Here is a 57,671-nt window from a genome sequence, read left to right as displayed (position 1 = left end):
CGCTCGAAATACATGGATTTCGCTTCGATCTGTTTGGTCTCGGGATTGACGAACTTGTAGTCCTGCCAGCCCTTGCCCTTGGTCTTGGCCAGTTCCATGCGTTCGCGCATGAAGAATTTTCCGTCGGCGTCCTTCAGGTCGATCAGGTTACGGCCTTGCATGCGCACGTTGGCGCCGTGCGCCAGCGTCTTCGCGTTCAGGTCATTGATGGTCACATACAGGTCGCGGTCGCGGAACTGGCCTTGCACGTTGTTGACTTCCGCAATCGCTTTCTCGGTGCCATTGGCCTTCATGTATTCAATCACCTTCTTGACCATCGCGACTGCTTCCTCGGGCGTGCCGCGGTCCGCAGCGGATGCGTTGATGCCGAACGTCGCGGCTGCGAATACAAACAGTAACTTGATCAATGCTTTCATGTTGTCTCCTTGGTTGTTCATTCGGGTGGTTGCACGCACGGTGTGATCGTTTGCGATCGCTTGCGTGCCAATCCCCTTTATCGGTTATCGGCAGGATTGCCGCCATACTTGAGCTTCAGTCTACCGCAGCCATGCGCAATTCGTCGTCGTGATGCCGTTGCTGCTCTTCCATCACCAATTGGCCGAGCAGGTATTTCAGCGCATTGAACTCCGGCGAGGCCGGATCGCGCAGGCGCGGCAGCTTCACCTGCATGTCGCGCTTGACCGTGCCGGGGCGATACGTCATCACGACGATGCGGTCGGCGAGGTAGATCGCTTCCTCGATGCTGTGCGTGACGAAGATGATGGTCTTCTTCAGTTCCGCCCAGATGCGCAGCAGTTCGTCCTGCAGGTTGCGGCGCGTCAGTGCGTCGAGCGCGCCGAAGGGCTCATCCATCAGCATGATGGGCGAGTCGAGCGCCAGCACGCGCGCAATCGCCACGCGCTGACGCATGCCGCCCGACAGGTCTTTCGGAAAACGGTTGCGGAAATCGCTCAGGCCCAGCTTCTCGAGCAGCTGCAGCACGCGCGCCCGGATCTCGCCCTGGCGCATGCCCTTGATCTCGAGACCGAAGCCGACGTTCTGCTCGACCGTCATCCACGGGAACAGCGCATATTCCTGGAACACCATGCCGCGCTCCGGCCCCGGTCCCGTGACCGGCTTGCCGTCGACGCTGATGAGGCCGGAGGAGGGCGGGGAAAAACCGGCGATGGCATTGAGCAGGGTCGACTTGCCGCAGCCGGAAGGTCCGAGCAGGCAGACGAACTCGCCGCTCGGAATCTCGAGCTGGATGTCCTTGAGCGCGACGACTTCGCGCTCGCCGGTCTTGAATACCTTGTTGACGCCTTCCACCTTGATCTGTGCTGCGCTCATGTCAGTTCTCCAGTCCGCGGTGCCACCGCAGCAAATGATTGTTCAGTTTGTTCATGCCGATGTCGATCGCCAGGCCGAGCAGGCCGATGCTGATCATGCCGGCGATGATCTTGTCCGACCAGAAGTATTCGCGCGCTTCGAGAATGCGGAATCCGAGGCCGTTGTTCACCGCGATCATCTCCGACACGATGACCACGATGAAGGCGGTGCCGATGCCGATGCGCACACCCGACAGGATGTAGGGCACCGCCGCCGGCAGCATCACGCGCACAAACATGGTGCGCTGATTGGCGCCGAGATTGCGCGCGGCGCGCAGGTAGATGCCGTCCACGTGGCGCACGCCGGCGATGGTGTTCATCAGTACCGGAAAGAAGGCGCCGAGCGCGATCAGGAACACCGCCGGCGGATCGCCCAGCCCGAACCACAGGATCGCCAGCGGAATGTAGGCGATCGGCGGAATCGGCCGGATCACCTGCACCAGCGGATTCAGCCATGCATAGACGCGCTTGCTGGCGCCCATCGCCAGCCCGAGCGGCAAGGCCAGCACCGCGCCGAGCAGAAATCCCGCGACCACGCGATACATGCTGCCGATGGTGTCGCGGATCAGTTCGCCCGAGACGGCCCACGCCAGCCAGGACTCGGTAGACGGCGCATACGGCTCCATCGGCAGCAGATACTGGATCCACTTGCTCACCACCGCCAGCGGCGAGGGCAGCACCTGCTCGTTGGCCAGGCCCGACACGGCGGCGGCCTGCCAGAGTGCGATCAGGGCGATCGGCACGATCAGTCCCGCGGCGATTTCTCGCCAGTCGATTTTTTTCATGATGGCCTCCTTACTGGATGTTCAGGCTTTTCTTGGCGCCGTCGAGCAGGTCGAGCTTGACCCATTCCTTCGCGACCGGCGGATTGCTCATCCTGCCGACCTTGTACTTGTTCATGACCTCGGTCGTGATCTGGATATGCTCGGGAGTGACGTCGTAGGAGTAGGGCGAATTGCCGATCGCGTTGTAGAAATCGTCCTTGCTGAGCTGGCCCTTGAAGATGGTCTCGCGCACATACTTCTCCGCGATATCCTTGTTGTCGATGAAGGTCTTGGTGGCCTGCACGAAGCAGCGCATGAAGCGTTCCGCCACCGCGCGACGCTCGCGGTAGAACTTCTCCGTCATCACCATGGTGCGCACCGGCTCGCCGACTGCGGTGTCGTAGGGCTTCAAAATTTCGACGCCGTAGCCCTTGCTGATGGCTTGCGAGCTTTGCGGCTCGCTTTGCATGATGGCGTCGACGTTCTTGCCGAGCAGCGCCTGGTTCAGGTCGGGAAAGGCGAGATAGATGACCTGCACATCCTTGCCCGGCTGGTCCGACATCGTGAGACCGGCTTGCGCGAGTTCCGCCGCCAGCAGCACTTCATGGATGCCGCCGCGCGTGACGCCGACCTTCTTGCCCTTCAGATCCTTGACCGATTTGATGCCGTTGTCGCTGCGTGCCAGCAAGCGCGCGCCGCCCTTGGCGAAGCCGGCGACGATGTAGATCGGCGCACCATTGGCACGGCCGGAAATCGCCGCTTCGGAAGCGGTCGCGCCGACATCGAGTTCACCGGCGAGGATCGCCTGCATCACGTCGGGACCTTTGGCGAAAACGCGTTCCTCGACCTTGATGCCGCACTTCGGTGCGATCTCCTTGATATAGGACACCGCGCCGTAATGCGCGAACTTGAGATTGCCGAGGCGGACCACGTCCTCGGCATGCGCGGACGTGGCACAGGCGGTGATCAGGGCGAGCAGGGTATGTTTCAGTGTTGGGGTCATGCGAGTCTCCTTGAATGATGACGATCTTGTTTGTTGCGTGGCAGTTATTGCAGCTTCCGTGCCACTCCTTGGGATTGGTCTCAAATACTTGATTTCATGCGGCTTTCCTGTTTTCTGCGATGCTGCGCGGTAGCGCAAACTGGCGGACTGCCGGAATGCCGCGCCGCGCGCTGGCGGAAGTCCGCCGCCGCAGAACATGTACTCAGCGAATGAAATGCCCGCCCTTGCCGATCATCGTCAGTTCGACGTATTCGCTGCCGGTATGATCATCCGGTGCGTAGCTCACCATCAGGCCGCCGAGGTCGGCATGGCGTATCGATTCCAGCGCGTGGATCAGCCGCTCGCGCGTCAAGTTGCGCCCGGCGCGCTGCAGACCCTCGACCAGCACCTTGGCCGCGACGAATCCTTCCATCGCCGCATACGACACCGTGGCGCCGGATGCCTTGGCCGCGATCTTGAATTCCTGGCCCAGCCCGCTCGACACCAGATGCGGCGCCGGCGTGACTTGCGACACGATGACGCCGATGCCGTCGGCACCGAGGCGGGAGACGAAGGATTGGGCGGAATTGTTCGATAGCGTGAGGAGCTGCGCCCGGCTGCCTTCCTTGCGCAGGCGTGCGATGAGCTCGGCGGTGGTGGCGGCGGAACCGACGATGATCAGCGCGCGCGGATCGGCCTTGAGCGCCGCGTGCACGGCGGCGTCGATGTCGGGATGGGCGCGGTCGAAAGCGGCGAGCAGCGCCGGTTTCAATTGATGCGCCTGCATCGCCTTCTCGAAGCCGGCCAGGGCGTCGCGTCCGAAGCCGTCGTCGACATGCAGGATGCCGATTTCCTTGAAGCCGACGGTGGTGAAATGCTCGACGGCCTTGATCACCTCGTCCTGGTATTTGGCGCGCACGTTGAAGATCAGACGGTTGACCGGCGCATGGAACAGCGCGGCCCCGGTGCTCGGCGCAATCAGCGGCACCTGCGCCGACATCAGCAGCGGCAGGATGGCTTCGGTATGCGGCGTGCCGCGATTGAGGAACAGCGCGAGCACATGGTCCTTGCCGATCAGGGTTTGCGCATTCTTCGCCGCCAGCGCCGGATCGAACTTGTCGTCGAGCGTGCGGATCTCGATGCGGCGACCATGCACGCCGCCCTGGCGATTGATCATCGCGATATAGGCGTTGGCGCCTTCGTTCATTTCCTTCACCGAGCCGGCGATCTGCCCGGTGAGTCCGACCGTCTGCCCGATCAGGATGCGGTCCTCGCTCACGCCGTCCTCGGCGCTGGCCGTGGTCGCGGCGGCCGATAACAACAAGGCGGCCATCCATTTCCTCTGCTGTGCATGCATGTTCTTTTCCTTTTGTTGATGAGTCAACAAGGCGAATGTCTCCCTTCGCCGGCTTGTGGTGTGTGCTGCGCGGCAGGTCTTGCAGGCTCCGTGCCATGCAGAGCAAAGAGTGCAAGCTGTTGATTTGAATGGATTAGTTGAATCGGGCCGGGAGTGCGGGGAGCGCGGGGCGGCGGAAAGCCGGAATTCCGGACCTCAGGATGGCGGCATTCCGTCCACCAGCGGGTCGTCGTGCGTGTCGGTCCGCACGCACGACGATGCTAGCGAAAGAAGAGAGAGGGCTGGCGGGCACCGGCGCCAGGGGGAAGATCTTGTGCGCCGGAGGAGCTGGCGCGCAAGGTGCCGGGTCGACTAGATGACGCCTTGGGCCAGCATGGCGTCGGCGACTTTCACAAAGCCGGCGATGTTGGCGCCGTCCACATAGCTCAGGGTGCCGTCGGGCCGCTGACCGTATTGCAGGCAAGCCGCATGGATGCCCTTCATGATCTGCAGCAGACGCGCGTCCACTTCTTCACGTGGCCAGGATATGCGTTCCGCGTTCTGGCTCATTTCCAGGCCCGAAGTGGCAACACCGCCGGCATTGCTGGCCTTGCCCGGTGCGTAGAGCACACCGGCGGCCTCGAATGCCTTCGCGGCGTCGATGGTCGAAGGCATGTTGGCGCCTTCCGCGACGCACAGCACGCCGTTCTTGATCAGTGTCGCCGCATCGTTCACATCCAGCTCGTTCTGCGTCGCGCACGGCAATGCGACATCGACCGGCACATGCCACGGCCGCACGCCGGCCTCGAAGCGCACGCCGGTGCGCTTGGCATAATCATTGACGCGGCCGTACAAATGATTCTTCACTTCCATCAGCACGGCGAGCTTTTCTGCGGTGAATCCATCTTCATCGATGATCGTGCCGCTCGAGTCCGATACGGTGACGACCTTGGCGCCCAGTTCCATGGCTTTTTCCACCGCGTACTGCGCGACGTTGCCGGAGCCGGAGACGCTGACCCGCAAACCGTCGAACGAGCGGCCGCGGGTCTTGAGCATTTCATCGGCAAAATAAACGGTGCCGTATCCGGTTGCTTCCGGGCGGATCAGCGAGCCGCCGAAGCTCAGGCCCTTGCCGGTGAAGACGCAGTCGGCGCGGTTGCTCAACTTTTTCATCATGCCGGCCATGAAGCCGACTTCGCGGCCGCCCACGCCAATGTCGCCGGCAGGAACGTCCGTGTCGGATCCGACATGGCGGAACAGTTCGCTGACGAAAGCCTGGCAGAATCGCATCACTTCCCCCGCACTCTTGCCCTTGGGGTCGAAATCCGAGCCGCCCTTGCCGCCGCCCATGGGCAGGGTGGTCAGGGCATTCTTGAAGGTTTGCTCGAAGGCCAGGAACTTCAGGACGGAAAGATTGACCGACGGATGGAAGCGGATGCCGCCCTTGTAGGGGCCGATCGCCATGCTGTGTTGAATGCGATAGCCACGGTTGACCTGCACCTGGCCATGATCGTCGACCCAGGAGACGCGGAACATGACGACGCGCTCCGGTTCCACCAAACGATCGAGCAAGCCCTGTTCCGCATATTTCGGATGCTTTTCAATGTACGGCCACAGGCTTTCCATCACTTCGGTAACAGCCTGCAGAAACTCGGGCTGATCCGGGTTGCGATTGGCGACGTGCTGCAGAAAATCGTGAACAGAAGCGTATTTCATGTGCCTTCCCTGAAAGTGGAGAATTCTCGGAAGAAAAGATTTTCGCACATCTGACGCACTAATTTAGTGCCTTTTTAAGCGATCGCCTCGGCGGCTAGACCAGCTCTTTCCGTGGGTGCTCAGCATATCGTGTAACATTCGATTCATTTGCGGACGGCGTGTTTCAGGAGCGTTTCATGGGAGTGATCAACCAGATTCTCGACAGCTTTTCCTCGTTCAGCCCGAAACTGCAGGCCGCGGCGCGCTTTGTTGTCGATCATCCAAGCGAAGTCGTCATCGCATCGATGCGCACCCTGGCCGAGCGCGCGGGCGAGCAGCCGGCAACGCTGGTGCGGCTGGCGCAGCATCTCGGCTACTCCGGCTGGCCCGAGCTGAAGTCCGCGCTGGCGCACGACCTCGGGCTGCATCAGGACGGCTACGGGCCGCGCGCCAGGAGCCTGGCCGAGCGCGGCCGCAGCGCGGACCTGCCGGGTGAATTGTTCGGGGCGCAGCACCAGAATCTGAAGACGACCGAACAGCAATGCACCGATTCGCTGCATCATGCCGCCAGCCTGCTGCGCAATGCCGACACCGTGCACATCGCCGGATTCCGCGCCAGCTATCCGATCGCCTATGCCTTGTTTTACGGCTATCGCCTGTTTCGCAATTCGGTCCAGCTGATCGACGGGCAGAGCGGCGGGCTGGAAATGCAAATGCGCCTGTTCGGCGCCAAGGACGTGCTGGTGGTCACCAGCTTCGCGCCGTATTCGCGCGAATCCCTGCTGGTGGCCGAGACCGCCAAGTCGGCCGGGCTGCGCATCGTCGCGCTGACCGACAGCCAGGCCTCGCCGCTCGCCTTCCATGCCGACACGACGGTGCTGTTCTCGGTCGCCAGCCCTTCCTTCTTCCCCTCGGTGGTGGCGGGCGTGGCCTTGACCGAAGCGATGCTTGAATTGCTGGTGGCGGACGCCGGCAAGGCAGTGGTTCAAAAGATCGAGCGCGCGGAACAGGACCTGTTTCACAGCGGCGCCTATCTCCAATCCCCGGGCAAGCGTGTCGGCGGCAAGCTGGCGTAGCGGATTCCTCTCGCGGCTGCATTGCGGATCGCATATTCCGTTTGGAACAACTGTTGCAATTCTCTTGACATGGGTTCGTTTGTTACTTAAAGTCTGGGCTCTGCAACAGTTGTTGCGGAAATAAATTTCCTGCAAAAAAGGGAAGGTTTCCATTCCGCTCACCTGCAACGGACATTCGGCACATCCATTATTCGATTGGAGACAAGCATGCGCATTGCAATCGTTCCCATCGCAGCAGCCCTCGCTGCCGCGATTCTCATTCCCGGCCCCGCCGCCCTGGCGCAACAGAAATTCATCACCATCGGCACCGGCGGCGTCACCGGCGTGTACTACGCGGCCGGCGGCGCGATCTGCCGCCTGGTGAACAAGGAACGTACCAAGACGGGCATGCGCTGCTCGGTGGAATCGACCGGCGGCTCGGCGTACAACGTCAATGCCGTCAAGGCGGGCGAACTCGACTTCGGCGTTTCCCAATCCGACGTGCAGTACAAGGGCTACAAGGGCGAGGCGCCGTTCAAGGAAGCCTTCCCCGAGATGCGCACGGTGTTCTCGCTGCACCCCGAGCCGTTCACCCTGGTGGCGCGTCCGGATGCCAACGTCAAGAACATCACCGACTTCAAGGGCAAGCGCCTGAACGTCGGCAATCCGGGCTCCGGCCAGCGCGCGGCCATCGAGGAATTGCTCACTGCCGTGGGCATGAAGCTGTCCGACCTGTCGCTCGCGTCCGAGCTGAAGGCTGACGAACACGGCGCGGCGCTGTGCGACAACAAGGTCGACGGCTTCTTCTACAGCGTCGGCCATCCGTCCGCCAACATCCAGGACCCGACCACGGCCTGCGGCGCGAAGCTGGTGTCGATCACCGGGGCGGGCGTGGATGCGCTGGTGAAGAAGCATCCGTACTATGCCTATGCCACCATCCCGGGCGGCATGTATGCGAACAATCCGCAGCCGACCAAGACCTACGGCGTGCTGGCCACCATGATCACCTCCAGCAAGGTGCCTGCCGACGTCGTCTATAACATCACCAAGGCGGTGTTCGAGAACTTCGACGAATTCAAGAAGCTGCATCCTGCATTTGCCAACCTTGACCCGAAGCACATGGTCACCGATGGTCTGAGCGCACCGCTGCATGAAGGCGCAGCCCGCTACTACCGCGAAAAGGGCTGGATCAAGTAAGACCCGCAAATACCGGGATTTCGTTTTTCGCTTCGCACGCCAGGGCATCCGTGACAACACGCGCCCTGGCAGGTCTTTCGGGACGCGTCACCCTGCGCGCCCCGACAGGCTTCGTGCACCCGATTTTCATGCCGCTTCATTGAGGTTCCGATGACCGTCCCTTCATCCTCCGCCAGCGTCGATCTCCAGCAGCTTGTCCAGGAAGCTGACATGGGAGGGCGAAAACCGACCGGTGCCGCCAAGACCGTCCTGTTTGTCGCCTGCATTGCCTGGTCGCTGCTGCAACTCTGGTATGCATCGCCCTTGCCGTTCACCTTCCGCATCCTGGTGTTGAACGATACCGAGATGCGCGCCCTGCACCTGGCTTTCGCGCTGTTTCTTGCCTATACGGCGTATCCGTTCCGCAGGTCGTCGCCGCGCAGCCGCATTCCCGCCATCGACTGGATACTGGCTGCCGCCGCGGCATTCTGCGCGGCCTATCTTTTCCTGTTCTACCGCCAGCTCGCCGACCGGCCCGGCCAGCCGATCATGCAGGACATGATCGTTGCCGTCCTCGGCATGCTGCTGCTGCTGGAAGCGACGCGGCGCGTGGTCGGCCCGCCCATGGCCATCATCGCGAGCATCATGCTGGCGTTTGCGTTCGCCGGTCCTTACATGCCGGACGTGCTCGCGCACAAGGGCGTGTCGCTGAGCAAAGCGGTATCGCATTACTGGCTGTCGAGCGAGGGCGTGTTCGGCGTCGCGCTCGGCGTGTCGTCCAGCTATATCTTCCTGTTCGTGCTGTTTGGCGGCCTGCTGGAAAAGGCCGGCGCGGGCAGCTACTTCATCAAGGTGGCCTTCTCGCTGCTCGGCCATCTGCGCGGCGGACCGGCCAAGGCGGCCGTGGTTTCCTCCGGCATGATGGGCATGATCTCCGGCTCTTCGGTCGCCAACGTGGTGACCTGCGGCACCTTCACCATTCCGCTGATGAAGCGCGTCGGTTATCCGGCGCACAAGGCCGGTGCGATCGAAACCGCCGCCGGCGTGGACGGGCAGATCATGCCGCCGGTGATGGGCGCGGCCGCCTTCCTGATGGCGGAATATGTCGGCGTGCCGTATGCCGAGATTTGTCGCAATGCGGCGCTACCGGCCGCGATTTCGTACATCGCCCTGTTCTACATCAGCCACCTCGAAGCGCTCAAGCTCGGCATCCAGGGATTGCCGCGCCCGGCGGGTGTGACCACGCTAGGCCGGCTCGCCGGTTTCGGCATGACCATCGCCGGCACCATCCTGCTCGCCAACGCCGTGTACTACGGCCTTGGCTGGATCAAGGGCTTGCTGGGCGCAGGCGCCATCTGGGTGATCGTTCCCGCCATCGTCCTTGCCTACCTCGGCATCCTGTGGGGCGTATCGAAGCAGCCGGACCTGGAGATCGACGACCCGGAGGCGCCCATCCTGACCCTGCCGCCGGTCAAGGAGACCGTCCTCGCCGGCCTGCATTACCTGCTGCCGGTGGTGCTGCTGATCTGGTCGCTGCTGGTGGAGGAGCTTTCTCCCGGACTGTCGGCCTTCTATGCCACGGTGTCGCTGATCGTGATCCTGCTGACGCAGAAGCCCTTGCTGGCGTTTTTCCGGCGCCAGGAAAATCCGCTCTCGCGCGTGCGGGAAGGCTGGCATGACCTGGTACATGGTCTCGAACTCGGCGCGCGCAACATGATCGCCATCGGCATCGCCACCGCGAGCGCCGGCATCATCGTCGGCACCGTCTCGGTCACCGGCCTGGGCCTGGTGATGTCGGAACTGGTCGAGCTGATCTCCGCCGGCAACCTGGTCGTGATGCTGCTGCTGGTGGCAACGGTGTGCCTGATCCTCGGCATGGGCATGCCGACCACCGCCAGCTACATCATCGTCTCGACGCTGATGGCGCCGGTGATCGTCGACCTCGGTTCGCAAACCGGCCTGGTCGTGCCGCTGGTTGCCGCGCACATGTTCGTCTTCTATTTCGGCCTGATGGCCGACGTGACGCCGCCGGTGGGGCTCGCCTCGTTCGCGGCGGCAGCGGTCGCGAAGGCCGACTTCCTCAAGACCGGCGCCACCGCATTCTTCTACAGCATCCGCACCGGCATCCTGCCCTTCATCTTCATCTTCAACACCGACCTGCTGCTGATCGATATCCACTCCTGGTGGCACCTGCTGCTCGTCGTGACGAGCGCCATCCTTGCCATGCTGGTCTTCGCCGCCGCGACGCAAGGCTGGTTCGTGCGCCGCAACCGCTGGCATGAATCCGCGCTGCTGCTGCTGGTGACCTTCACCCTGCTGCGGCCGGGCTTCTGGCTCGACCAGGTGTATGAACGGTATCAGGTCGAGCCGCCGGCACGCTTGTTCGAACTGGCGAAGAATGCGCCGTCGGACACGCGACTGCGCGTGCGCATCGAAGGCACCTCGCTCGAAGGCAAGGACGTGCGCAAGACCGTGCTGCTGCCTCTCGGCGACGAGGGCGACGCCCGCAAGCGCATCGCGGCAACGGGTCTGATGGTTTCCAATCTCGGAGGAGACGTCGAAGTCATGGCCGTCGGGCTGAAGAGCCGCGCGGAGAAGGCCGGCTTCGAACAGGGCTTCAAGATCACGGGCATCGAGACGGAAACGGACCGACCCGCCAAGGAGTGGCTGTACATCCCGGCACTGCTCCTGCTGCTCGGCGTCTATCTGCTGCAACGCGCTCGGCGCGATGACGCGGCGTCTGCTGCGCGCACTGCCTCGGCTTGAGGATCCTTCCATGAACAACTTTTTTCATTCATTGACATGAGCCATATCATTCACCGTTCACTGCGCGCCGTGCCTCCGGTTGCCGCCGGCGCCAGCGGCATTCACATCGTCGACCGGCAGGGCAAGCGCTACATCGACGCCTGCGGCGGCGCCGCCGTTTCCTGCCTCGGACATGCGCATCCGGACGTGCTGGCCGCGATCCATCGGCAGATCGACACGATCGCCTACGCGCATACCAGTTTTTTCACGACCGAAGTGTCCGAGGCGCTGGCCGACCACCTCGTGCAGCACGCGCCGGAAGGGCTCGACCAGGTGTATTTCGTTTCCGGCGGATCGGAAGCGATCGAAACCGCGCTCAAGCTCGCGCGCCAGTACTTCGTCGAAGCCGGCCAGCCGCAGCGCACCATGTTCGTCGCGCGTCGCCAGAGCTATCACGGCAACACGCTGGGCGCGCTCGCCGTCGGCGGCAACGAATGGCGCCGCAAGCAGTTCGCGCCGCTGCTGATGGAAGTGGGGCGCGTGTCGCCGTGCTATGAATACCGTGAGCGCGGCAGCGACGAGAGCCAGGATGCCTACACGCGTCGTCTTCTGGCGGAACTCGATGCGGAATTCCAGCGCATCGGGCCGGATCGCGTGATCGCCTTCGTCGCGGAAACCGTGGTCGGTGCCACTGCCGGCGCGGTGCCGCCGACACCGGGCTACATCAAGGGCGTGCGCGCATTGTGCGACCGCTACGACATCCTCTATATCGCCGACGAAGTGATGTGCGGCATGGGACGCACCGGCACGCTCTACGCGGTCGAGCAGGAAGGCGTGGTGCCCGACATCGTCACCATCGCCAAGGGGCTGGGCGGCGGCTATCAACCCATCGGCGCGGTGCTCGCGCGCGGCAGCCTGATCGAGAAGATGCGCAGCGGCAGCGGGCTGTTCCAGCACGGCCACACCTACATCGGCCATTCGACCGCGGCCGCCGCCGCGCTCGCGGCGCAGCAGGTGATCCAGCGCGACCAGTTGATGCCGCAGGTACGCCAGCGCGGCGATTACCTGCGCAAGGCGCTGCATGCGCGCTTCGACGCCCATCCGCATGTGGGCGACATCCGCGGCCGCGGGCTGTTCATGGGTGTCGAGCTGGTGCGCGATCGCGACACCAAGGCGGTCTTCGATCCGGACCTCAAGCTGCATGCGAAGATCAAGGCCAAGGCCATGCAGAACGGCCTGCTGGTGTATCCGATGGGAGGCACGATAGACGGTCGTCTCGGCGACCACGTCCTGCTCGCGCCGCCCTACATCATCAGCGAATCGGAGCTGGACCAGGTGGTGGAACGCCTCGGTCTTGCCATCGACGCCGCAATCTCGGAACTCGCATAGACAGCATCATGAACCAAGACCGTTTGCCACCCATCCCCGAAAGCGAATGGACCGACGCGCAGCGCGAGCACGCGCGCGAGATCATCGAAGGCCCGCGCGGCGGGTTGATCTCGCCTTTCGTGCCGCTCTTGCGCAGCCCCGAACTGATGACCCATGCCGGACGCATGGGCGAGTATCTGCGCTACCGCAGCGCGATCGGCCTGCGCCTGTCGGAACTGGCGATCCTGGTCACCGCGCGCCAATGGTCGCAGCAGGTCGAATGGGCGATCCATGCGCCGATTGCGGAACGCGAAGGCATCGCACCCGACACGATTCAGGCCATCGCCGAGGGACGCCGTCCCGCGTCGATGAATGCGGATGAAGCATTGGTGCATGATTTCTGCATCGAACTGCATCGCAATCGCGGCGTGTCGGATGCGACCTGGTCGCAAGCCGTCGCGCGCTTCGGCGAGCATGGCGTGGTCGACCTGCTAGGCATCAACGGTTATTACACGCTGCTGTCGATGGTCATGAATGCGGCGCGGACCGAAGTGCCGCCGTCGAAAGCGCCGCACCTTCCCGACCTGTCGCAATAGACGGCTAGGCCGCGCGCTTTCTTGCGCCCGCCTTCTCCTGCCTGCTGGTGTTGCGCACTTCCTCGAACAGCATGTCGACGAAGGCTTGCGAAGCCGGCGACAGGGTGCGATCGACGCGGGTAATGACGCCGATGATGCGCTCGGGCCGCGGGCTCTGCAGCGTCGCCGCATGCAGCTTGCTCATGTTCAGCTCGCGCAGCACCATGCGCGGCATGAAGGTGATGCCGAGTCCGGCGCGCACCATGCTCAGTGCCGTCACCATGTTCGCCACTTCATAGGTCGGCTCCACGGCAATCCCCGCCGCCGCAAAGCCGCGCTCCGCCAGATGGCGCGTGTTGGACTGGCGCGGCAGCAGCACCAGCGATTGTTTTGACAACTCTTTCCAGGTCACGGATTTCGCCTTGGCCAGCGGATGATGCATCGGCACCACCACCGTCAGGTCATCGCGGAACAGCTCGCGAAATGCCAGCTCGGGATGTTGCGTGGGCAGGATGCCGACGCCGAAATCGACTTCGCGCGACAACACCCGGTCCACCAGCGTCAGGTCGGGTTCCTCGATCAGGCGGGCGGTGATTTCGGGATGCTTGGCCTTGAACAGTGCGAGCGTGTTGGTGGCGATGCCGAAGGCGACCGACGGCAGTGTGGTAAAAACAATACGCCCGCGCTTGCCGCCCGCGATGTCGCGCACATAGCGCCATGCATCTTCCAGGTCATCGAGCGGCCGTTCCACCATCGACAGCAGTTCGCGCCCGGCTTCGCTCAGGTCGACGCGCCGCGTGGTGCGCTCGAACAACTGCACGCCCAGCACCGATTCGAGTTCGCGGATCATCTGTGAAAACGCCGGCTGGGTCATCGCCAGCTCACTCGCTGCCAGCGAGAAGGAGCCGTGATGCGCGGCAAGCACGAAGCCGACGAGGGGGCGCAATTTGAAATTCATGCAAGAACCTTTCCTGGGCGGATAGCAAACAAGGCCGATGCCGCCTTCGTTATTCATAAGAAGCACTTAATAATAAAACTAAAATATCGATTTGTCGAAAGAACGGCGCAATGATTTAATCCTTTCCATTATCTACTCAAGCATTGATGGGAAGGGACATGGGGAATATCTGGATCGGGATTGACACAGGCGGAACATTTACCGACCTGGTGCTGGTGGATCAGGAAACCGGCGAGTACTGTTACCACAAGCTGCCGACGACAACGTCCGATCCCTCCAAGGCGATTCTCGAGGGCGTCGATGAAATCATCCGGCTGGCCAGGCGCCGCCCGGAAGAAGTTGCCTTCCTCGTGCTCGGTACCACGCTCGCCACCAATGCCGTGCTGGAAGGGAAGACCGCGCCGACCGGCATGCTGACCACGCGCGGTTTCCGCGACGTGCTGGAGCTGGCGCGCCAGCGTCGGCCGCATTATTTCAATCTCGACATCCTGAAGCCGGAGCCGCCGGTCAAGCGCGATTGCCGCATCGAAGTCGGCGGCCGCATCGATCATGATGGCAGTGTGTCAACGCCGCTTTCCGAAGACGACGTGCGGGCCGCCGCGAATATCCTGCGCGACAAGGGCGTGCAGGCGGTGGCGATCTGCTTCATGCATTCCTACGCCAACCCGGAGCACGAGGAACAGGCCAAGGCCATGGTGCAGAAGATGCTGCCCGGCGTCTACCTGTGCACCTCCTCCGAAGTGCTGGCCGAATTCCGCGAGTACGAGCGTTTTGCCACCACCGCCGTGAATGCCAGCCTGATGCCGATCATGGACCGCTACCTTGAGCGCTTCGTGCAGGGCGTGAAGAATCTCGGCATCAATCGCATCCCGCGCGTCATGCAATCCAACGGCGGCGCGGTCAGTCCGGCCGCGGTGCGCCGCATGCCGGTCAACACCTTCTTCTCCGGGCCTGCGGGCGGCGTGATCGGCACCGTGGGCCTCGGCCGCCAGCTCGGCATCGACAACATGATCACGTTCGACATGGGCGGCACCAGCACCGATGTCTGCCTGATCAAGAAGGGCGAGCCGGCCAAGAAGAATGAACGCCAGATGGGCGGGTTCCCGGTGCGCACGCGCACGCTCGACATTCACACCATCGGCGCCGGCGGCGGCAGCCTCGCATGGATCGATGCCGGCGGCCTGCTGAAGGTCGGCCCGCAAAGCGCCGGCGCCTATCCCGGCCCGGCAGCCTACGGCCGCGGCGGCACGCGCCCGACGGTGACAGACGCGAACGTGGTGCTGGGACGTCTCAACCCGCGCCAGCTCCTGGGCGGACGCATGAAGATGTATCCCGAGAATGCGCAGAAGGCATTCGAAGACGAGCTGGGCGAACACCTGAGCGGCGATTCGGTGAAAGCAGCGGCGGGCATCCTGGAAATCGTGAACGTCAACATGATCGGCGCGCTGCGCGTGATCTCGGTCGAACAGGGCGAAGACCCGCGCGATTTCACCCTGGTGGCATTCGGCGGCGCCGGTCCGCTGCATGCGGCCGACGTGGCACGCACCATCGGCATGCGCCGCGTGCTGGTGCCGCCGCGTCCCGGCCTGCTGTGCGCGCTGGGGCAGTTGCATGCCGACGTGCGCGGCGACTTCAGCCTCACCCGCATGCTGCCCACCACGCCGGACAGCCTGCCTACGCTCAACACCTCGGTGAAGGAATTGCGTACGCAGGGTGAACGCTGGCTGAGCGGCGAAACCGAGCAGCGCGAAGACGCTCATTTCGAATGGCTGGTCGATCTGCGCTACGTCGGCCAGAACGGCGAACTGATTCTTCCGCTGCCGCAGGAAAGACTGACCACCGCCGACCTCGATCAACTGACCGCGGCCTTCCATCAGCGGCATGAACTGCTGTACGGCTACAAGATGGACGAGCATGCGGTCGAGATCGTCACGCTGCGTCTCGTGGTGCGTGCCAAGCGACCGACGCCGCCTGCCGAGCATGCGCAGCTGGAAGGCTCGGACATCGAGAAGGCCATCGTCGAACATCGCGATGTCTGGTTTCCCGAAACCGGCTTCGTCGGCACGCCGGTCTACGATCGCGAACGCTTGCCGATCGGCTGCACCTTCAGCGGTCCCGCCATCGTCGAACAGATGGACACCACGACCGTGGTGCCGCCGGGCGCGAAGGTGTCGCATGACAAGTACGGATATTTGATGATTGAAATGGAGCCGGCAGCGGCAGGGAAGGCGAAATAATCATGACGCACAATGTTGATCCGATCCGCGCGGAAGTGGTATCGCGCTTTCTGCTGGCGACCGCCGAGGAAATGGGCGCGACGCTGATTCGCACCGCGTTTTCGCCCAACATCAAGGAGCGCGCCGACTGCTCTTCGGCGATCTTCGACGCCAGCGGCCAGGTGATCGCCGTCGCGCAACGCGTGCCCATCCACCTTGGCTCCATGGTCGGTGCGGTCGACGAGATCCTGAAGCGCTTCGACATCAAGACGATCGATCCCGGCGACATGTTCATGGCCAACGATCCGTACAACGGCGGCGGCTCGCATCTGCCGGACATCAACATCGTCGCGCCGGTATTCATCGACGGCAAGATCGTCGCCTTCGTCGCCAACATCGCGCACCACGCCGACGTCGGCGGCATGGTGCCGGGCAGCGAGTCGGCCACCTGCCAGACCATCTTTCAGGAAGGCATACGCATTCCGCCGGTGCGCGTGATGCGCAAGGGCGAGATCAATCGCGATGTGGTCGACCTCGTGCTGCTCAATTCGCGCACGCCGGACGAGCGCATGGGCGACCTGCGCGCGCAATTCGCCGCCAATATCACCGGTACGCGCAGCGTCATGTCGCTGTTCGAGCGTTATGGCGTCGCCGAGACGCAGGATGCGATCGCGACCTTCCTCGATTTCACCGAACGTCGCTTCGCCGCTGCCATCAATCAGCTGCCGCCCGGCACCTATGTCGAAGAGGATTTCCTTAACGGGAACGAGGAAGGCACGACGGCCCGCATCCGCCTGGCACTGACGATCGCCGAAGGCCGCATCGAATTCGACTTCGCCGGCACCGATGCGCAGCTCAACAGCGCGCGCAACATTCCGCACCGCGCCTTGCTCGCCACCATCTACACGGTCGCCAAGAGTTTGCTCGACCCGGAACTGCCGGCAAACGCCGGTTACTACCGCACGCTGCATGTCAGCGCGCCGGCCGGTTCCATCGTCGGCCCGATTCCGCCGGCGGCAGTCGGCTGCCGTTCGATTTCCTGCGGCGTGCTGGGCGACGTGATCGCCGCCGCCCTGTCGCAGGCGATGCCGAAGAAGGCCCTGGCACGCAGCGGCCCGCATCAACTCATGGTGCTGGCCGGCACCGATCCGCGCAACGGCCGTTATTTCGTCAACTATGAAACGGTGGCCGGCGGCATGGGCGCGCGCGCCGTGCGCGACGGTACCGACGCGGTCCGCGTTCACGCGTCCGGCGCATCCAATCTGCCGGTCGAGGCGTTGGAACATGCCTACCCGGTGCGCATCGAACGCTATGCACTGTGGGAAGGTTCGGGCGGCAGCGGCCGTTATCGCGGCGGCATGGGCGTGGTGCGCGACTATCGCGTGCTGGCCGATGATGTCGTGGTCAGCCTGTCGTCGGAGCGCCAGCTCGTCGCCGCAGCAGGAACAGCCCATGGCGGTGCGGGTGCCGCAGGCCAGTTCATTCTCAATCCCGGCAGCGCCGATGTGTGCAAACTGCCTTCCGCCGCGGCCGAAGTGAAATTGCCGCGCAACAGCCTGTTGCGGGTCTGCACGCCAGGCGGCGGCGGTTACGGCAATGCCGCCGAACGCGACAAGGCGGCGATCGAGCGCGACAGGCTGGAAGAGCGCGTACTGGACTGATCGGGAAGACGCATGGACCGCAACACCAACGAAGCTGAACTGTTCGCCGCCGTACGGGCCGATTTTCCCGCCACCGAACGCTGGACCTACACCGACGTCTCGGGGCGCGACATCCTGTCCGGGCGCGTGCGCGCGGCCATCGACGCGCATCTCGACGAGCGCATGTACAACGGCGGCGACAAGGCGAAGATGTTCGCCTTGATCGAGAGGGTGCGCGACAAGTTCGCGTCCTTCATCAATGCCGATTCGGACGAGATCGCCTACACCAAGAACATCTCGGAAGGGCTCAACATCGTCGCCACGGCCTTGCCATGGCAAGCCGGCGACAACGTGATCCTCTGCCCCGAGCTGGAGCATCCGAACAATGTCTATCCCTGGTTGAATCTGGAACGCCACGGGCTGGAAACGCGCATGGTGGCGCCGCGCGACGGCCACATCCCGGTCGACCGGATCATCGAGCGGATCGATGCGCATACGCGCGTCGTCACGGTGTCCAGCGTCACCTTCGCACCGGGCTTCCGCACCGAGTTCGAGCGGCTCGGCCGCCTCTGCCGCGAGCGCGGCATTTTCTTTCTGGTCGACGGTGCGCAATCGATCGGCACGCTCAAGACCGATGTGCGCGCATCGTTCATCGACGGCTTGTCCGTCTCGACGCAGAAGGGCTTGCTGGGCCTGTACGGCATGGGCTTGCTGTATGTGCGCCGCGAGTGGGCGGAACGCATGCAGCCGACTTATCTGGCGCGCTTCGGCGTCGATCTGGGCGATGCGCATGAAGCGGCCATGGGCGGCTATGCCTACAAATTGATGCCGGGCGCGCGGCGCTTCGATCTCGGCAATTACAACTTCCTGGCGACGGCCGCGCTGGAGCCGTCGCTCGACCTGCTGCTGGAGATCGGCAGCGAGCGTATCGAACGCCGCCTCGCGCGGCTTGCCCATGCGCTGGCGCAGGGCTTCATCGACCTCGGCCTGCCGATATGCGGCGGCGCGCCGGGTGCGCACATGACAAACATCGTGACCGTCGGCACGCTCGGCAACGGCGGACACGACGGCGTCAACGACAGCCGGATGAACGATCTGGCTGCGCATCTTGTCGATAACAAGGTGAAGTTCTCGTTGCGGCGCGGCCTCCTGCGCTTTTCTTTCCACATCTACAACAACAGCGACGACGTCAAGCGTATTCTCGACCTGACGCGCGCCTTCTTGCGAAAATGAATTACATCGAACCCGGCACCGGACGCACCTATCCGCTCGACACACCGCGCTGGCGCGGCGACAGCGGCCATTACCTTGAACTGGAAGCATCGCCGGGATTGCGGCGATCCGACATCGATCAGCAATGCCGCTCGATCTGGCGCTACGCGAAAGCGCTGCCCGTGGCCGCGAGCACGGCGGTCAGCATGGGCGAGGGCTGGACTCCGCTGGTCGATGGCGACTGGGATGGCGCGCCGGTGCGCTTCAAGCTGGAATTCATGATGCCCACCGGTTCCTTCAAGGATCGCGGCACCAGCGTGATGGTCTCCTACCTGAAGAGCCATGGCGTCCGGCACGTGCTGGAAGACTCGTCCGGCAACGCCGGTGCCTCGCTGTCGGCCTACGCGGCACGCGCCGGGATCCACTGCCGCATCCTGGTACCCGAAACCGCTTCCTTCGGCAAGATCGCGCAGATCGCCGCCTGCGGCGCCGAGGTCGTGATGATCCCCGGCCCGCGCCAGGCGGTCGCCGATGAAGCCGTGCGCCAGGCCGACGAAATTTTCTACGCAAGCCACAACTGGCAGCCGACCTTTGTCGAAGGCATCAAGACCCTCGCCTACGAAATCTGGGAACAGTCCGGCTACACGGTGCCCGACAACATCGTGATGCCGCTCGGTTATGGCAGCAATGTGCTGGGTTGCCGGCGCGGCTTTGAAGAATTGATGCGCAACGGCGAGATCGATCGCATGCCGCGCCTGTTCGGCGTGCAGGCGGCCAATTGCGCGCCGCTGTACGCGGCCTTCGCCAGCGGCGCGGACACCACCGGCGACATCCAGGTCAAGCCGACGCTCGCGGAAGGCATCGCTTCCTCGAAGCCGACACGCGGCCGCGAAGTCCTCGCCAGCATCCGTGCGTCCGGCGGCGCGGTCGTGCAGGTGCAGGAAGACGAAATCGTTGCGGCACTGCGCGCGTATGCGCACAAAGGCTTGTTCATCGAGCCGACCAGCGCCGTCACCGGCGCAGCGCTGTCGCAATTGCTCAAGGGCGGAACGATCGATCGCAGCCAATCGACCGTCGTGGTGCTCACCGGCTCCGGCCTGAAAGCCTCCTCCACGATCGGGCAAGCGCTCGGGCTGGGCATCGGCACCGACAAGGCAGGCGGCTGAATCGTGCGCATCATCGAAACGCCAAAGGCGCCGCTGCCCGCCGGCCACTATTCGCAAGCCGTGGTGGCCAACGGCCTGGTCTTCGTGGCGGGCGTGCTGCCGATCGTACCTATCGCGCCGGACATGCCGGTCCAGGAGCGGCGCATGCCGGAAGGGCTGGAAGCGCAGGCGCGCCAGGTGTTCGACAATCTGCGCCATGTCCTCGAGGCGGCCGGCACCGGGCTGGACGGCCTGATCAATGTGCAGGTCTTCATTCCGGACGTCGCGCTCTGGCCGTCGCTGGATGCGGCCTACCGCGAGATCCTGGGCAGCCACAAGCCGGCGCGCACCGTGGTGCCCTGCGGCCCCTTGCATTACGGCGCGCTCATCGAAGTCAACGCGGTGGCTGTTGCCGGCCAGCCCGCGCAGCAGGAACCGAAGCAAGCCTGAGCGGTGTTCGCTTGCGGTGCGCGTGCCGCAACGATGCCTCTTGCCGCAACCACGAAGGAGCCGTGCATTGATCGTCGATCCGCTGTTTTACCTGGTAGCGATTCCGGCGGTACTGCTCAACAGCATATCGAAAGGCGGCTTCGGCGGCGCACTCGGCGGAACTGCGGTTCCCCTGATGGCGATCGCCATTTCGCCGCGCCAGGCCGCCGGCATCATGCTGCCGCTGCTGTGCCTGACCGACGTGGTCGGCGTGCGCTCCTATTTTGGCCAGTGGCACAAGCCGACGCTGAAAATCATCCTGCCCGGCGCGCTGGTCGGCGTCGCCATCGGCACGCTCTCCTTCGGCGTGTTGAGCGAGTCCGCCATCCGCCTGCTGATCGGATCCATTTCCGTGGCATTCGTGCTGATCAGCTGGCTCAGGCGGCCCGTCGCGCAGGCGGCGCGGCCGTCGCGGGTGAAAGGCGTCTTCTGGTCCAGCCTGTCGGGTTTCACCAGTTTTGTCGCGCACGCCGGCAGCCCTCCGCTCGTCATGTACCTGCTCCCGCAGCAGCTCGAAAAGACGGCATTCATCGCGACGGCCAGCCTGTTCTTCATGCTGACCAATGCCGTCAAGCTGATTCCCTATGCCTGGCTCGGGCAATTCTCCGTTCCCAATCTGCTCACCAGCCTGGCGCTGGCACCCCTCGTTCCTGTCGGCGTGTGGCTCGGGATGTGGCTGCAGAAGCGCATCAACCAGTTCTGGTTCTATCGCATCACGCAGGTGGGCTTGCTGCTGATCGGCGCGCAATTGATTTATCAAGGCATTTTCAATGCCCATTAAAAAAAGGAAGAGGAGACCGGCATGTCATTCGCAAACCTGAAAATCGGCGTTCGCCTTGGAATCGGATTCGCATCGCTACTCCTGGTATTGGTGGCCGTTCTGGGATTCGGCCTGAACTCCATGCAGCGCATCAACGCGCGGCTGGATGCCATCGTCAACGAAAATGGTATCAAGACCACCGCCGCGAACGATATGGCAAGTCACGTGCGGGATCTTTCCACGCACATCAGCAATGTTGTCCTCCTGACCAACGAGGAAGCGATGGAGGTCGAGGCAAAGAAGGTGGTCGAGTCGCGCGCCGGATACGGTGCGGCGCAGGCTGTGTTTGCAAAGCTGGCCGCTACCGAAAAGGAAAAGGCCCTGCTGGCGACACTCAACGGCCTGGTCGCCTCGGCCACGCCATTGCAGGACCAGGTGATCGATTTGCGACGGCATGACAAATACATGGAGGCCACCGATGCCTTGATGAAGGAAGCCGCGCCGATGTTGCAGAAGTCGGTCGCTGCGCTCGACGAGATGATCGCGCGCGAGAAGCAGCTGACCGCCGCCACGGTCGAGGAAGCGCGCGCCGAGTATGCCGGCATCCGCCAGCTGATGCTCATGCTCGGTGCCTTTGCCATCGTGCTCGTCATGTCGCTGGGATGGATCATCAATCGCTCGATTACACGCCCGATCCGCGAAGCCGTCACCGTCGCGGAAACCGTCGCAGCGGGCGACCTCAGTTCCACCATCGAAGTGAAATCGAGCGACGAAACCGGCCGCCTGCTTCAGGCGCTGAAAGACATGAATGACAACCTGGCGCAGATCGTCGCACATGTGCGTGTCGGCACCAACGCGATGGCCGACGCGTCCAGCCAGATCGCCGCCGGCAATATCGATCTCTCCAGCCGCACCGAGCAGCAGGCCGGCTCGCTGCAACAGACCGCTTCCTCCATGGAGCACTTGACCTCGATGGTGAAGCAGAATGCCGACAACGCGCGCCAGGCCAATCAGGTCGCCATCGCCGCCGCCGACATCGCCGCCAAGGGAGGCGAGGTGGTTGCGAAGGTGGTGGACATGATGGAGGCCATCAACGGTTCTGCGAAAAAGATTGCCGACATCATCGGCGTCATCGACGGCATTGCCTTCCAGACCAATATCCTCGCGCTCAACGCCGCCGTCGAGGCCGCGCGCGCCGGCGAGCAGGGACGCGGCTTCGCCGTGGTTGCCGGCGAAGTGCGCAATCTCGCGCAACGCTCCGCCTCGGCGGCCAGGGAGATCAAGACCCTGATCGTCGGCTCGGTCGGGCAGGTCGAGGCCGGCAACAAACTGGTCGCGGAAGCCGGCACGACCATGGGCGAGATCGTCAACAGCATCCGGCATGTGACCGACATCATGGGCGAAATCATGGCCGCCAGCCACGAGCAGAGCACGGGCATCGAGCAGGTGAGCGCAGCCATCGGCCAGATGGACGAGGTCACCCAGCAGAACGCCGCGCTGGTGGAGCAGGCAGCCGCAGCTTCGGAGGCGCTGAAGGATCAGGCGGATGGACTGGCGCAGGCAGTCAGCGTGTTCAAGATCGACGAAAGCCGGGCCAACATCGCCACCGTGATCCCGCTGCGCGCACCCGCACCGACAGGTATCGGCATCACGCGGGAACGCAGCGTGCGCGCGAGCAAGGCGATGCCGGCCGGAGAGCGGCCGGGCCGCCCTGTCGACGTGCACGCGATGGCCGCCGCCGGCGGCGGCGACTGGGAGGAGTTCTAGAGCGGCGTTCCTATTAGTGCAGGGGGCGCGCAGCCCCGGGAACCGGCCGAGTGCAAGGCGCGGCGACGCGACGTAGCAGTGCTACGACAAGGAGACGCAACACCGCAGGCGGCCGGTTCCCGGGGCTGCCCGAAGGGTTCGAGCCGGAAGGGCGCATCGCGGCGTTGCGTCGCTTGCTCAGGGGCTCACCCTGAGCGGCGCGCCGCGCCTTGCGCTGCCTCCCTTCTGGCTCGAACGCGCCCCCTGCACTAATAGGAAAGCCGCTCTAGTCTACTGACGCATGTGTCGCAAACGCAGCATGACCAGCTTCTGCCACTCCGGCCGGCCATAGCCCGCCACCAGATCGCGCTTCAATGCCAACAGGCCGGATGCGCCTTGCGCCAGGCCGATTGCCTCGATGAAGGGCGCATCCGCCACGACAAATTGCCGGCCATAGGGAAACAGGCAGAAGCTTTCGCGCGACTGCAAGGCGGTCAGCGCATCCGCGTACGCCGCGAACCAGTGGTTCATGAACACGGTGCACGTCTTGTCATACCAAAGCGTCCCCATGTCGTCGCCTGCACGGGCCGCGCCACCGAGAACACGGCGCGCATGTTCCCATTGATCGAAGCCCGCTTCGGCCGACACGATGTTCAGGCACAGCGACAGCGTCCAGTGCTCCGGTATCGCCCAGCGTCGTCTCTTCGAGACACTTTGCGCGCGACCGAGTGCGTCCGCATCGGCACGAGCGATCGCCTTGAGCAACAGACGCGCACGGATCTTGAGTTCCTCGATGGGCATGGTCATGGCATGTCCTCGAAGGTGACGGGCGGCCGGCCTTCATGGACGAGCGCGTGATGACGCTTCTCCATCGCGCCCACCGTCTTGTCATGCGTGAGCCAGTAGAAGGGCGCGGAGCCCAGTCCATCGAGCACGCGCCTGGCAAAGTCTTCCGCCGGTTCCGCTGCGCGCATGGCCTGCTCCAGCATGGCCGTGAGCCTGTCCGGCTGCATCGCAGCGCTTTCCTTTTTCGCATTGGCAATGATGTTGCTGCGGACCATGCCGGGGCACAGCACATGCAGGCTCACGCCGGAACCCTGCATCTCGTAATACAGGCTTTCCAGCATGCTCAGCAAGGCAGCCTTCGACGCGCGATACAGCGGTGCGCCGGGATAGGTCAGCAATGCGGCTGCCGATGCGGTCACCACGGCCGTGCCGCCGGCAGCTTTCAAGTGCGGCCACCAGCAGCGCAGCGTGTTGAGCGGACCCATGGTATTGACGTCCCACGCGCGTTGCCAGTCCTCATCGCTTGCGCCGAACACGGAACCCGGCGCAGCGATGCCGGCATTGGCAAACAGATAGTCGAGAGGGCGGCCGGCATAAGTCTCCGCCAGCGCCTGCATGGCGCTCGTGTCGCGGATATCGAATTGCGCGGCCGTGATGCAGGGCAACGACGCGAACGGGCAGGGGTCCTTGTCGATGGCGATCACATCGACATCGCGTTTTGAGAGTTCGGTGGAAAGTGCGAGCCCGATGCCTGAAGCGGCGCCGGTGACTACGGCAAGTGGTCTGGTCATGTCATCTTCCTATTCGCTGTGTGGCTTCCCGCTGAGCCGAACGAATGGGTCGATCACATCCAACATGGAGATGAGAAACGAAGGGTGAGAGCCTCTTTTGCGGGACGGCGTCCCTTAACGCCGCAAACGAGCTGTGATTGTGGCACAGGCTTTCGGGGGATGTAAAGGGTGGCGGCAGCGACGCCGATGGATGAACAACTCCGCCGCAGTCAAGTCCAACGAATATCCTGTCTCCATCAAGCGTTCCATGCCGAATTCGTTCCGCGCAAAACCCTACGTGGTCAAGGCGTCGCCCATCCACGGCAAAGGCGTCTTTGCCACCCGCATGATTCCCGCTGGCAGTCGTATCATCGAGTACCGCGGCGAGAGAATCGACTGGGCAGAAGCACAGCGCCGCGCCGAGCAAAAAGGCGGGCCGCTCAATCACACCTTCTTCTTTTCCCTGCATGATGGCCGGGTGATTGACGGCGGGCGTCGCGGCAACGCCGCACGCTTCATCAATCACGCCTGCGAGCCGAACTGCGAAGCGCTCGAACACGAGGATGGGCGGGTGTTTCTATATGCCTTGCGGCCGATCGCGCGCGGCGAGGAGCTGAGCTACAACTATGCGCTGATCTACGAGGGACGGCACACGCCTGCCGTCAAACGCGCCTTTGCCTGCCGCTGCGGCACGCCCGGCTGCACCGGCAGTTATCTGGCGCCGAACACGAGGCGCAAGGAGAGGAGCTAGCGGCGGGACTCATTCCGTCCTCCTCTTCAGGAACAAGCCTCCGTCCGCACGGCAGCGAGCGCGAGCCGTGTGCGTTTCGGCAAAATTCCCGACAACAAGGAGAATTCAATGATTGCCGGCCTTTGGAGGCGCACGCGTCACAACACCTGATCGAGAAACTGCCGCGTGCGCGGATCGCGCGGATTGGCGAAGAATTCCTCCGGCGTGCCGCTTTCGACGATCAGCCCCTTGTCGGTGAAATAGATGTTGTCCGCCACTTCCCGTGCGAAGCGCATCTCGTGCGTGACCATGATGCAGGTCATGCCCTCTTCGGACAACTCCTTGATGGTAACCAGCACTTCCTTGACGGTTTCGGGGTCGAGCGCCGAGGTGACCTCGTCGAACAGCATGATCATCGGGTTCATCGCCAGCGAGCGCGCGATCGCGACGCGCTGCTGCTGGCCGCCGGAGAGTTGACCGGGGTAATGCTCTTCCTTGCCCTCCAGTCTCACCTTCTTGAGCAAGGCGCGTGCGCGCGCCTCGACTTCCTTCCTGTCCTGCTTGAGCACCATGACCGGCGCCATCATCACGTTTTCCAGCACCGTCATGTGCGGGAACAGGTTGTACTGCTGGAAGATCATGCCGACCTTGTGACGCAATTCGAGCTTGTTCAACTGCGGATGGTTGACCTCGATGCCATCGACCAGAATGGAACCCTGGTCAAACGGAACAAGCGCATTGATGCAGCGCAGGATGGTCGATTTGCCCGAGCCGGATGGCCCGATGATGCAGATCACCTCGCCGCGACGGATGTCGATCGACACACCGTTGAGGACGCGATTGTCGCCAAAGGCCTTGTACACATCGCGGATCTGAACGATCGGCATGTTCGTGGATTCCCTATTCAAGACTTCACTCCTCATTGCTTTGTTCCATGGCCGGCGGCGCCGTTCAGCCCTTCAGCGCGAATCGCTTTTCGAGCAGCTTGGTCCAGTGGTGAATCGGATGCGCCAGCACGAAGAACCATGCCATCACGTAGAGATACAGCGGAATCACCAGGTCGTAACGCGTTTCCGAGCCGAGCGCCATGATGGTGTAGCCGAGCGCTTCATGCACGCCGAGGATTGCGGCCAGCGGCGTCGCGGTGAACGTGATCGAATACAGGTTCATCCACGGCGGCAGCATGCGCTTGATGCATTGCGGGAAGATCACGCGCCAGAAAGCCTGGTTGTGCGTCATTGCCAGCGATTCCGCCGCTTCCCATTGCGCCGCCGGTACCGAGCGGATTGCGCCGCGCACGATCTCGACCACGTTGCCCATGACCTTCAGCGAAAAGCCGAGCGTCGCCTTGACCCAGTCGGGAAACGGAATCTCGACGCCAAATATCGAAATACTGAAGGGCAGCATGAACGCGGCGAAGAACAGAATGACCAGGCTCGGCGTATTGCGGAAAAACTGCGTGAAGATCCACACGGCACGACGCAACGGCTTGTATTTCGACGATGCCAGCAGGCCGAAAAACAGGCCGGCCAGCGTGCCCAATGCCATCGCCGTGCTGACGATCACCAGGTTGAGCACCATGCCTTGCGCGAGCAGCGGCGTCCATTTCCCCAACGTTTCGGGAATCGACAGCGCACGCGTCTCGGATGCCTGAAGGTAAACAAGGTACAGCGCGAAGCAGACAGCGATGGCCAGCACCGCCGGCAGCAGCGGCATCAGCCAGGGCCGCGCCCGCCCGGCCACCGGGGTGCGGAGGGCTGCCCTGGCGGCGGTGCTTGCGCAGACTGGATCGACTGCGGCGGAATCGGGTATGAAACTCATGACTGATACCCCGGCATGCTCAGCTTGCGCTCGATGACGTGCATGATCGCCACGACAACCGCGACCAGCGCGGTGTACACCAGCAGCAAGGTAAACATCATTTCCTTCACATTGAATTCGTCGGCCCAGATCTGGCTGGACACATACAGCAGTTCGGGCACTGCGATGGCATAGGCGAGCGAGGTCTGCTTGACGAGATCGACCAGGTTGTTGGTGAGCGAGGGCAGCGAGAAGCGCATGCCGAGCGGCAGAAGAATCTTCAGGAAGATTTGCGACGGCCGGCAGCACAGGGCTTCCGCGGCCTCGATCATGGTACGCGGCACCGCTTCGATGCCGGCCCGAAAGGATTCGACATTGAAGGCGGCGGTGTACACCGACAGCGAAATGATGGTCCAGCCGAGCGCATCGATCAGCGGCTCCTGCTGGCCGGCCGCATTGGCCATTTTCGGCAGCAGGTTGCCGATCGCGAAATAGAAGAAGTAAAGCTGGATGATCGGCGGCGTATTCCGAAAGACCTTGATCAGCGGATCGACCGTGAATCTGCCGACGCGCGGCCACACGATCTGCACCAGCGCGCCGATGGCGCCGAGGACCACGCTGGCCGCCATGCAGGAGGCGACCAGCAGGATCGTGTGGCCGATGCCGGCAAAGAACCGCGACCGCTCGAACGCGTCATACAGATACGGGAGGTTGATGCCCGTACTCGCGTTCAGGGTGGCGAACAAGTTCCAGATGGCGTCCATGTGCGGCGCTCCTGAACGCGATTACTTGTGCTTGTCGTGCATCTGCATCAGGAACGTGGTGGGCTGCAGCCCCCACTTCTTGTTCACCTCCATCAGATATCCCGTCTTGTGCCAGTCCTTGACCGTGTCCGACAGGAACTTGTAGAGCGCGTCCGATTTGTCGCCCTTGCGCACGCCGATGGACCAGGGCAGTTCGTCGCGCGATTCCAGCGGCATGGTGTAGCCGGACCATGCGGGATCGCTCAACTGGATCGCCAGCTCGAGATCGCCGTAGATGACGGCGCTGCAGTTGCCGGCCTTGAGCGCGGCCAGGGTTTCGGACAGGCCGGAGAAGGCGATCACTTTCGCGCCTTCCTGCTGTGCCGGTTTGTTGTAGTTCGAGCCGTTCACGCCGCACAGGGTCTTGTCGCGAATGTCGGCCCAGCTCTTGAACGGATTCTGCTTCGGCGCCAGCAACGCGGTGCCGGCGCTGCCGTAATGCGGCTCCACCATGCGCACCACCTTGCGGCGCGCCTCGGTGTCGTACATGGTCGCGATGATCATGTCGATCTTGCCCTGCTCGAGGAAGGGAATGCGAGTGCTGCTCGTCACCGACACGAATTTCGCGGGTATACCGAGACGGCGCGCGATGTCATTGCCAAGGTCGATGTCCATGCCGATGTTCTTCCCGCTCGGATCGAGAAAGCCCCATGGCTTCGATTCCGCTTTCACGCCGATGGTGATGAAGCCTTGCGACTTGAATTCCTCGGGAGTGTCGGCTGCCCAGGTGAAGGAAGTGGCGAGCAGGCCTGCAACCGCCAGTGCGGCGGGGATAAATCGTTTCATGTCTTGTCTCCTTGTTTGACATGCGTTCGCCCGCGGAATGTGCACCGGATTCAGAACCAGGTTCGTGACAGCCGGACGCATCCGCAAAGCGCGCATGCATTTGCTTGTGGCCCCGGCGAGAAGCCGGAGGCGTCTCCTTTAGCAATCACCGTGCCACGCGGCGGCGAGGCGGCAATTGCGGGGGTGACACAAATTTAACCACCGGGGCATTCTTTTTTCTAATGGATGTTTCAGTTCGATTTATAAAAAACGTCTATAAATCGGCATTGCGGATCACGCCGCAACCGCAAGCGCTGTTCGTCGCACTGTCCGCGCAAAAGACAGCGGCCGTCACAAGTGTCATCCGGGAGAACACTTCACATTCGCTGACGACGCTGCATTGCCGGATATATACGAAATCTTTAACAATCAATTCGAAATATCCATTAGTAAAAAGAATTTGCAACTGCTTAAATGCGACGAACGCCAATCGCAACAAAGACTTCGGTGCGATCGCAATCAGGGCAATGCAGCACGTGCGTGGCGCAAGGGGGCAAGGGCATGAATGTGGCTGTGCTTCGGCATGGCACCGCCGGCCCTGCGGGGCGAGTCGTCGTTGCATGTCTCGTGCCGGACGGTGGTGCCATGTCTCTTTTGGCCGCGGCCATCAAGACGACGCTCCGCATGCCTTCCTCGTGCGAAGGACTGCGCGACGCGCAAAGAATTCACCTGGGACGCTTTCAGGAGCAAGAGAGCATCCGGTGTCTGACGGCAGTACTTACTTGATTTGATAATTTGGGAGACAGTTTGATGAAGAAAAGCTTCTTGGCGCTTGCGGTCCTGGGTGCGTTTGCGGGCGCCGCTTCTGCGCAGAGCTCGGTCAACATTTACGGGCTTATCGACACGGGCATCGTTGGCGAGAGCGGCGGTGCTGCCGGTTCCGTAACGAAGATGACGAGCGGCGTGACGGCCGGATCGCGCCTGGGTTTCCGCGGCAAGGAAGATCTCGGCGGCGGCCTGTCCGCACAGTTCGTGCTGGAAGCCGGACTGTTGACCGATACCGGCGCATCCGCACAAGGCGGCCTGCTGTTCGGTCGCCAGGCGTTCATGGGCTTGGGCGGCGGTTATGGCACCGTTCTCCTCGGTCGCCAGTACACGCCGATCCACCTGGTGCTGTCCGGAGTCGCCGACCCGTTCCAGGCAGGCTGGGCGGGCAATGCCGGCAACCTGATCCCGCGTCCGCAGGGGTCCCGCACCAACAACATGGTTCGCTATGCAACGCCCAATGTAAACGGCTTCTCGGCGGAAGTCGCCTATGGCCTAGGCGAGACCGCCGGCAACAATTCGGCCAATCGCGCACTCGGCGGCGCGGTCGGCTATGCGAGCGGCCCGCTCACGGTACGGCTCGGCTATCACAACGTGAACAACGCGGCCGCAACCGACAGTGCAAAGAACACTCTGCTTGCCGGCACCTATGACTTCAAGCCGGTCAAGATGCATCTCGCCTATGGCATCAACAAGGGCGCAGGCGTGGTCGATAACAGGGACATGCTGATCGGTGCCACCATCCCGTTCGGCGCGAGCAAGGTTCTCGCGTCCTACATCCGCAAGGACGACAAGTCCGGCGCCAATGCGGACGCGAACCAGTTTGCGCTCGGCTACATGTACAGCCTGTCCAAGCGTACCGACCTGTACCTCGCCTACGCGCGCATCAGCAACAAGAACGGCGCTGCCTACACAGTCGGCAACGCCACGGAGAGCGGCACCGGCAACAAGGCCTACAACGTCGGCGTTCGCCACAGCTTCTAGGCACCGCACTACCTGCGCTTCTCCGGCGCAGCGCTTCGCCTTCCACGCAAGCCTCGCCGCGTCGCTGATGACGCGGCGAGCGTCGTAACATGCATTTGGAATGCATAATATCCTGTCGCAATTCGCGCCGCCGCTTGCATTTTTTTTAAGCGATGACATATTGCAACTTGTCTGCTTCACATACAATGAAGCGGTGCGGATGGCTGCCGCGAAAACACGCGCCATTCCGTGGCGCAGCGCGTAGCCATGACCCGCGCCCAAATGTTGAACAAACGTCCACGGCATCACATCCCGATTCACACCACCAGCAGATCTCTCCCCTCCGTCCGGCAGCTTGATCCAGCCGAACCAGGCCGGTCCCCCGCCCCCGCTTCGGCCATCGACGCCGCAGCATGGAATTCCATGTGGCACGACCCATGCTTGCAATCCTTCTCGCTCCATTTATTTCATAGGAATTGCTTATAAATACATTTCAAATATCCATTAGTCAAAAGAATTTTCAGGTGGTTAAATCCACCACAGCTGGATGAAAAAAGACTTGATAGATGCGTCGCACGGGCTTCCGCCTGAACCGCACGACCGATTTCCATAACTACTACAACGCGAGACATGAATCTGAACATCACACCCCAGCCTCCGTCCGAGCCGCTGCTTCAGGTGCGCGGCGTGACCCTGCAATACAAGACGCGCGATCATCTGGTGACCGCAACCTACCGTGTCGACTTCGACGTTTTCAAATCCGATCGCTACGTGCTGCTCGGCCCTTCCGGTTGCGGCAAGTCGACGCTGCTGAAGGCAGTCGGCGGCTACATCAAGCCGGTGGAGGGAAAGATTTCCCTCAACGGCTCGGCCGTCACCAGGCCCGGCCCGGATCGCGTCTTCGTTTTCCAGGAATTCGATCAACTGCTGCCCTGGAAGACGGTCAAGGAAAACGTGATGTTTGCGCTGACCGCAAGCGGGCGATTCACCGGCAAGACCGCCGAAGACAAGGCGATGCAATACATCGAGAAGGTGAATCTCACCAAGTTCGCCAACAGCTATCCGCACACACTCTCCGGCGGCATGAAGCAGCGCGTCGCGATCGCGCGCGGCATGGCGATGGAACCGGACATCCTGCTGATGGACGAGCCCTATGCGGCGCTCGACGCGCTGACGCGCCAGAAGATGCAGGACGAGCTGCTGCAGCTGTGGGAAGACACGCGTTTCACCGTCATGTTCGTCACCCATTCGATCCCGGAAGCGGTCAAGGTCGGCAATCGCATCCTGCTGCTGTCTCCGCATCCGGGCCAGGTCAAGGCCGAACTCAACAGTACGGGGAAGGACGACGTGAATCCGGTGACCGGACAGCGGCTGTCCACCGAAATCCACGAGATGCTGTTCAGTGAAAACGTCGAGGAGGATCCGGTCCATGCGTAACGAAACCGTCGTCATCGCGCGTCCTGAGTTCCGGCGCGACACCAACGTCACCAAGGACATCACGGTTGTGGAGCAGCCGCGTCCCCTGTGGGAAAAGATCTGGGACCACGCGATGTTTCGCAAGGCGCTCGTTCTGCTGGTACTGGCCGCCGTCTGGGAGGTCTATGCCAGATCGATCAATCAGCCGCTGCTCTTCCCGACATGCGGCGACACCATGAGCGCCCTGTACAGCGGCGTTTTAAGCGGCGAGATCCCGGCCAGGGTCTGGTATTCGATCAAGTTGCTGTTGCAGGGGTATGCGATCGGCATGGTGCTGGCGGCGCTGATGACTGCCTTCGCCATCAGCACGCGTATCGGCACCGACCTGCTGGAAACGCTGACCTCCATGTTCAATCCGCTGCCCGCGATCGCCTTGCTGCCGCTGGCCCTGATCTGGTTCGGCCTGTCCAACGGCAGCGTGATCTTCGTGCTGGTGCACTCGGTGCTGTGGCCGGTCGCGCTCAACATGCATTCCGGCTTCATGTCGGTGTCGCCGACCTTGCGCATGGTGGGTCGCAACTACGGCCTAAACGGCCTTGGCCTGGTGACCAAGATCCTGATGCCGGCCGCCTTCGCCAGCATCCTGACCGGCCTGAAGATCGGCTGGGCCTTCGCATGGCGCACGCTGATCGCGGCCGAACTGGTGTTCGGCGCCAGCTCCGGCTCAGGCGGCCTCGGCTGGTTCATTTACGAAAACAAGAACCTGCTCGAAATCACCAACGTCTTCGCCGGCCTGTTCACGGTGATCCTGATCGGCTTGTTCATCGAAGGCGTGCTCTTCAAGGGGCTCGAGCGCAAGACGATCCGCAAGTGGGGCATGCAGTCGTAGGAAGCCGGCGGCCCGGCGGACCACACCGGGCCGTTTTGCCAATATCGAAAAATTCAAGAGGAGATGCAGATGTACGGATGGAGAGGAAGAATCGGCCTGTTGGTTCCGTCGATCAATACCACGATGGAAACCGAATTCTGGCGCATTGCGCCGCGGGGCGTATCGGTGCACAGCGCCCGCATCGCCGGCGGCCGCCACGGCACGCCGGAAGAATTGCGCAACATGGAGAACGCCAGCAAGCACGCGGCCTCCGAAGTCGCGATGATCGAGCCGGACGTCGTCGTCTACGGCTGCACCAGCGGCAGCTTCTTCGAGGGTCCGGAATGGAACGAGAAGATCTGCGCGCAGCTGACCGAGATCACCAAGGCGCCGACGGTCACCACCGCCGGTGCAATGGCGGCCTGCCTGCAGGCGGGCGGACACCGCAAGGTCGACGTGGTGACGCCGTATGTGGAACTCACCAACGATCGCCTGAAAGCCTTCCTCAAGCGGCATGACATCGAAGTCGGCAAGCTCGGCACCTTCGACATGCTCGACATGTTCGACCACGCCAAGATCCTGCCGGAGGAAATTTACAGCAAGGTCAAGGAAACCATCACGCCGGATTCCGAAGCGGTGTTCGTCGCCTGCACGCAATTGCGCGCGCTGGAAGTTCTCGACCTGCTCGAACGCGATCTCGGCAAGCCGGTCTACAGCGCGGTGCAGGCATCCGCATGGCAGGCCTACCAGGCAATGGGCATCGACCCCGGCATCGACGATTGCGGCAGCCTGTTGCGCAAGCTATCCGGCCGCAAATAGACATGCATCGCAGCCGCGCCGGCGACGATGATGTCGCGCCGCGCGGCCAACACCATCCCTGTGTTCGTGAATGAACGGAGAATAGCTATGAAATTCAAGCAATCCTTGCTCGCTTTGGCGGTGACCGGCGCCCTTCTGTCGACCCATGCCATGGCCGAAGTCAACCAGGTCCGCATCGTCAAGCAGTATGGACTCGGCTTCCTGCCTTTGATGGTGATGGAAGACCAGAAGCTGGTGGAAAAGCAAGCCAAGGCGGCCGGCCTGGGCGATGTGAAGGGGGTCTACCTGACCTTGAGCAATCCCTCCGCGATGAATGAAGGCCTGCTGTCGGGCAATCTCGACGTCGGCACCAACGGCCCGCCGTCCGTGCTCACCATCTGGTCGCGCACCAAGGGCACGGCCAACGAAATCAAGGGCATGGCCGGCATGATCACCACCCCGATGTGGCTGAACGTGAACAAGCCCGAGATCAAGAGCATCCGCGACTTCAAGCCGGAGGACAAGATCGCCGTGACCTCGATCAAGGTCTCGATCCCGGCGATCATCATGCAGATGGCGGCGGCCAAGGAATGGGGCAAGGAAAACTATGCCAAGCTCGACCCCTTGACCGTATCGATGTCGCACCCGGACGCGTACGCGGCCTTCCTGTCGAAGCGCGACATCACCGCGCACTTCACCTCGCCGCCGTACATGTACCGCGAGCTGGAGCAGCAGGGTATTCATCGCATCCTGAGTTCCGACGACGTCATGGGCGGCACCACCACCTTCTCCATGATCTACTCCAGCAGCAAGTTCCACGATGCCAACCCCAAGACCTACAAGGCGGTGCTGGCGGCATTCAGCGAGGCGGTCGATTTCATCGAGAAGAACCAGAAGGAAGCCGCACAGATCTACCTGCGCGTTTCCGGTGACAAGAAGAGCACGCAGGAGGATATCGAGAAGCAGATCGCCGACAAGAACCTCACCTTCACCACCACGCCGCTCAACATCAAGAAATACGCCGATTTCATGTACGACGTGGGCTCGATCAAGAACAAGCCGGACAGCTGGAAGGACGTGTTCTTCCCCGAAGTGCATGACCTGAAGGGAAGCTGATTTTGTGATTGCCGGGGGAAGCGGTGCTCACTGCTGTCGCCGCCCTCCGCGCATGTTTATCATGGAGAGATAATTGAAAAAGACGACAGAAGTCGATGTCGTGGTGATAGGCGGCGGCGGAGCCGGTCTGGCCGCCGCCTACGAGGCCGCGCAACTCGGGCGCCAGGTGATCCTGATCGAGAAGAACCCGCAAACGGGCGGCTCGACATCCTGGTCGGTAGGCTCGGTGACGGCGACCAATACACCGCACCAGCGCAAGGCCGGCATCAAGGATTCCGCCGACGCGCACTTCGAGGACCTGGCACTGCACGCCGGCCCGCTCGCGCCGCGCGACAACCTGGCGTTGCGCCGCATCCTGGTCGACAATACCAGTGAAATGCTGGATTGGCTGATGAGCCTCGGCGTGGTCTTCGTCGGCCCCGAGCCGGAGCCGCCGCATCGCGTGCCGCGCATGCACAACGTCGTACCGAATTCCAAATCCTTCGCCTATCACCTGACGCGGCATTGCCTGCGTCTCGGCGTCGATATCCGAACCAATACGCAAGCCGGGCGCTTCATTGTCGAAGGCGACACGGTGAAAGGCATCGAGGCCCGTCTGCCCGACGGCGAGATGCATCGCTTCATTGCGCGCAACGGCGTCGTGCTGGCCAGCGGCGACTACAGCGGCGCCCCTGACCTCAAGGCGGAGCTGGCGTCGCCCGAGGTGGTACCGGTCGATCCCGTCAATCCCACCGCAACCGGCGACGGCCACCGCATGGCGCTGCCGCTCGGCGCCACCGTGATCAACGGCGACATCGTGCGCGGACCGATCATGCGCTTCATTCCGCCCGCCGGCGGCAACCTGATCCAGAAGCTGCCGCCGATCAGGCCGATCGCGAAGCTAATCGCGTGGTCGATGGGGCATCTGCCGCAATTCATCCTGCGTCCCTTCCTGATGAGCTTCCTGACCACCGCGCTCGGTCCCTCGCCGGACATTTACAAGGGCGGCGGGGTGCTCATCAACAAGAACGGCAAGCGATTTACCGACGAACTCGACAAGCCCAATTTCGACGTCGCGAAGCAGCCGGATCGCCTCGCCTACATCTTCTTCGACAGCGAAGTCGCGAAGAAATTGTCGGCCTGGCCGTATTTCATCTCGACCGCGCCGGGCGTGGCCTATGCGTATCTCGACGACTATCGCCGCAATCGCGCGGACATCTTCCACCGGGCCGATTCGCTGGAAGGGCTCGCCGTCAGCATGGGCGTGCCCGCGGAAAACCTGAAGTCGAGCATTGCCGAATACAACCGCGGCGCGCGCGGATTGCGCCCCGCGCTGGAGCACGGTCCGTTCTACGCGCTCGGCCCGGTGAAAAGCTATGTCGTATTCACTGATGGCGGCCTCAAGGTCAATGAAAGCCTGCAAGTGCTGCGCAAGGACGGCAGCGTGATCGACGGACTGTATGCGGCCGGATCGGCCGGGCAGGGCGGCCTGCTGCTCGAAGGACACGGCCATCATCTCGGCTGGGCCTTCATCTCGGGGCGCATCGCCGGACGCAATGCCGCCGCCGTCGCGGCCAAACGGAAAACAGCGCAAAAAGTTGCGCACATCATGGAGAAACAAGCATGACAAGAATCGGACGAATCGGGCTGCTCGCACCGTCATCCAACACCACGATCGAGCCCGAGTTCTATCGGGCGCTGCCGCCGGACGTGACCTTGCACACGGCGCGGCTCTACCTCACGCAGATCGCGACCGACTCGATTGAAAACGTGGTGCGCGACCTTGAGACGCAGGCGTGCAATCTCGCATCCGCCGACGTCGACGTGATCGTGCTCGGCGCCACCGCGCCGAGCCTCATCAAGGGCGTCGGCTACGACCGCGAAGTGATTCAGCGCATAGAGAAGGCGACCGGCAAGCGCGCCACCACGGCTTCCACCGCGTTGCTGGAGGCGCTGCATCACGTCGACGCAAAAAAGATCGTGCTCGGCTCCGCCTTCGACGACAAGGTGAACGGCATTGCCAGGAACTTCCTGGAGGCGAACGGCTTCCAGGTGCTGGATGCGCAGGGCCTGGGACTGGTCGACAACCTCGTGGTCGGGCGCCTCGATGCCTCCACTGCGCGCGACCTGGCACGCAGGATCGACCGGCCCGACGCGCAGGCGATCGCGCTCGCCTGTACCAACTGGAAGTCGATGGAAGTGATCGACGCGCTGGAACAGGAGCTCGGCAAGCCGGTGATCTCGACCACCCAGGCATGCATCTGGGCCGCGCTGCGCATCATCGGCAGGACGGAAGGCATCCCCGGATACGGCCGCCTGCTGCGCGAACTGGCGCCTGCCTGAACGCGCCAATCCATTTCAATCTGATCAATTTCATTGATGGCGTCTCGACACGCCAGGGAAGGATGCAAGCATGAGTACTGCAAACGCCGCTGAAAACGGCTTGAACCTGCCGCCCGATTTCAGCCTGAAACTGTGCGAGAACATCGCCGCATGGCGCTACGAAGACCTGCCGGAATCGGTCGTGCGCATGCTCAAGTTCTTCCTGATCGACACGCTGGGCGTGATCGGCGGCGCGAGCAAGGCTCCCGGCATCGCGGAACTGAACCAGCGCCTGTCGCGCTGGGAAAGCTCCGGCTCCGCCACCGGACTGGTCGGCGGCCGGCGCTATTCGCCGCCCACGGCCGCGATGGCCAACGGTGCCGCGGCCCACGCGCTCGATTTCGACGACATGCATGACTTCGGCCGCGTGCACACCAACTGCGTGGTGCTGCCGACCTTGCTGGCGACAGCGCAGGACATCGGCGCGGTATCGGGCAAGGATTTCCTGCTCGCACTGGCGATCGGCACCGAGCTGCACGCACGCCTTGGTCTGGCCTGCTACGACAGTCTCGGCAAGGGCTGGCATCCGACCATGGTGCTGGGCACGCTGGCGGCCAGCCTCGCGGCCGGAAGACTGCTCAAGCTCGATGCGGAAGGATTGCGCAATGCGCTCGGCATGGCCTACCACCAGGCCAGCGGCTCGGCGCAAAGCATGCGCGACGGCGTGATCAGCAAGCGCCTCGGGCCCGGCTTCGCGGCACGCGCCGCGGTGGTCGGCGCGTTCCTCGCGGCCGACGGCCTGACCGGCACACGCGAGTCGCTGGAAGGCAGCGCCGGCCTGTTCGCGCTGTACGAACGCAATCAGGTCAAGCCAGAACTGCTGATGGACGGCCTCGGCAAGACCTGGCGCATCGATGAATACAGCTTCAAGCCCTACCCGGGATGCCGCTGCAACCACACTTCGATCGGCATCGCCATCGGCCTGCATAACGAAGGCATCGTCGCGGAGGACATCGAGGCCGTCGAGATTCGCATGGGCGAGGTGAACTGGCTGACCGTCGGCATTCCGTACGAAGTGAGCCGCGATTCCGTCGTGCACGCGCAGTTCAACGTCTCGTACAGTTTTGCGCGTGCGCTGATCGACGGCGAAGTCGGCCTGCACAGCTATCAGCGCCCTGCGATCAGCGACCCCCGCGTGGTGGCGTTGGCGGAGAAGGTTCGCGTGGTGGTCGACACGACGATCGGCAAGACGGAAATCGCACCGGCGACCATCAAGTTGACATTCAAGGATGGCCGCACGATGACAGTGCGGAAGAGCACCATCAAGGGCAGCCAGCAGGAGCCGATGACCGACCAGGAACTGTTGGCGAAATTCCGCAGCTGCCTCGCCTACGGCATGAACGCCGCGCCGGACGATGCCAGCCGGCTGGCGCAAACCATCCTCAACCTGGAAAACCAGGCCGATGCGGTAGGCGTGATGATGTGGGCCTTTCCCGAGGCGCCGGCCGGACGTTGAGGAAGCGGGCGACGCCAGGTCCATGATGTCGATCGACACCCACGCCCACGTCTTCGTGCGGGGCCTGCATCTCGCGGCAGTCCGGCGCTATGCACCGGACTACGATGCGCCGCTCGCCGCTTACCTGGCGCAGCTGGCACGTCATGGCATGACGCACGGCGTGCTGGTGCAGCCCAGCTTTCTCGGCACCGACAACCGCTTCATGCTGGACGCGATACGCAGCAGTCCGCTGCCGCTGCGCGGCATCGGCGTGGTCGATCCGGACATCCCGCGCGAAACGCTGGCAGCGATGGCGGGCGAAGGCATGGCCGGCATTCGCCTGAACCTGATCGGCAAGGACATCCCCGATTTTTACAGCGGCCCATGGCCGCGCTTCCTGCGCGATCTCGCGCAGCTCGGCATGCAGGTCGAAATCCATCGTGCGGCGGCCGACCTGCCGCACATCATCGCGCCTCTGGTCGCGGCAGGCGTAAACGTGGTGGTGGATCATTTCGGCCGTCCCGATCCTTCGCTCGGCGTGCGCGATCCGGGCTTTGCCTACCTGCTGTCCATCGCCGCCACGCGCAAGGTCTGGGTCAAGATTTCGGCCGCCTACCGCAACGGCGACGACGCCGTCGGGGAGCGCATTGCGCGCGACGCCATTCCGCTGCTGCTGGCGGCGTTCGGCGCCGAGCGCCTGTTGTGGGGGAGCGACTGGCCGCACACGCAATTCGAGACTACGGTCGACTATGGCACCGTGCGCGCCTTGCTCGATGACTGGATTCCTGACGTTTCGGTGCGGCGCACCATCCTGGCGACGACGCCGGCGGAATTGTTCCGCTTCTGATGCAGCGCACGATGGCCGTTATTCCTGCGCGTTGGAGGGGTTGTGGCCGGACATTGTTTCTTTGGCCATCTGTCGTCTTCCCGCATGGCGCGCCACACTTCTCCCCATAATTCCAGCCAGGAAGCGCCTTTCCCTCAAACTTATTGCATAATGGAAATCCGAATGTCATGCGGCATGAGCGCGCCGCAGCGACGCAGATTTTTCATGAAGCAAGCGCTTGAATCGAGAGGTTGTTCCTGACGGCGGAGGATAGTTCCGCCGAGCCCGGAAAACCGGCAGGCTTGGAAAGGGCTTGGAATCGCAATGATCGTCATCACTCCCGGTGCTCGCAGTGTGCAGGAGATCACGCGCCGCCTCGCCGATTGTGCGGCGATGATTGTATGGGAGACCGACCTCCAGGGCCGCTGCACCTATCTGAATCCGAGCGCGATGCAGGGCCTGGACGACCCGGGCCAGGTCAGTTTCGCCGACTGGCAGCGCTTCATGCATCCGGATGATTGTGCATCGGCCACGCGGGCGATTCTGGACGCCAGGCAGCATCAGCGCGAATACCAGGTCAACTACCGCCTGCTGTGCAGCGACGGCTCATCGCGCTGGATCATGGAAACCGCCGCGCCACGCTTCGCACCTGATGGCCGGCTGAGCGGCTACTTCGGAACCATCGTCGACGTGTCGGCCAGCCACGATGCGGTCGACCGCCTCGCACGCAGCGAGCTGGAGCATCGCCTGATGACCGAGTTTGCGGGCGACATGATTTCGCACAGCGATGCGGACAACGTTTATGTCTATGTCTCGCCGTCGCACAAGGACACGCTGGGTTACGAGGCGCACGAACTGATCGGCACCCATGTCTACGACTACATCCATCCGGACGACCTTAAGGAAGACGCGAAGCGCACGCCCGCGCAGCGGCGCGCGCTGGTCAACATTCGCTTCCGCCACAAGAACGGCCACTGGGTCTGGCTCGGCGCGACCACGCGCACCATCCGCGACCCGCACACCGGGCTCAAGCTCGGGATTGTTTCGGTCGCGCGCGACATCACCGCGCAAATCGAGGCAGAGCAGGAGCTGCGGCGCCGCGAGGAACGTTTTCGCAGTCTGACCACGCTCTCGTCCGACTGGTACTGGGAAACCGATACGGCACTGCGCTTCACGGTATTTTCCGAAGGCGTTCTCGACCGGCTTGGCATACATCCCGAGGAATTGCTCGGCACCAGCATCACCGCGCATGTGAAGGATCAGTCGGAGCCGGGCCTGCTTGCCGCGCTGGAGGCGATGGCGGAGCGCAAGCCTTTTCACGACCTGCTGTATCCGGCCGAACTGGCAGCCTATCCGGGCGTGGTCCGTTATCTGCGCATATCCGGCGAGCCGTACAGCGAGAACGGCGTGTTCCGCGGCTACCGCGGCGTCAGCCGTGATGTCACGCGCGAAGTGCGCACCGCGCGGGCGCTGGAGCGGCTGGCGACCTGCGACGTGCTGACCGAATTGCCCAACCGCGCCCGGCTGCAGGAGCGCCTCAAGCAGCGCCTGGATGCGGGTTGCGCGACGATGTGCCAGGCCGTCCTGTTCATCGACCTCGACGACTTCAAGGAAGTCAACGATTCGCTCGGCCATGCGGCCGGCGACATGCTGTTGAAGGAGGTCGCCGCACGCCTGCGGCAACTGGTGCGGGTGGACGACATGGTTGCCCGCCTCGGCGGCGACGAATTCGTGGTGCTGGCCGAGTGCAAGTACGGCGAACGATCGGCCGTTCGCCTGGCCGAGAAGCTTTGCGAGGCGGTCGACAAGCCGATCGAGATCGCCGGATATGAGGTCAAGGTTTCCGCATCGGTCGGCGTTGCCCTCTACCCGCGCGACGGCGCAAGCAGCGACATCCTGCTGCAGAATGCCGACACCGCGCTGTACCGCGCCAAGGGATCGGGCGGCAACTGCTATTGTCTTTTCACTCCGGAAATGGGTGCCGCCTCGCGCTCGCGCATGCTCTTGCAGGGCGCATTGCGTCACGCCTTGGAGCGCAAGGAATTCGATGTCCACTATCAACCGCGCGTCGAGCTGGCGACGGGGGAAATCACCGGCATGGAAGCGCTGCTGCGCTGGAATCATCCGGAGCTCGGCCCGATCTCGCCGAACGAATTCATTCCGCTGGCCGAAGAGAGCGGCCTGATCGACGAGATCGGCGCCTGGGTGCTGCACCATGCGACACGGCAGGCGCAGCAATGGAGCGCGCGTTTCCGACGGCCTTTGCGCATTTCCGTCAACCTGTCCGCGCGCCAGTTGCGCAGCCAGAAGCTGCTGACGACGGTGATCGACGCCTTGCGCGACAGCGGATTGCCGGCAAGCCGGCTTGAACTGGAATTGACCGAGACCGCACTGATGGAAGACGCTGAGCAGGCGGCCGGATTGCTGAAGGAATTGAAGGGGCTGGGCCTGCGGCTGGCAGTCGATGATTTCGGCACCGGCTATTCGTCGCTATCCTACCTGTGCCGCTTCCCGCTCGACAGCCTGAAACTCGACCGTTCATTCCTGCTGCAGGCGCGCCCCGAAGACGCCGGGACATGGAAGCTGGCCGAAGCCATCATCACGCTGGCGCACGCCTTGCAGTTGTCGGTGGTCGCCGAAGGCGTCGAGACGCAACAGCATCTCGACTTTCTGCGCACCACCTCCTGCGACGAGATCCAGGGCGCCTGCATCAGCCACCCGCTGCCGGTCAAGGCGATCGAGCAGCTGCTGCAGGCAGGCACGCGATGCGTGCAGGTGGTGGCGTAGTGCTTACGCCGCCGTCAATTGAGGCGCGGCAGCCGGCTTTTGCTTGGAACGCGAATGCGAAGGCGGCAGGCGGCGCAGCGTCCGCAATGCCTGCACATCGTGCAATACGATCGCACGCTGATCGACCGAGATCAGGCCGATGGAATTGAAGGCCGAAAACGTGCGGCTGACGGTCTCCAGCGTCAGGCCGAGGTAGTTTCCGATTTCCTGACGCGTCATGCGCAGGTTGAACTGCTTGCCCGAGTAGCCCATGTCGGTAAAGCGTTCCGACAGGAACACCAGGAAGCGGGCCACGCGCGCCTCCGCGCTCAGGGAGCCGAGCGTGCCGACCATCGACTGCTCGCGCACCAGTTCGCGGCTCATCACGCCGTAGATCGCGGCTTCCAGCTCGGAATGGGTGCGGCCCAGCGAGGAAAAGATCTTGAACGGCACCAGGATCACTTCGCAGTTGGACAGGGCCACCGTCTCGGTCGAATACACCCTGGAATGAATGCCGTCGATGCCGAACATGTCGCCCTTCATCGGGAAGCCGAGCACCTGCTCGTTGCCGGCCTCATCGATCATGACCGACTTCAGAAAGCCGGAATAGACGATGTACAGCATGTCGAAGGGTTGGCCGATGGTATGAATGCGCTGTCCCGCCTTGAATTGCATGTGCTGGAACTGCAGTTCGTCGCCGGCAACACGCGCGGACGCCGGAATGCGCAGCAGATCGCAGACTTCTTTCAGATTGGACCATAGCTTGCCCTGACGCTGCCAGCCGGGAACGGTCGCCGTCGCGCTTGCGGAATGCAGTGCGGCGGACCGGGTATCGGAGAGTTGTATCGTTGACATTGTTGTTCCTGTTATCGAATAAGTTATGAACAAGTACGAAACTTCTTTCAGTGCATGCGATTTGCGTATGGGCAATCGGTGAATGGATTATGTCGATTGTCGGATGTAAAGAACATCGGCCAGCGGATGAAAAAAAAGGTCGGAAGTCGGGAAGCGCGGGGTAAGACTTTTCCTACGCACGAGGCGATGAATTGCCTTCAGGAGCCAATTTAAAAAAATGGAATGTCGAGGCAAAAATGTGCTGTAATGAAGTCGATGTGTTCCCTGAACCCGTGCAAAGGAGGCAATAATGAAAAAACTGATCGGCGCGGCATTGCTCGCCCTGCCATTTCTGCTGAACTCCGCCTTCGCGGCAACCGAGCAGCAAAACAAGATGGCTTCATGCAACAAGGAGGCTGGCGCGAAGAAAGGCGATGAGCGCAAGGCCTTCATGAAGGAATGCCTGAGCAGCAAGCCGAAGGTAAGCGAAGCGCAAAAGGCGCAGCAGGAAAAGATGAAGACCTGCAATGCGCAGGCCAAGGGCATGAAAGGCGACGAGCGCAAGAAATTCATGAGCGACTGCCTGAAGAAAGGCTGATGCCGCACAGACGTACCAGGCCCGCTTCGGCGGGCTTTTTTCATGCAGCCGCGCATGGCTGCATGCCGTCGGCTTTGCCCGATTTTCTATAATGGGCCATGGGCATATTCGATGTTTCTCTTCCCCCGGCGCTCGCCTACCTGACGGTAGCGGCCGCTGCGGTCGCGCTGGTGCGCGACGCCAGAAGCACGCAATGGCAGCGCGCTGACCGGATCGGCGCTTTTTCTGCCTGGTGCTTTTTCGTCATTGTCCTGCCTCTGCTGTGGCGCATGGATGTACGCATCGGCAATGGCATCGCCCTGCAGTTGCTGGGCGTGCCGCTGTTCGTCCTGATGTTCGGGCGGCCCTTGGCGACGGTCGGCCTCAGCCTGGCGGTGATCGCCTCCACGGCGCTGCAGGACGGGCTGTGGGGCAATATCGGACTGAATATCCTGATGCTGGCGGTCTTTCCCGCCTGGTGCGGCGAAGCGGTGATGCGTGCGACGCGGCGCTATCTGCCGCATCACATCTTCATCTATTTGCTGGGCAACGGCTTCTTTGGCGCGATGGCGATGCTGGTGGCCACCGATCTGGCTTCGCTCGTCGTCTACCGGCTCTGGGCAGGGCCGGTCGGAGGAGATGCCGTCGCCTACATGCTGCTGCTGGCCTGGGGCGAATCCTTCCTGACCGGGTTTCTGCTGACGATCTTCACCGTGTACCGTCCGGAGTGGGTGCTGACCTTCGACGACAACGTCTACCTGCGCGGCAAGTAACCAGTGATGAAGCTGCCCGCCTGCGCGCTCAATAGCGCAGGCTGATCGCGGTGCGGGACATGGCCGCACTGCGCCAGCGGCACGGCCCTGGCGTTGGGCACCAGCCGTTCTATCCCGTAGATTTGTTCCAGCGTGCCGTACTCGTCGTCTTCGCCTTGCAGCGCGAGCACCGGGCAGCGAATCTTGCCGAGCTGGTCTTCGATATTCCAGCCGCGGAATGCCGGATCGAGCCATGCGTCGTTCCAGCCCCAGAACACCGAGTCGCCGTCGGTGTGATAACGCGCCAGCCTGCGTGGAAAGTCGCTGTTCAGGTATGTTTCGCGCACCTTGCGAATGCCGTCGACCGTCAGTTCTTCAACAAAGATGTGCGGTGCGACCACCACAAGCCCGCTGACCGCGTCGGGGAAATTCGCCGCATACAGCAGCGCGATCGAACCGCCGTCGCTGTGGCCAAACAGCCAGGGCCGCTGCACCCCAAGTTGCGACAGCAGGGCGGGCAGCACTTCCAGCGCCTGCTCGTGCAGGTAAGCCGGCGAGAGTGTCTCGTCGGCCGGACGCGGCGTCGAGCGGCCATAGCCGTAGCGCGAGTACATCAGGCCGCGCAAGCCGTGTTCATTGCAGAAGTGTTCCGGAAAGTCGCGCCACATTGCAATCGATCCCAGTCCTTCATGCAGGAACACCACGACCGGATACGGGGAATCGGCTGCGCCTATGTACTGGTACTCGAGCTGGATCGTCCTGCCTTTCCAGGGTATGCCGGCGAACTGCACGCCGGACTTCTCGCTGAATGTCATTCCTGTGCTTTCCTGCAGGTGTTCGGATCGTCGGAATTATGCCATTCCCGCGCAAGACGCATTGTTTGCGCCCGCGCGACAGAAAGCCGTGCTTGCCAGAGAAAGTTGACTGAAGTCAATGAGTTGAATTACTTTGAGGAAATAACATTCCGAAGGCCTGAACGGCCGAAAGCCGCACGGCCGGCAACAGGCATATCGCAGTCGAATACCGGAGGAAGGGAAAACCAAATGGCGAGGATCGCCTGGGCCATATCGTTGGCCTGCATCGTGGCGGGTACGGCGGGCACAGCATGCGCGCAAGCGCTCACGCGCAGGGTCGACACGGTCGGCCAGGTGGTCGCCAGCAAGGGCGACGAGCAGCTCAATCCGGTCGAGATGCCCGGCTGGCGCCGCCTCGACGTGCAGCAGTCGCTGGCCGAGGGCGACAACCTGCGCACAGGCGCGTACGGTGGCCTGAGCGTGCTGTTTCGCGATGAAACCCAGATCCGCATCCATGCCAATACCACCCTGCAGATCAAGAACATCGGACGCCGCACGCAAGGCAATACTCGCCTGCATCTCGAGCGTGGCGGCGTCTGGATGCGCGCCAAGACCGTGCCTTCCGGCCTCAGCATCGACACGCCGTCGGCCACAGTATCGGTGCGCGGTACCGACTGGTCGCTGACGAGTGACGACAAGGGAGCGTCAGCCCTCACGGTGCTGTCGGGCCAGGTAAGGTTCTTCAATGAGTTCGGCGAAGTCTTGGTCGAGCGCGGCGAGGCCGCGTTTGCCGAAAAGGGAAAGGCACCGGTCAAGCGCTACATTGTGCAGCCGAAAGACCAGGCGCAATGGCAATTGTCGACCGGCTGGATCGACCTCATCTCTCTCACCGGCGACACCGCCACGGCCTTGCGCGAAAAACTGTCGCGCACGCCATCAGTCGGCGCATCCTCGCTGCTGCGCGCGCAGCAGGCCTTCGACATGATGGAATACGAGCAGGCGCAAAGGCTGCTGGCGCAGGCGCGTACCAATGGCGAGCCGGCCGGGCGCATCGCGCTGGTCGATGGCCTGATCGCCTTGCAGCAGGAGCGCATCGACGACGCCGAACAACTGCTGGACAAGGCTATGCCCGAAGGCAGGCGCGAGCGAATGGCGCTGCGCCTAGGGCATTATGGCGTGCTAATCCGCAAGCGGGAGTTCGTGCGTGCCGGCGAGGAGTTGGACAGCATCGGCCAAGAGTTCGGCGATTTCGCCGAGGTCGCGCTGGCGCACACGTGGCGGCTGGCCTTCCGGGGTGAGCTCGAGCAGGCGCTGGCCGTCGCCGCCGACGCGATGCAGCGCTTTCCGCACGAAGTGCGCTTCCCGATCATCCTGGCGCATCTTCACATGCTGCTCGGCGATGCACCGCAGATGCGCAAGCAGCTCGATGCCGGCCAGGCGCTCGACCCGGTCAATCCCTACCTGCAGCATCTCGACGCCCTGTATCACGTCAAGATGCTGCCTGACCCGCAGCGCGCGAAGCAGCGGGCATTGCGCGCGATCGAGCTGGCGCCTGGCTATGCGCAGCTCTGGAACGATCTCGGGCTGGCCTGCCAGGACCTGGGCGACAACAGGGGCGCCGAGGCGGCGCTCCGGCGCGCCATCGAACTCATGCCGTCCGCGCCGGAATTCCATGCGAACTTGGCCACCCTGCTGATCACGCAGGACCGGCTGGAGGAAGCCGAAGCGCTGCTGCGGCATGTGGTCGACACGCATCCCGCGCTTGCCACCGGGCCGGAAGGGCTGGGCCTTGTTGCGCTGGCGCGGGGAAAGAACGAGGAAGCACTCGACTGGCTGCTGAAGGCGGTGTTGCTGAATCCCGGCCTGTCCGAAGCGCAGACCCTGCTGGCGGTCGCGTACTACCGCGACGAGCGTTTCAAGGCGACCGACAGCGCACTCGACAGCGCCATCCGCTACGATGTCAACACGCCCTTGCCGCACTTGCTCAAGAGCCTGATCGCGCAGGACCAGGCGGAGGCGGGCAAGGCCATCCGCTACGCGCGCAGCGCCTTCGACATCTACATGAAAAGCGGCGAAGCATCGATCGACGGTGTGCAGAACAGCCAGTCCGGCAATTCCGGCCTGGCGTCGGCCTACGGCAATCTGGGACTGGCGAATTGGGGCGACTTCCTCTCGCAACGCGCCTACAACCCCTACTGGGCGAACAGCCATTTCAGCGCGGGCACGCTCTATGAATCGAGCAACGCCCGCCTGGGCAGCCTGATGCAGGGCCTGCTGCTTGATCCGTCCGCCGTCAGCAGCACACCGCGCTACAGCGAATTCGGTCCGCGCCGCCCGCACCACGACCTGATGGCCGGCGCGAGCTTTGCCAGCGAAGCCGGGCATATCGCAAACAGCCAGTCGGTCACCGCGCTGGGATTCGTACGCGATGGCATGTCGCCATCCTCGCTTTCCTATTTCGTCAGCGCGTCGCGCAACTTTGAGCCGGGCACGCGCACCAATGCCGATGCCAGGAATGAAAGCGTCACCGCTGCGCTCGGCGCGACGCCGAATGCGGATACCGGCGTGCTGCTGCGCCTCAGCGCATCGCGCACGAAGAACGGCTTGCCAGGATCGCTCTCGGCGCCGGATTTCGACGACCGCGCCGACGCCACGTCGATCAACGGCAATATCGGCCTGCATCGCCGGCTCGGCTACCATGACGAACTGCTGTTGTCCGCATTCGCGGCGCGCGACCGCAACCGGCTTCGCAATGCCGACCCTTACGGCAACACGCTGTCGCCACTGGATTACTCGCTGGTCACGCAATTCGGATTGGAGCAGACGCGCGACCTGTATCGCCAGGGGATCGTCGACGCCACCTTCGATCCGGCTTTCCCGACCTATGTCGTCGGCGCGACCATGCCAGGATGGACCGGCCTCGCGACCACGCTGCCGGCCGGCCTCGACCTGGACACGCGGCAAAGCCAGAAAGCCTTGGCGCGGTTCACGCAACTGCAGGCCAAGCGCCTGCTCGACATCGGCCCGCTGCAGGCGAGCTACGGCGCGGAATGGGCATGGAGCGGGAGCCGCATCGACACCATGCGCACCACCGGGCGTGTCGATGCCAACGGCATCCTGGTCTTCTCCGATATTGGCGCCGTGCCGCCTGCGATGACGGGCGGCATGCCGGACCCGACCTTCCCGGCCGTGTTCTTCCCCTATGCGACGCCGCTGCTGCAGGCGCAGACAAACAGCATCGCCAACAATTTCGGACAAGTCTATGCCAGCGCACGCTGGCCGATTTCAAGCCGCCTGCTGCTCGATGCCGGCCTGAAGCTGCAGCACACCGACGACGGCACACGCAACGGCAACCGCACGCATCCGCATGTCGGCATCGCCTGGACCGTGGCCGAGAATCACTGGTTGCGCGCCGCCTACCAGCGCCAGTCCGGCCTACCCATGGTCGGATCGCTGGGGCCGATGACAACCGTCGGGCTCGGCGTGGCGGATGCCTATGTGGCCAACGGCGGCGTCAGCACTTCGCGTCAGCTGCAGTGGGACAGCGAGTGGAACGAGCGGCTGATGAGCTTCGTGCGCGTCGGAGAGCAGGACGTCGACGGCTTTGCCATGCCATCGGCCAATCCCTGGGATGTGCTGCTTGCGCGCGGCGCGACTGTCCGCAGCGTCGCAGCCGGTGCCAATCTCTGGCTCGGAGAACGCTGGGGGCTGGCCGCGACCTGGCGCCAGGTGCATTCGGTCAATCATGATGCCGCCAACGCCGGTAAATCGCTGCCGCTGATGCCGGAACGCACGTTCAACTTCGGCGCCACCTGGGTGCATCCGGCGCAGATCCGCTTCAGTCTCGCGCAGTCGTACACAGGCCCGACGCAAGCCGACCTCGCCAACACGACGAAGCTCGCCGGCTACTGGATCACCAACGCCAGCATCAACTGGCAGCCCGCGCCGAAGCATTGGTCCTGGACGCTGTCGGTCAGCAATCTCTTCGATCGCCGCTACCGGGTGGCGCGCGATTATCCGGGCATCCGCAGGACCTTGCTGCTCGGCCTCGAATACCGGAGCTAGCATGCCGCGCATATCCCTTCGCTCCATCGGCCTGTACGGCGGCGTGATCCTCGTATGGGCCGCGCTGTTCGTGCTCGGCCTCAGCGCATGGTGGGAGCGGCTGGAGGAAAACAATTTCGACTGGCTGACCATCGCGGCGTCGCCCGCTGCGGCTGACAGCCCGATCACCATCGTCGGGATCGACGAGCCCAGCATGGCGGAATTCCAGCAGCAATGGCCGTGGCCGCGTGGCACGCATGCGGAACTGATCGACCGCCTCAAGGAAGAGGGGGCGAGCGTGATTGCCTTCGACGTCGTGTTCGCCGAGCCGTCCACGCCGGAACACGACCGCCGTCTTGCCGACGCAATCCGCCGTGCAGGCAACGTGGTGCTGGCCGCCGATTGGGAACAGCGCGAAGATGCCTATATCGCGCAGGAGAGGGAAATCCTGCCCTTGCAATCCTTGCTGCAGGCGGGTGCCAGAACCGGCATTGCGCGAATGCCCTTGTCCGGATCGTGCATCCGCCGCTTCCCGGCGTTCGACAACTCCTTCGGCCAGGCGATTCTCGAAGCAGCCGGCAAGCCCGTCGATCCAGGTCGGTTTCCGCCGCGTGGAATGCTGCGCTACGCCGCTCCGCCGCAAGGCTTTTCCTACGTGTCCTACTACCAGGCGCTGCATCCGAAACAGTTTCTGCCGCGCGGCTTTTTCAAGGGGCGCATCCTGCTGATCGGCATGGTGCTGGACGACAGCCCGCAGCTCAAGGCGGACATGTATTGCACACCTTACTCCTGGCGCAACCTGCGTCGCATGTCCGGCGTGGAAATCAATGCCAACATGATCGACGCCGCCATGCGCGGGCGCGTGGCGGGAGAGGCTGGGCAGGGTACGAGAGCCGCTCTGCTCGCGGGCCTGATGCTGCTGTCCCTGCTGGCATTCCGGCAGTGGGCGCCGTGGCAGGGAAGCCTGCGTCTGCTGCTGCTCGCCGGCGGGTGCGTTGCCGTGGCGGCGGGCCTGTTCGTTTACGCGGATATCTGGTGGCCGGTCTTTGCGCCCTTGCTCGGCTTGTTCCTGAGTTACCTGCTGTTCGGCGCGGCAGCCTTCATCGACGAACGACGCAAGCGTGCCGAGATCCGGCGCGCCTTCGGCCACTATGTGTCTTCCGCCGTGATCGAACAGATGCTCGCCCATCCTGAGCGCCTGCGGCTCGGCGGCGAGCGGCGTGAAATCACCCTGCTGTTCTCCGACCTGGCCGGCTTTACCTCGATCTCGGAAAAAATGCAGCCGGAAGAAGTCGCCGAAATGATGAACCTCTATCTGACGGAGATGGGTCGAATCATCCTTGATCATGGCGGTACGCTCGACAAGTTCATCGGCGACGCCGTGATGGCATTCTGGGGCGCGCCCCTGTCCGATGCCGACCACGCCTTGCATGCATGCGAGGCAGCGCTGAACATGCAACAGGCAATGGCGTCGATCAACGCCGCCTTGCAGCAGAAAGGGGCAGGGGCGTTGTCGATGCGCATCGGCATCCATACAGGCATGGCGGTGATCGGCAATATGGGTTCGACCGAGCGCTTCGACTACACCGCGATCGGCGACAGCGTCAATCTCGCATCACGCCTGGAAGGCGCGAACAAACTGTACGGCGCCGGCATCCTGCTCAGCCAGGCGACAGTCGATGCGCTGCACGGACGGCTGAATTGCCGGTTGGTGGACAAGCTGTGCGTCAAGGGCAAGAGCGAGCCGATCCAGGTCTACACCTTGGGCGCGATGACGGAAGAAAACGATGCGGCAATACAGGCGTTTCGCCGACAGGACTGGGATGAGGCGCAGCGATTGTGGCAGATCGTGCTGCGCGATTGTCCGTCCGATCCGGTCGCGCAGTTCTACATCGACCGCATCGCGCATCTGCGTTCCCATCCACCCGCCATGGACTGGGACGGCACGACGGTGCTGGACAGCAAGTGAGCTTTGCCTCGCTGACATCACGTCGGCGTGCGCAACGCGTCATTGCAAATCCGGATACACTCGTCCCACTGTTTGCACCACTTCCACCGCGATTGCCGATGACTTCACCCGCCGCCTCGTCAATACAGGCTGATGCTCGTTTCGATACGATGCTCGCCTGGTTCTTCGTGCTGGTCTGGGGCTCCGGTTATCTCGCCAGCAAGACCGGGATGCATTACGCGGCACCGTTCACCTTTCTGTCGCTGCGCTACGCCTTCGGAGTGTTGTGCCTGATTCCCCTGCTGATCATCACGCGGCCCGCGTGGCCGGCCGATCGGCGCGAACTGTTCCATGTCTGCGTGGCGGGATTGCTGATGCATGCGATCTACCTGAGCGGCAGCCACTACGCGCAGTACCTCGGCATGTCGGCAGGCGTGACGGCCCTGATACTGGCGACGCAACCCTTGTTCACCGCCGCGTTTGCCCATCGCGTCATGCGCGAACACCTCGGCTGGCGGCAGTGGCTGGGCGTCGCGCTTGGCCTGGCGGGGGTGATGCTGGTGGTGTGGCACAAGTTCAATCTGCGCGCAGTGACGGTGTCCAGCCTGTTTGCGGTCATCCTGTCGCTGGGCTCGATCACGGTCGGCACCTTGTATCAGCGCAGTTTCTGCAAGACGGCTGACTTGCGCAGTTCTTCCTTCATCCAGTTCGTGGTGTCGCTGCTGGTGCTGGCGCCGCTGGCCTGGCGCGTTGAGGGCTTCGTGGTGCATTGGAGCTGGCAGCTGGTGGTGTCGATCGTGTTCCTCGTGATCTTCGCCTCGATTCTCGGGGTGAACGCCTTGCATACATTGATGCGGCGCGGTCATGCGGCCAAGGTGACCAGCCTGCTGTTCCTCACGCCCATCATCGCGGTATTTCTGGAATGGATCATGTTCGACGTGGTGCCGGGCTGGTTGAGCGTCATCGGCATTGCGGTCACCTGCGCCGGCGTGGCGCTGGTGTCGGCGCAACGCCGCAAGTGAGACCGTTCAGCTGCTTGCGCCGGGCTTGGAGGGAATCGTGTCGCAGGGCTCGACCTTGCGGCGGGTGCGCGGCGTGAACCATAAATAATCATATTGCGCGCCGAGCGGGCCGTAGGCATATACCTCCGGGTCGGTCGGTGTATCAGTTTCCACCAGACCAAGCGACAGTACCGACGTGTCCGGCGCGCGCGCCGCGAGATACAGCGGCACGCCCATGTCCTTGCGCGCGTGGCCGCGGCCGACGATGGCGACCGCGCCGTTTTCCCTGAACCCGAGCAGCGTATCGGCCATCACCGCGTCGCGCGCACGCTGCGCCTTCGCAATCGCGCCGATCACGTGTTCCGGAATCTTGCCGCAATGTCCCGCATAGACTTCATGGATCAGATGCTTCTGGCGTTCCGGCGTCCACACGCTTTCCAGCGCAAGCCGGTTCTCCGCGTCGGCGCCCAGCGCGGAAAAGCCGTTGCGCGAAACCTGGCGCGTCATGTCGCGCGACAGGTTGGCGGCGGCCAGCGGCAGTCCCTGCTGCACGGCCTGCCTTGCAATCGGCTCATACATCGGCCAGTCCCAGCTCGTGCGCATCAGCTGCGACAGCTCCCGCATCTTCCCTTCGGGTTCGCTTTGGCGCAGCACGGTGGTGATCTTGTCCTGCTGGTCGGTGTCGTATTGTTCCATCACCAGCGCCGGGCGGCGTCCATGCCTGAGTATGTCGTCGAGGATGCGCGCCTGGATGCGATGGTGTTCGCGGTTGTCGTGGATTTCGCCCAGCAGGACCAGCCGGGTCGATGCGGCCTGCTCCAGCACCACGGCGGGATCCACGTAGCGGCGTCCGGCAACGTCCCATACCTTGCCGTTCAAGGGATTGTGTTGCGAAGCCCAGTCGCCGGTATGCGCGCAGGCCGCCAGCAGCAGGGCGAGGGCGCATGCAGCCAGTCGTTTTCCAAAAGTGGTTGTTCGTTTCATTCAGTATGGTTTCGATCGGCGGCGCTGACCGTCACGGCAAGCGTCCGGCGCAAGTTCGCAGGAAAATGGGAAATTATCGTCGAGGGCGCGGCGCTGTCGCGGGCCGCCGCAGATTATTGTTGATTCTGCTGTTTCACATCAATTCCGAGATGCTGTCGCGCTGCCTCATTCGGCGGCAAACTCTGCGGCGGCTTTCGCCGTCCAGAGTGCCTTGTTGTAGGACTCGAAGGGCTCATCGTAGCCAGAAACCTCGCCGTTGTCGCCGACAAAGTGCGCCCACCAGCCCTGTTCGTCCTGCACGATGGCGATATCGCCGCTGCGGCAATGTTCGGTGATGCTTTCGCCGGGAGCGAGGGTAACGATGTTGATCCGGCGGTGCTTGATGACGGTAGGCATGGACAGTCCGATCAGAAGGAAAGGCAGTCCGTTCGACCGCCGCGCGCCTGAATTATCGTCACAGGCTTGTCATGTTTTTCAGTGTAGCCGCATCCGGCGACCTGCGTTTCTTGTCACAACATTCATGCGGAGTGTATTTTGAACGCCGCGCTACACTCTTGAAAACAAGGCGGTTCTTGCGCAAAAAAATCTTGCGGCAGCGTTTCCCGCAAGCTATATTTACTCCAAGCATTCGACCAATCGAGTGCGGATACACGAGCAGATTCATTCAACTGGGGCCACTCTCCAGATAGGACTGGGCGTCAGGAATCTACTCCTGTATTCAATGGCAAGCTCGCTACGGCGGGCTTTTTTGTTGTGGCGCATTGATGCGGCGCAGCAAAACCACCTTTGTCCGGGCTATATCCAAATGTGTAACTTCGGTGTAATATTTCCCGCACAAAAAATCCACTTAAGGATGGAGAATGGAGACAGGGACCCGCGAGGTGAAAGCCTTGCGGGTTTTTCTTTTCCGGCGAGATATACAAGAATCGTATAACCGATATCACCACAATAAAGCAGACATCGCATGGGGCGGGCAGTATAGTGAACCTGTCTCCTCCAACTCTCCTAGAATTGGATTTGCCCGCTACCGCAAGGTCAGCGGGCTTTTTTTTTGCCTGCAGCCTGGGGAGAATTGGCGCGGCCTTGCCAGAAATCGTTGGTCCTGCCTGCGTCGGGAGTTACCATATGGAACTATTTTCCCGCTCCGGAGCGTTTCATGAAAACTTCCTTGCTGCTTGCTCTTTTGGCTATTGCCGGCTTGGCGAGCGCGCAGTCCATCGTCCCCGATCTTGACCAGAGCGGCCGCAAGGGCGATATGGCCCGGCTCGCCTACAAGCAGGCGGTCGGCGAATTCGACGCCGCCGATGTCGACAAGGATGGCAAGCTGACCAGGGACGAAGTCGCCAAGGTCGCGCCCTTCAAGGCGGACAATTTCGACCGCTACGACAAGAACAAGGACGGCTTCCTGAGCTGGGAAGAATTCGTCGGCCACAACAAGTGGAAAAAGGAGTGACGCGGCGACCGTTTTGCATGCCACAATGCCGGAGGATTTTTCAGGGGAAACTCTTTCGCAATGCAGCATTTTCGCCTGCCGGAACAAGCGGCCTTCACACCGGAAATACTTGATCTGGATCAAGGTGACTTCGTTTACGGCCTCGCTAGAATGACTTCCGGCCAGCCGGACCGAGAGCCGCCGCAAAATCGATTTTTTCGGTCATTCGACCGGCCCGAATCAACGCTACCAGGACCAACGAGTGATTTCATGATCGCGACCCGGTTTTCAATCAGCACGACCGTCCTGGCAAGCGCCGCAACCATCCGACACAACGCACCTTGATATGGCCATCCGTCACATCGCAGGTGCATCGACACCAGAACCCGCAACACGTTTTCATTCGATCGCCCGACGCTCCGACGTCGGCTCCAAGGAGTCATACATGCATAAACTAGAAAGCGCGGTCATCGCGCTCGCCGAGCCACAAGACATCTCCACCGAGGTCCTGATCGAAAAATACGCCAAAGGCGACGAAACCACGATCGAACAGGTCATCACCCGTGTCTCCAAAGCCCTGGCCGAGGTTGAACCGCAGAAGACGCGCAAAAAGCATGCAGACGACTTCCTGTGGGCGATGCGGCAAGGCTTCATTCCGGCCGGCCGCGTCAGCAGCGCCGCCGGCACCGGCCTGCAGACCACGCTCATCAACTGCTTCGTGCAGCCGGTCGGCGATTCCATCACCGAGGACGACCACGGCAAGCCCGGCATCTATACCGCTCTCGCACAGGCCGCCGAAACCATGCGCCGCGGCGGCGGCGTCGGCTACAACTTCTCCGCCATCCGCCCCAAGGGCGCACGGGTGAAGGGCACCGGCAGCAGCGCCTCCGGCCCGATCTCCTACATGAAGGTATTCGACCGTTCCTGCGAAACCGTGGAATCGGCCGGCGCACGACGCGGCGCGCAGATGGCCGTGCTCAATGTCGACCATCCGGACATTCTTGACTTCATCACGGTCAAGCAGGAAAAGGGGCAGCTCAACAACTTCAACGTCTCGGTCGGCGTCACCGACGAATTCATGCGCGCGGTCGACGCGGACGGTGACTTCGAACTGGCGCACAGCGTTGAACCCAACACCGACTTCAAGGAGAAGGGCGCCTACCAGCGCGAGGACGACAAGTGGGTCTACAAGAAGGTCAAGGCACGCGAGATCTGGGACCTGATCATGAAGAGCACCTACAACGCCGCGGAACCGGGCGTGCTCTACCTCGATCGCATCAACCAGGAAAACAATCTCGCCTATTGCGAACGCATCGAAGCCACCAATCCCTGCGGCGAACAACCGCTGCCGGATTACGGCTGCTGCTGCCTCGGCAGCCTCAATCTCACCGCCTACGTCGAGGAACCCTTCAGCGAAGACGCGAAGTTCAATTTCGAGACGCTGGCGAAAGTCACGAAGATCGCCGTGCGCATGCTCGACAACGTGCTGATCGCGACCAAGTGGCCGCTGCAGGAACAGGCCCGCGAAGCGGATGCCAAGCGCCGTCTCGGCCTCGGCTTCACCGGCCTGGGCGATGCGCTGATCATGCTCGGCGTGTGCTACGACACTGAAGAGGGCCGCAAGCTGGCCGGCGAGATCTCGCGCGTGATGCGCGATGCCGCCTATGAAGGTTCGATCGACCTCGCGAAAGAGCGCGGCGCATTCCCGCTGTTCGACGCCGACAAATACCTGACCGGCGGTTTTGCCTCGCGCCTGCCGGAGTCGCTCAAGGATGCGATCCGCAAGCACGGCATCCGCAATTCGCACCTGACCTCGATCGCGCCGACCGGCACCATCTCGCTGGCCTTCGCCGACAACGCGTCGAACGGCATCGAGCCCGCCTTCTCCTGGTTCTACAACCGCACCAAGCGCATGCCCGACGGCACCAAGAAGGACTACACCGTCGAGGACCACGCCTACCGCGTCTATCGCGCGCTCGGCCACGACACCGCCAGCCTGCCGGAAGCCTTTGTCTCCGCGCTGGAAATCTCCGCCATCAATCACATGCTGATGGTCGCCAGCGTCGCGCCCTACATCGATGCCGCGATTTCCAAGACGGTCAACGTGCCGGAAGACTATCCGTACGAGGACTTCAAGGGCCTCTACATGGAAGCCTGGCGCCAGGGCCTGAAAGGCATCACCACCTATCGTCCCAACGGTGTGCTCGGCGCGGTGCTGTCGGTGCCTGCCGCCAATCCCAATCCGCAGCCGGTCACGCTGTCCGAGCAGGACAAGCGTCTGGTGCTGACGGAAATGGCGATGACGCCACCGCTGGCATCGCTGCGCTGGCCCTCGCGTCCGCGCCTGCCGGCCGGCGCCTCCGCCTGGATCAGCGAAATCATCGACACGCCGCAGGGCGAATTCGCGGTCGCCGTATCCGACAAGGGCGGCGTGCCGTTCGAAGTCTGGGTGCTCGGCGGCCAGCCGCCGCGCGGCCTGGATGCGATCGCCAAGACCCTGTCGACCGATATGCGCGCCAACGACCGCGCCTGGCTGCGCAAGCGCCTGTCACTGCTCGGCAGCGCCTACGGCGATCCGTTCGAAATGCCGATGCCGCCCAACGGCCAGTCGATTCAGGTGCCGAGCGCGACGGCCGCCTTCGCCAAGCTGGTCGAATGGCGTTACAACCAGCTCGGCGCACTCGACAAGCAGGACAACGAAACGTCGCCGGTGCTCAACGCGCTGTTCGCGCCGCATGAGCCCAAGACCGGCACCGACGGCACGCTGGCCTGGGTGGCGGATGTGCGCAACCCGGCCACCGAAGACGATTTCGTGCTGATGCTCAAGGAACTGCAGATGCCGGACGGCACCCGCCGCCCGTACAGCATGTGGCTCACCGGCGGTCATCCGCATACCCTGGACGGCCTGTGCAAGCTGCTCAGCCACGACATGCGCGTGGTCGATCCGGCCTGGATCGGCATGAAGCTGCGCAAGCTGCTCAACTACGCCGAACCGCGCGGCGACTTCCTCGCCCGCGTGCCCGGCAGCGAAAAGCAGGTCAGCTATCC

At 62.9% G+C, this 57,671-nt stretch carries 48 protein-coding genes (1 of these 48 running past the window's edge); 30 read left to right on the top strand and 18 right to left on the bottom strand.

Features of this window, described 5'->3' with window-relative positions; translation table 11 throughout:
• The 6 genes from VJ651_RS16370 to gdhA form a co-directional block, all read right to left on the bottom strand.
• Positions 1-416: the 5' portion of a cache domain-containing protein gene (locus tag VJ651_RS16370; RefSeq protein ID WP_324108473.1), read on the bottom strand. It extends 43 nt beyond the left edge of the window; only the first 416 of its 459 coding nucleotides appear in the window; its start codon is at positions 414-416; the stop codon falls past the left edge of the window.
• Between the two features lie 115 nt (positions 417-531).
• Positions 532-1,329 (bottom strand): ABC transporter ATP-binding protein, encoded by a 798-nt coding sequence (locus VJ651_RS16365; protein ID WP_324108472.1) that lies wholly within the window; start codon positions 1,327-1,329, stop codon positions 532-534.
• A gap of 1 nt (position 1,330) precedes the next feature.
• The gene (locus VJ651_RS16360; RefSeq protein WP_324108471.1) at positions 1,331-2,152 is read right to left on the bottom strand and encodes an ABC transporter permease; all 822 of its coding nucleotides are present in this window, start codon (positions 2,150-2,152) and stop codon (positions 1,331-1,333) included.
• A 10-nt stretch (positions 2,153-2,162) separates the two neighbouring features.
• Positions 2,163-3,134: an ABC transporter substrate-binding protein gene (locus VJ651_RS16355; RefSeq protein WP_324108470.1), complete on the bottom strand. Its 972-nt coding sequence runs from the start codon at positions 3,132-3,134 to the stop codon at positions 2,163-2,165.
• 202 nt (positions 3,135-3,336) lie between these two features.
• Complete coding sequence (locus VJ651_RS16350) at positions 3,337-4,470, bottom strand: ABC transporter substrate-binding protein (protein WP_324108469.1); 1,134 nt, start codon at positions 4,468-4,470, stop codon at positions 3,337-3,339.
• A gap of 351 nt (positions 4,471-4,821) precedes the next feature.
• A complete protein-coding gene (gdhA, locus tag VJ651_RS16345) occupies positions 4,822-6,165 on the bottom strand; it encodes an NADP-specific glutamate dehydrogenase (RefSeq protein WP_324108468.1) in 1,344 nt (447 codons plus the stop codon).
• 176 nt (positions 6,166-6,341) lie between these two features.
• Between gdhA and VJ651_RS16340 the strand changes: the two genes are divergently transcribed.
• The 5 genes from VJ651_RS16340 (at position 6,342) to VJ651_RS16320 (ending at position 13,084) form a co-directional block, all read left to right on the top strand.
• Positions 6,342-7,220, top strand: a complete 879-nt coding sequence (locus tag VJ651_RS16340) for a MurR/RpiR family transcriptional regulator (protein ID WP_324108467.1) — start codon at positions 6,342-6,344, stop codon at positions 7,218-7,220.
• A 207-nt stretch (positions 7,221-7,427) separates the two neighbouring features.
• The gene (locus tag VJ651_RS16335; RefSeq protein ID WP_324108466.1) at positions 7,428-8,396 is read left to right on the top strand and encodes a TAXI family TRAP transporter solute-binding subunit; all 969 of its coding nucleotides are present in this window, start codon (positions 7,428-7,430) and stop codon (positions 8,394-8,396) included.
• Between the two features lie 150 nt (positions 8,397-8,546).
• Positions 8,547-11,141 (top strand): TRAP transporter permease, encoded by a 2,595-nt coding sequence (locus VJ651_RS16330; RefSeq protein ID WP_324108465.1) that lies wholly within the window; start codon positions 8,547-8,549, stop codon positions 11,139-11,141.
• Between the two features lie 30 nt (positions 11,142-11,171).
• On the top strand, positions 11,172-12,509 hold the full coding sequence (locus tag VJ651_RS16325; RefSeq protein ID WP_324108491.1) for an aspartate aminotransferase family protein: 1,338 nt from the start codon (positions 11,172-11,174) through the stop codon (positions 12,507-12,509).
• Positions 12,510-12,517: 8 nt separating this feature from the next.
• The gene (locus VJ651_RS16320) at positions 12,518-13,084 is read left to right on the top strand and encodes a carboxymuconolactone decarboxylase family protein (RefSeq protein ID WP_324108464.1); all 567 of its coding nucleotides are present in this window, start codon (positions 12,518-12,520) and stop codon (positions 13,082-13,084) included.
• 4 nt (positions 13,085-13,088) lie between these two features.
• Here the strand turns inward: VJ651_RS16320 and VJ651_RS16315 are convergent, their stop codons facing one another.
• On the bottom strand, positions 13,089-14,021 hold the full coding sequence (locus tag VJ651_RS16315) for a LysR family transcriptional regulator (RefSeq protein WP_324108463.1): 933 nt from the start codon (positions 14,019-14,021) through the stop codon (positions 13,089-13,091).
• Between the two features lie 158 nt (positions 14,022-14,179).
• Between VJ651_RS16315 and VJ651_RS16310 the strand changes: the two genes are divergently transcribed.
• The 7 genes from VJ651_RS16310 (at position 14,180) to VJ651_RS16280 (ending at position 23,250) form a co-directional block, all read left to right on the top strand.
• A complete protein-coding gene (locus VJ651_RS16310) occupies positions 14,180-16,258 on the top strand; it encodes a hydantoinase/oxoprolinase family protein (protein ID WP_324108462.1) in 2,079 nt (692 codons plus the stop codon).
• A 2-nt stretch (positions 16,259-16,260) separates the two neighbouring features.
• Positions 16,261-17,898, top strand: coding sequence for a hydantoinase B/oxoprolinase family protein (locus VJ651_RS16305; protein WP_324108461.1), 1,638 nt, complete (start codon positions 16,261-16,263; stop codon positions 17,896-17,898).
• A 12-nt stretch (positions 17,899-17,910) separates the two neighbouring features.
• Complete coding sequence (locus tag VJ651_RS16300; protein ID WP_324108460.1) at positions 17,911-19,110, top strand: aminotransferase class V-fold PLP-dependent enzyme; 1,200 nt, start codon at positions 17,911-17,913, stop codon at positions 19,108-19,110.
• Positions 19,107-20,255 carry a threonine synthase gene (locus VJ651_RS16295; RefSeq protein ID WP_324108459.1) on the top strand — a complete coding sequence of 383 codons (1,149 nt, stop codon included), beginning with the start codon at positions 19,107-19,109 and terminating at the stop codon, positions 20,253-20,255. Before VJ651_RS16300 ends, VJ651_RS16295 begins: the two co-directional genes overlap by 4 nt.
• Positions 20,256-20,258: 3 nt before the next feature.
• Positions 20,259-20,684, top strand: coding sequence for a RidA family protein (locus VJ651_RS16290; RefSeq protein ID WP_324108458.1), 426 nt, complete (start codon positions 20,259-20,261; stop codon positions 20,682-20,684).
• A 67-nt stretch (positions 20,685-20,751) separates the two neighbouring features.
• Positions 20,752-21,504, top strand: a complete 753-nt coding sequence (locus tag VJ651_RS16285) for a sulfite exporter TauE/SafE family protein (protein ID WP_324108457.1) — start codon at positions 20,752-20,754, stop codon at positions 21,502-21,504.
• Between the two features lie 21 nt (positions 21,505-21,525).
• Positions 21,526-23,250, top strand: coding sequence for a methyl-accepting chemotaxis protein (locus tag VJ651_RS16280; protein ID WP_324108456.1), 1,725 nt, complete (start codon positions 21,526-21,528; stop codon positions 23,248-23,250).
• 270 nt (positions 23,251-23,520) lie between these two features.
• Here the strand turns inward: VJ651_RS16280 and VJ651_RS16275 are convergent, their stop codons facing one another.
• Together VJ651_RS16275 and VJ651_RS16270 are read right to left on the bottom strand one after the other, a co-directional pair.
• Positions 23,521-24,036, bottom strand: a complete 516-nt coding sequence (locus VJ651_RS16275) for a hypothetical protein (protein ID WP_324108455.1) — start codon at positions 24,034-24,036, stop codon at positions 23,521-23,523.
• Positions 24,033-24,806 carry an SDR family oxidoreductase gene (locus tag VJ651_RS16270; RefSeq protein WP_324108454.1) on the bottom strand — a complete coding sequence of 258 codons (774 nt, stop codon included), beginning with the start codon at positions 24,804-24,806 and terminating at the stop codon, positions 24,033-24,035. Before VJ651_RS16270 ends, VJ651_RS16275 begins: the two co-directional genes overlap by 4 nt.
• Before the next feature lie 247 nt (positions 24,807-25,053).
• Between VJ651_RS16270 and VJ651_RS16265 the strand changes: the two genes are divergently transcribed.
• Positions 25,054-25,536 (top strand): SET domain-containing protein, encoded by a 483-nt coding sequence (locus VJ651_RS16265; protein ID WP_324108490.1) that lies wholly within the window; start codon positions 25,054-25,056, stop codon positions 25,534-25,536.
• 137 nt (positions 25,537-25,673) lie between these two features.
• Here the strand turns inward: VJ651_RS16265 and VJ651_RS16260 are convergent, their stop codons facing one another.
• The 5 genes from VJ651_RS16260 to VJ651_RS16240 all read right to left on the bottom strand — a co-directional run bounded on the left by VJ651_RS16260 (position 25,674) and on the right by VJ651_RS16240 (position 29,505).
• Positions 25,674-26,423 carry an amino acid ABC transporter ATP-binding protein gene (locus VJ651_RS16260; protein ID WP_324108453.1) on the bottom strand — a complete coding sequence of 250 codons (750 nt, stop codon included), beginning with the start codon at positions 26,421-26,423 and terminating at the stop codon, positions 25,674-25,676.
• Positions 26,424-26,466: 43 nt separating this feature from the next.
• Entirely contained in the window at positions 26,467-27,336 is an 870-nt protein-coding gene (locus tag VJ651_RS16255; protein WP_324108452.1) for an amino acid ABC transporter permease, read from the bottom strand.
• A complete protein-coding gene (locus VJ651_RS16250) occupies positions 27,333-28,079 on the bottom strand; it encodes an amino acid ABC transporter permease (protein ID WP_324108451.1) in 747 nt (248 codons plus the stop codon). Before VJ651_RS16250 ends, VJ651_RS16255 begins: the two co-directional genes overlap by 4 nt.
• A 21-nt stretch (positions 28,080-28,100) precedes the next feature.
• On the bottom strand, positions 28,101-28,904 hold the full coding sequence (locus VJ651_RS16245; protein WP_324108450.1) for a transporter substrate-binding domain-containing protein: 804 nt from the start codon (positions 28,902-28,904) through the stop codon (positions 28,101-28,103).
• Between the two features lie 253 nt (positions 28,905-29,157).
• Positions 29,158-29,505: a hypothetical protein gene (locus VJ651_RS16240; protein ID WP_324108449.1), complete on the bottom strand. Its 348-nt coding sequence runs from the start codon at positions 29,503-29,505 to the stop codon at positions 29,158-29,160.
• A 188-nt stretch (positions 29,506-29,693) separates the two neighbouring features.
• On the opposite strand from VJ651_RS16240, the gene VJ651_RS16235 reads away from it, so the two are divergent.
• The 10 genes from VJ651_RS16235 to VJ651_RS16190 all read left to right on the top strand — a co-directional run bounded on the left by VJ651_RS16235 (position 29,694) and on the right by VJ651_RS16190 (position 42,278).
• Positions 29,694-30,692: a porin gene (locus VJ651_RS16235; protein ID WP_324108448.1), complete on the top strand. Its 999-nt coding sequence runs from the start codon at positions 29,694-29,696 to the stop codon at positions 30,690-30,692.
• 609 nt (positions 30,693-31,301) lie between these two features.
• Positions 31,302-32,108: an ABC transporter ATP-binding protein gene (locus VJ651_RS16230; protein WP_324108447.1), complete on the top strand. Its 807-nt coding sequence runs from the start codon at positions 31,302-31,304 to the stop codon at positions 32,106-32,108.
• Positions 32,101-32,976 carry an ABC transporter permease gene (locus VJ651_RS16225; RefSeq protein ID WP_324108446.1) on the top strand — a complete coding sequence of 292 codons (876 nt, stop codon included), beginning with the start codon at positions 32,101-32,103 and terminating at the stop codon, positions 32,974-32,976. The genes VJ651_RS16230 and VJ651_RS16225 overlap by 8 nt, the downstream gene beginning before the upstream one ends.
• Before the next feature lie 69 nt (positions 32,977-33,045).
• The gene (locus tag VJ651_RS16220) at positions 33,046-33,774 is read left to right on the top strand and encodes an aspartate/glutamate racemase family protein (protein WP_324108445.1); all 729 of its coding nucleotides are present in this window, start codon (positions 33,046-33,048) and stop codon (positions 33,772-33,774) included.
• 87 nt (positions 33,775-33,861) lie between these two features.
• Entirely contained in the window at positions 33,862-34,869 is a 1,008-nt protein-coding gene (locus VJ651_RS16215) for an ABC transporter substrate-binding protein (protein WP_324108444.1), read from the top strand.
• Positions 34,870-34,942: 73 nt separating this feature from the next.
• Positions 34,943-36,475, top strand: a complete 1,533-nt coding sequence (locus tag VJ651_RS16210) for an FAD-dependent oxidoreductase (RefSeq protein WP_324108443.1) — start codon at positions 34,943-34,945, stop codon at positions 36,473-36,475.
• The gene (locus VJ651_RS16205; protein ID WP_324108442.1) at positions 36,472-37,191 is read left to right on the top strand and encodes a maleate cis-trans isomerase family protein; all 720 of its coding nucleotides are present in this window, start codon (positions 36,472-36,474) and stop codon (positions 37,189-37,191) included. Before VJ651_RS16210 ends, VJ651_RS16205 begins: the two co-directional genes overlap by 4 nt.
• 70 nt (positions 37,192-37,261) lie before the next feature.
• The gene (locus VJ651_RS16200) at positions 37,262-38,686 is read left to right on the top strand and encodes an MmgE/PrpD family protein (protein WP_324108441.1); all 1,425 of its coding nucleotides are present in this window, start codon (positions 37,262-37,264) and stop codon (positions 38,684-38,686) included.
• A gap of 22 nt (positions 38,687-38,708) precedes the next feature.
• The gene (locus VJ651_RS16195) at positions 38,709-39,512 is read left to right on the top strand and encodes an amidohydrolase family protein (RefSeq protein ID WP_324108440.1); all 804 of its coding nucleotides are present in this window, start codon (positions 38,709-38,711) and stop codon (positions 39,510-39,512) included.
• 303 nt (positions 39,513-39,815) lie between these two features.
• The gene (locus VJ651_RS16190; protein WP_324108439.1) at positions 39,816-42,278 is read left to right on the top strand and encodes a sensor domain-containing protein; all 2,463 of its coding nucleotides are present in this window, start codon (positions 39,816-39,818) and stop codon (positions 42,276-42,278) included.
• A gap of 3 nt (positions 42,279-42,281) precedes the next feature.
• Here the strand turns inward: VJ651_RS16190 and VJ651_RS16185 are convergent, their stop codons facing one another.
• On the bottom strand, positions 42,282-43,112 hold the full coding sequence (locus VJ651_RS16185; RefSeq protein ID WP_324108438.1) for a Crp/Fnr family transcriptional regulator: 831 nt from the start codon (positions 43,110-43,112) through the stop codon (positions 42,282-42,284).
• 289 nt (positions 43,113-43,401) lie between these two features.
• On the opposite strand from VJ651_RS16185, the gene VJ651_RS16180 reads away from it, so the two are divergent.
• Together VJ651_RS16180 and VJ651_RS16175 are read left to right on the top strand one after the other, a co-directional pair.
• On the top strand, positions 43,402-43,689 hold the full coding sequence (locus tag VJ651_RS16180; RefSeq protein WP_324108437.1) for a PsiF family protein: 288 nt from the start codon (positions 43,402-43,404) through the stop codon (positions 43,687-43,689).
• A 98-nt stretch (positions 43,690-43,787) separates the two neighbouring features.
• Positions 43,788-44,441, top strand: a complete 654-nt coding sequence (locus tag VJ651_RS16175; RefSeq protein ID WP_324108436.1) for an energy-coupling factor ABC transporter permease — start codon at positions 43,788-43,790, stop codon at positions 44,439-44,441.
• Here the strand turns inward: VJ651_RS16175 and VJ651_RS16170 are convergent.
• Entirely contained in the window at positions 44,423-45,235 is an 813-nt protein-coding gene (locus tag VJ651_RS16170; RefSeq protein ID WP_324108435.1) for an alpha/beta hydrolase, read from the bottom strand. The genes VJ651_RS16175 and VJ651_RS16170 overlap by 19 nt on opposite strands.
• A gap of 228 nt (positions 45,236-45,463) precedes the next feature.
• Between VJ651_RS16170 and VJ651_RS16165 the strand changes: the two genes are divergently transcribed.
• The 3 genes from VJ651_RS16165 (at position 45,464) to VJ651_RS16155 (ending at position 52,228) form a co-directional block, all read left to right on the top strand.
• Positions 45,464-49,279 (top strand): TonB-dependent receptor domain-containing protein, encoded by a 3,816-nt coding sequence (locus VJ651_RS16165; protein ID WP_324108434.1) that lies wholly within the window; start codon positions 45,464-45,466, stop codon positions 49,277-49,279.
• A 1-nt stretch (position 49,280) separates the two neighbouring features.
• Positions 49,281-51,227, top strand: a complete 1,947-nt coding sequence (locus tag VJ651_RS16160) for an adenylate/guanylate cyclase domain-containing protein (protein WP_324108433.1) — start codon at positions 49,281-49,283, stop codon at positions 51,225-51,227.
• A gap of 98 nt (positions 51,228-51,325) precedes the next feature.
• Positions 51,326-52,228: a DMT family transporter gene (locus VJ651_RS16155; protein ID WP_324108432.1), complete on the top strand. Its 903-nt coding sequence runs from the start codon at positions 51,326-51,328 to the stop codon at positions 52,226-52,228.
• Positions 52,229-52,234: 6 nt separating this feature from the next.
• On the opposite strand, the gene VJ651_RS16150 is transcribed toward VJ651_RS16155, so the two are convergent.
• Positions 52,235-53,191: a ChaN family lipoprotein gene (locus VJ651_RS16150; RefSeq protein WP_324108431.1), complete on the bottom strand. Its 957-nt coding sequence runs from the start codon at positions 53,189-53,191 to the stop codon at positions 52,235-52,237.
• Between the two features lie 165 nt (positions 53,192-53,356).
• Complete coding sequence (locus tag VJ651_RS16145; protein WP_324108430.1) at positions 53,357-53,587, bottom strand: hypothetical protein; 231 nt, start codon at positions 53,585-53,587, stop codon at positions 53,357-53,359.
• A 760-nt stretch (positions 53,588-54,347) separates the two neighbouring features.
• On the opposite strand from VJ651_RS16145, the gene VJ651_RS16140 reads away from it, so the two are divergent.
• Both VJ651_RS16140 and VJ651_RS16135 read left to right on the top strand, forming a co-directional pair.
• Positions 54,348-54,644, top strand: coding sequence for a hypothetical protein (locus VJ651_RS16140; protein ID WP_324108429.1), 297 nt, complete (start codon positions 54,348-54,350; stop codon positions 54,642-54,644).
• 424 nt (positions 54,645-55,068) lie between these two features.
• Positions 55,069-57,671, top strand: a 2,603-nt coding sequence (locus VJ651_RS16135) for an adenosylcobalamin-dependent ribonucleoside-diphosphate reductase (RefSeq protein ID WP_324108428.1), incomplete at its 3' end; no start/stop codon positions are given.

This window comes from Noviherbaspirillum sp., from assembly GCF_035254865.1.
Lineage (GTDB): Bacteria > Pseudomonadota > Gammaproteobacteria > Burkholderiales > Burkholderiaceae_D > Noviherbaspirillum.
Note: the sequence above shows the minus strand (reverse complement) of the source record. Positions and strands in the feature narration are given on the sequence as shown.

Excerpts from the sequence above, each read along its gene's own strand:
- VJ651_RS16170 (WP_324108435.1), bottom strand. The coding sequence starts at position 45,235 with ATGACATTCAGCGAGAAGTCCGGCGTGCAGTTCGCCGGCATACCCTGG.
- VJ651_RS16145 (WP_324108430.1), bottom strand. The coding sequence starts at position 53,587 with ATGCCTACCGTCATCAAGCACCGCCGGATCAACATCGTTACCCTCGCT.
- VJ651_RS16350 (WP_324108469.1), bottom strand. The coding sequence starts at position 4,470 with ATGCATGCACAGCAGAGGAAATGGATGGCCGCCTTGTTGTTATCGGCC.
- VJ651_RS16265 (WP_324108490.1), top strand. The coding sequence starts at position 25,054 with ATGCCGAATTCGTTCCGCGCAAAACCCTACGTGGTCAAGGCGTCGCCC.
- VJ651_RS16365 (WP_324108472.1), bottom strand. The coding sequence starts at position 1,329 with ATGAGCGCAGCACAGATCAAGGTGGAAGGCGTCAACAAGGTATTCAAG.
- VJ651_RS16205 (WP_324108442.1), top strand. The coding sequence starts at position 36,472 with ATGACAAGAATCGGACGAATCGGGCTGCTCGCACCGTCATCCAACACC.
- VJ651_RS16305 (WP_324108461.1), top strand. The coding sequence starts at position 16,261 with ATGACGCACAATGTTGATCCGATCCGCGCGGAAGTGGTATCGCGCTTT.
- VJ651_RS16195 (WP_324108440.1), top strand. The coding sequence starts at position 38,709 with ATGATGTCGATCGACACCCACGCCCACGTCTTCGTGCGGGGCCTGCAT.
- VJ651_RS16330 (WP_324108465.1), top strand. The coding sequence starts at position 8,547 with ATGACCGTCCCTTCATCCTCCGCCAGCGTCGATCTCCAGCAGCTTGTC.
- VJ651_RS16335 (WP_324108466.1), top strand. The coding sequence starts at position 7,428 with ATGCGCATTGCAATCGTTCCCATCGCAGCAGCCCTCGCTGCCGCGATT.
- VJ651_RS16340 (WP_324108467.1), top strand. The coding sequence starts at position 6,342 with ATGGGAGTGATCAACCAGATTCTCGACAGCTTTTCCTCGTTCAGCCCG.
- VJ651_RS16190 (WP_324108439.1), top strand. The coding sequence starts at position 39,816 with ATGATCGTCATCACTCCCGGTGCTCGCAGTGTGCAGGAGATCACGCGC.
- VJ651_RS16250 (WP_324108451.1), bottom strand. The coding sequence starts at position 28,079 with ATGGACGCCATCTGGAACTTGTTCGCCACCCTGAACGCGAGTACGGGC.
- VJ651_RS16150 (WP_324108431.1), bottom strand. The coding sequence starts at position 53,191 with ATGAAACGAACAACCACTTTTGGAAAACGACTGGCTGCATGCGCCCTC.
- VJ651_RS16300 (WP_324108460.1), top strand. The coding sequence starts at position 17,911 with ATGGACCGCAACACCAACGAAGCTGAACTGTTCGCCGCCGTACGGGCC.
- VJ651_RS16280 (WP_324108456.1), top strand. The coding sequence starts at position 21,526 with ATGTCATTCGCAAACCTGAAAATCGGCGTTCGCCTTGGAATCGGATTC.
- VJ651_RS16200 (WP_324108441.1), top strand. The coding sequence starts at position 37,262 with ATGAGTACTGCAAACGCCGCTGAAAACGGCTTGAACCTGCCGCCCGAT.
- VJ651_RS16360 (WP_324108471.1), bottom strand. The coding sequence starts at position 2,152 with ATGAAAAAAATCGACTGGCGAGAAATCGCCGCGGGACTGATCGTGCCG.
- VJ651_RS16295 (WP_324108459.1), top strand. The coding sequence starts at position 19,107 with ATGAATTACATCGAACCCGGCACCGGACGCACCTATCCGCTCGACACA.
- VJ651_RS16215 (WP_324108444.1), top strand. The coding sequence starts at position 33,862 with ATGAAATTCAAGCAATCCTTGCTCGCTTTGGCGGTGACCGGCGCCCTT.
- VJ651_RS16220 (WP_324108445.1), top strand. The coding sequence starts at position 33,046 with ATGTACGGATGGAGAGGAAGAATCGGCCTGTTGGTTCCGTCGATCAAT.
- VJ651_RS16185 (WP_324108438.1), bottom strand. The coding sequence starts at position 43,112 with ATGTCAACGATACAACTCTCCGATACCCGGTCCGCCGCACTGCATTCC.
- VJ651_RS16255 (WP_324108452.1), bottom strand. The coding sequence starts at position 27,336 with ATGAGTTTCATACCCGATTCCGCCGCAGTCGATCCAGTCTGCGCAAGC.
- VJ651_RS16270 (WP_324108454.1), bottom strand. The coding sequence starts at position 24,806 with ATGACCAGACCACTTGCCGTAGTCACCGGCGCCGCTTCAGGCATCGGG.
- VJ651_RS16230 (WP_324108447.1), top strand. The coding sequence starts at position 31,302 with ATGAATCTGAACATCACACCCCAGCCTCCGTCCGAGCCGCTGCTTCAG.
- VJ651_RS16245 (WP_324108450.1), bottom strand. The coding sequence starts at position 28,904 with ATGAAACGATTTATCCCCGCCGCACTGGCGGTTGCAGGCCTGCTCGCC.
- VJ651_RS16140 (WP_324108429.1), top strand. The coding sequence starts at position 54,348 with ATGAAAACTTCCTTGCTGCTTGCTCTTTTGGCTATTGCCGGCTTGGCG.
- VJ651_RS16320 (WP_324108464.1), top strand. The coding sequence starts at position 12,518 with ATGAACCAAGACCGTTTGCCACCCATCCCCGAAAGCGAATGGACCGAC.
- VJ651_RS16315 (WP_324108463.1), bottom strand. The coding sequence starts at position 14,021 with ATGAATTTCAAATTGCGCCCCCTCGTCGGCTTCGTGCTTGCCGCGCAT.
- VJ651_RS16160 (WP_324108433.1), top strand. The coding sequence starts at position 49,281 with ATGCCGCGCATATCCCTTCGCTCCATCGGCCTGTACGGCGGCGTGATC.
- VJ651_RS16225 (WP_324108446.1), top strand. The coding sequence starts at position 32,101 with ATGCGTAACGAAACCGTCGTCATCGCGCGTCCTGAGTTCCGGCGCGAC.
- VJ651_RS16240 (WP_324108449.1), bottom strand. The coding sequence starts at position 29,505 with ATGCAACGACGACTCGCCCCGCAGGGCCGGCGGTGCCATGCCGAAGCA.
- VJ651_RS16275 (WP_324108455.1), bottom strand. The coding sequence starts at position 24,036 with ATGACCATGCCCATCGAGGAACTCAAGATCCGTGCGCGTCTGTTGCTC.
- VJ651_RS16235 (WP_324108448.1), top strand. The coding sequence starts at position 29,694 with ATGAAGAAAAGCTTCTTGGCGCTTGCGGTCCTGGGTGCGTTTGCGGGC.
- VJ651_RS16355 (WP_324108470.1), bottom strand. The coding sequence starts at position 3,134 with ATGACCCCAACACTGAAACATACCCTGCTCGCCCTGATCACCGCCTGT.
- VJ651_RS16165 (WP_324108434.1), top strand. The coding sequence starts at position 45,464 with ATGGCGAGGATCGCCTGGGCCATATCGTTGGCCTGCATCGTGGCGGGT.
- VJ651_RS16180 (WP_324108437.1), top strand. The coding sequence starts at position 43,402 with ATGAAAAAACTGATCGGCGCGGCATTGCTCGCCCTGCCATTTCTGCTG.
- VJ651_RS16175 (WP_324108436.1), top strand. The coding sequence starts at position 43,788 with ATGGGCATATTCGATGTTTCTCTTCCCCCGGCGCTCGCCTACCTGACG.
- gdhA (WP_324108468.1), bottom strand. The coding sequence starts at position 6,165 with ATGAAATACGCTTCTGTTCACGATTTTCTGCAGCACGTCGCCAATCGC.
- VJ651_RS16155 (WP_324108432.1), top strand. The coding sequence starts at position 51,326 with ATGACTTCACCCGCCGCCTCGTCAATACAGGCTGATGCTCGTTTCGAT.
- VJ651_RS16310 (WP_324108462.1), top strand. The coding sequence starts at position 14,180 with ATGGGGAATATCTGGATCGGGATTGACACAGGCGGAACATTTACCGAC.